Source organism: Burkholderia sp. AU30280 (genome assembly GCF_020420125.1).
In the GTDB taxonomy this organism is placed as follows: domain Bacteria; phylum Pseudomonadota; class Gammaproteobacteria; order Burkholderiales; family Burkholderiaceae; genus Burkholderia.
In genome coordinates this window covers 113,712-170,460 of the sequence record NZ_JAIZRY010000015.1, presented here as the reverse complement: position 1 = coordinate 170,460, position 56,749 = coordinate 113,712, and the positions used below count along the sequence as shown (strand labels likewise).

General features: G+C 65.3%; 52 protein-coding genes and 4 pseudogenes (2 of these 56 only partly in view). 17 read left to right on the top strand and 39 right to left on the bottom strand.

Going from position 1 to position 56,749, the window contains the following annotated elements:
* The 6 genes from LGN17_RS29515 to LGN17_RS29490 form a co-directional block, all read right to left on the bottom strand.
* On the bottom strand, positions 1–1,376 hold the 5' portion of the coding sequence (locus LGN17_RS29515; RefSeq protein ID WP_226200600.1) for a PLP-dependent aminotransferase family protein. The gene continues 49 nt to the left of window position 1, outside the view; the window shows 1,376 of its 1,425 coding nt (coding positions 1–1,376); its start codon is at positions 1,374–1,376; its stop codon lies off the left edge, out of view.
* Between the two features lie 390 nt (positions 1,377–1,766).
* Positions 1,767–2,021, bottom strand: a complete 255-nt coding sequence (locus LGN17_RS29510; RefSeq protein WP_175952107.1) for a hypothetical protein — start codon at positions 2,019–2,021, stop codon at positions 1,767–1,769.
* A gap of 34 nt (positions 2,022–2,055) precedes the next feature.
* The gene (locus LGN17_RS29505; RefSeq protein WP_226200599.1) at positions 2,056–2,511 is read right to left on the bottom strand and encodes a DUF1269 domain-containing protein; all 456 of its coding nucleotides are present in this window, start codon (positions 2,509–2,511) and stop codon (positions 2,056–2,058) included.
* 66 nt (positions 2,512–2,577) lie between these two features.
* Positions 2,578–2,775, bottom strand: coding sequence for a hypothetical protein (locus tag LGN17_RS29500; RefSeq protein ID WP_226200598.1), 198 nt, complete (start codon positions 2,773–2,775; stop codon positions 2,578–2,580).
* A 57-nt stretch (positions 2,776–2,832) separates the two neighbouring features.
* Positions 2,833–3,282 carry a phosphate-starvation-inducible protein PsiE gene (locus LGN17_RS29495; RefSeq protein ID WP_175952104.1) on the bottom strand — a complete coding sequence of 150 codons (450 nt, stop codon included), beginning with the start codon at positions 3,280–3,282 and terminating at the stop codon, positions 2,833–2,835.
* Entirely contained in the window at positions 3,279–3,647 is a 369-nt protein-coding gene (locus tag LGN17_RS29490) for a helix-turn-helix domain-containing protein (protein ID WP_226200597.1), read from the bottom strand. The genes LGN17_RS29495 and LGN17_RS29490 overlap by 4 nt, the downstream gene beginning before the upstream one ends.
* A gap of 346 nt (positions 3,648–3,993) precedes the next feature.
* Between LGN17_RS29490 and LGN17_RS29485 the strand changes: the two genes are divergently transcribed.
* The gene (locus LGN17_RS29485; RefSeq protein WP_226200596.1) at positions 3,994–5,055 is read left to right on the top strand and encodes a Dyp-type peroxidase; all 1,062 of its coding nucleotides are present in this window, start codon (positions 3,994–3,996) and stop codon (positions 5,053–5,055) included.
* Between the two features lie 153 nt (positions 5,056–5,208).
* Here LGN17_RS29485 and LGN17_RS29480 read toward each other — a convergent pair whose 3' ends face one another.
* Positions 5,209–5,598 (bottom strand): GIY-YIG nuclease family protein, encoded by a 390-nt coding sequence (locus tag LGN17_RS29480; protein WP_226200595.1) that lies wholly within the window; start codon positions 5,596–5,598, stop codon positions 5,209–5,211.
* Positions 5,599–6,038: 440 nt separating this feature from the next.
* Between LGN17_RS29480 and LGN17_RS29475 the strand changes: the two genes are divergently transcribed.
* The 4 genes from LGN17_RS29475 to LGN17_RS29460 all read left to right on the top strand — a co-directional run bounded on the left by LGN17_RS29475 (position 6,039) and on the right by LGN17_RS29460 (position 13,114).
* Positions 6,039–6,854, top strand: a complete 816-nt coding sequence (locus LGN17_RS29475; protein WP_226200594.1) for a family 1 encapsulin nanocompartment shell protein — start codon at positions 6,039–6,041, stop codon at positions 6,852–6,854.
* Between the two features lie 104 nt (positions 6,855–6,958).
* Positions 6,959–7,228, top strand: a complete 270-nt coding sequence (locus LGN17_RS29470) for a hypothetical protein (RefSeq protein ID WP_226200593.1) — start codon at positions 6,959–6,961, stop codon at positions 7,226–7,228.
* Positions 7,229–7,850: 622 nt separating this feature from the next.
* The gene (locus LGN17_RS29465) at positions 7,851–10,709 is read left to right on the top strand and encodes an ATP-dependent Clp protease ATP-binding subunit (protein WP_226200592.1); all 2,859 of its coding nucleotides are present in this window, start codon (positions 7,851–7,853) and stop codon (positions 10,707–10,709) included.
* A 125-nt stretch (positions 10,710–10,834) separates the two neighbouring features.
* Positions 10,835–13,114 carry an FdhF/YdeP family oxidoreductase gene (locus tag LGN17_RS29460; protein WP_226200591.1) on the top strand — a complete coding sequence of 760 codons (2,280 nt, stop codon included), beginning with the start codon at positions 10,835–10,837 and terminating at the stop codon, positions 13,112–13,114.
* Positions 13,115–13,246: 132 nt separating this feature from the next.
* Here the strand turns inward: LGN17_RS29460 and LGN17_RS29455 are convergent, their stop codons facing one another.
* Positions 13,247–14,668 carry a purine-cytosine permease family protein gene (locus tag LGN17_RS29455; RefSeq protein WP_226200590.1) on the bottom strand — a complete coding sequence of 474 codons (1,422 nt, stop codon included), beginning with the start codon at positions 14,666–14,668 and terminating at the stop codon, positions 13,247–13,249.
* 390 nt (positions 14,669–15,058) lie between these two features.
* Here LGN17_RS29455 and LGN17_RS29450 point away from each other — a divergent pair, with 390 nt between their 5' ends.
* Positions 15,059–15,982, top strand: a complete 924-nt coding sequence (locus LGN17_RS29450; protein ID WP_226200589.1) for a LysR substrate-binding domain-containing protein — start codon at positions 15,059–15,061, stop codon at positions 15,980–15,982.
* Positions 15,983–16,041: 59 nt separating this feature from the next.
* Here LGN17_RS29450 and argE read toward each other — a convergent pair whose 3' ends face one another.
* The 12 genes and pseudogenes from argE to LGN17_RS29390 form a co-directional block, all read right to left on the bottom strand.
* Entirely contained in the window at positions 16,042–17,205 is a 1,164-nt protein-coding gene (gene argE / locus LGN17_RS29445; RefSeq protein ID WP_226200587.1) for an acetylornithine deacetylase, read from the bottom strand.
* Positions 17,198–17,875: a DUF1028 domain-containing protein gene (locus LGN17_RS29440; RefSeq protein WP_226200585.1), complete on the bottom strand. Its 678-nt coding sequence runs from the start codon at positions 17,873–17,875 to the stop codon at positions 17,198–17,200. Before LGN17_RS29440 ends, argE begins: the two co-directional genes overlap by 8 nt.
* Positions 17,876–17,883: 8 nt before the next feature.
* Positions 17,884–18,321 carry a RidA family protein gene (locus tag LGN17_RS29435; protein WP_226200584.1) on the bottom strand — a complete coding sequence of 146 codons (438 nt, stop codon included), beginning with the start codon at positions 18,319–18,321 and terminating at the stop codon, positions 17,884–17,886.
* Positions 18,322–18,396: 75 nt separating this feature from the next.
* Entirely contained in the window at positions 18,397–19,737 is a 1,341-nt protein-coding gene (locus LGN17_RS29430; protein ID WP_226200582.1) for a flavin-containing monooxygenase, read from the bottom strand.
* Between the two features lie 255 nt (positions 19,738–19,992).
* A pseudogene (locus LGN17_RS29425) lies at positions 19,993–20,205 on the bottom strand (ferritin-like family protein); the annotation flags it as partial.
* A 30-nt stretch (positions 20,206–20,235) separates the two neighbouring features.
* Positions 20,236–20,910 carry a hypothetical protein gene (locus LGN17_RS29420; RefSeq protein ID WP_226200580.1) on the bottom strand — a complete coding sequence of 225 codons (675 nt, stop codon included), beginning with the start codon at positions 20,908–20,910 and terminating at the stop codon, positions 20,236–20,238.
* A gap of 96 nt (positions 20,911–21,006) precedes the next feature.
* Positions 21,007–21,438 (bottom strand): hypothetical protein, encoded by a 432-nt coding sequence (locus LGN17_RS29415; RefSeq protein ID WP_226200578.1) that lies wholly within the window; start codon positions 21,436–21,438, stop codon positions 21,007–21,009.
* 87 nt (positions 21,439–21,525) lie between these two features.
* On the bottom strand, positions 21,526–23,154 hold the full coding sequence (locus LGN17_RS29410; RefSeq protein WP_226200576.1) for a tyrosinase family protein: 1,629 nt from the start codon (positions 23,152–23,154) through the stop codon (positions 21,526–21,528).
* 859 nt (positions 23,155–24,013) lie between these two features.
* Positions 24,014–24,460, bottom strand: coding sequence for a hypothetical protein (locus tag LGN17_RS29405; protein ID WP_226200574.1), 447 nt, complete (start codon positions 24,458–24,460; stop codon positions 24,014–24,016).
* 284 nt (positions 24,461–24,744) lie between these two features.
* Positions 24,745–25,350: a hypothetical protein gene (locus tag LGN17_RS29400; protein WP_226200572.1), complete on the bottom strand. Its 606-nt coding sequence runs from the start codon at positions 25,348–25,350 to the stop codon at positions 24,745–24,747.
* A gap of 35 nt (positions 25,351–25,385) precedes the next feature.
* On the bottom strand, positions 25,386–25,691 hold the full coding sequence (locus LGN17_RS29395) for a RebB family R body protein (protein ID WP_174950007.1): 306 nt from the start codon (positions 25,689–25,691) through the stop codon (positions 25,386–25,388).
* 114 nt (positions 25,692–25,805) lie between these two features.
* The gene (locus LGN17_RS29390) at positions 25,806–26,363 is read right to left on the bottom strand and encodes an RNA polymerase sigma factor (RefSeq protein WP_226200570.1); all 558 of its coding nucleotides are present in this window, start codon (positions 26,361–26,363) and stop codon (positions 25,806–25,808) included.
* A gap of 252 nt (positions 26,364–26,615) precedes the next feature.
* On the opposite strand from LGN17_RS29390, the gene LGN17_RS29385 reads away from it, so the two are divergent.
* On the top strand, positions 26,616–27,446 hold the full coding sequence (locus LGN17_RS29385) for a Crp/Fnr family transcriptional regulator (protein WP_226200568.1): 831 nt from the start codon (positions 26,616–26,618) through the stop codon (positions 27,444–27,446).
* Positions 27,447–27,527: 81 nt separating this feature from the next.
* Here LGN17_RS29385 and LGN17_RS29380 read toward each other — a convergent pair whose 3' ends face one another.
* From LGN17_RS29380 to LGN17_RS29365, 4 genes are all read right to left on the bottom strand, one after another.
* Positions 27,528–27,854, bottom strand: a complete 327-nt coding sequence (locus tag LGN17_RS29380; protein ID WP_264166097.1) for a RebB family R body protein — start codon at positions 27,852–27,854, stop codon at positions 27,528–27,530.
* Between the two features lie 178 nt (positions 27,855–28,032).
* On the bottom strand, positions 28,033–28,398 hold the full coding sequence (locus LGN17_RS29375) for a RebB family R body protein (protein ID WP_175970588.1): 366 nt from the start codon (positions 28,396–28,398) through the stop codon (positions 28,033–28,035).
* Positions 28,399–28,588: 190 nt separating this feature from the next.
* Positions 28,589–28,921 (bottom strand): RebB family R body protein, encoded by a 333-nt coding sequence (locus LGN17_RS29370; RefSeq protein ID WP_175970589.1) that lies wholly within the window; start codon positions 28,919–28,921, stop codon positions 28,589–28,591.
* Between the two features lie 80 nt (positions 28,922–29,001).
* Positions 29,002–29,643 carry a hypothetical protein gene (locus LGN17_RS29365; protein ID WP_226200565.1) on the bottom strand — a complete coding sequence of 214 codons (642 nt, stop codon included), beginning with the start codon at positions 29,641–29,643 and terminating at the stop codon, positions 29,002–29,004.
* Between the two features lie 229 nt (positions 29,644–29,872).
* On the opposite strand from LGN17_RS29365, the pseudogene LGN17_RS29360 reads away from it, so the two are divergent.
* Positions 29,873–30,103 (top strand): annotated as a pseudogene (locus LGN17_RS29360) (HipA N-terminal domain-containing protein); the annotation flags it as partial.
* 39 nt (positions 30,104–30,142) lie between these two features.
* Here LGN17_RS29360 and LGN17_RS29355 read toward each other — a convergent pair.
* From LGN17_RS29355 to LGN17_RS29330, 6 genes and pseudogenes are all read right to left on the bottom strand, one after another.
* Positions 30,143–30,352, bottom strand: a pseudogene (locus tag LGN17_RS29355) (IS256 family transposase); the annotation flags it as partial.
* Positions 30,353–30,376: 24 nt separating this feature from the next.
* The gene (locus tag LGN17_RS29350; protein WP_226200562.1) at positions 30,377–30,880 is read right to left on the bottom strand and encodes a pentapeptide repeat-containing protein; all 504 of its coding nucleotides are present in this window, start codon (positions 30,878–30,880) and stop codon (positions 30,377–30,379) included.
* Positions 30,877–31,161: a hypothetical protein gene (locus LGN17_RS29345; protein ID WP_226200561.1), complete on the bottom strand. Its 285-nt coding sequence runs from the start codon at positions 31,159–31,161 to the stop codon at positions 30,877–30,879. Before LGN17_RS29345 ends, LGN17_RS29350 begins: the two co-directional genes overlap by 4 nt.
* 26 nt (positions 31,162–31,187) lie before the next feature.
* Complete coding sequence (locus LGN17_RS29340; protein WP_226200559.1) at positions 31,188–32,831, bottom strand: tetratricopeptide repeat protein; 1,644 nt, start codon at positions 32,829–32,831, stop codon at positions 31,188–31,190.
* Positions 32,832–32,857: 26 nt separating this feature from the next.
* Positions 32,858–34,933, bottom strand: a complete 2,076-nt coding sequence (locus LGN17_RS29335) for a phospholipase D-like domain-containing protein (protein ID WP_226200558.1) — start codon at positions 34,931–34,933, stop codon at positions 32,858–32,860.
* A 35-nt stretch (positions 34,934–34,968) separates the two neighbouring features.
* The gene (locus tag LGN17_RS29330; RefSeq protein WP_226200632.1) at positions 34,969–37,842 is read right to left on the bottom strand and encodes a type VI secretion system Vgr family protein; all 2,874 of its coding nucleotides are present in this window, start codon (positions 37,840–37,842) and stop codon (positions 34,969–34,971) included.
* Between the two features lie 534 nt (positions 37,843–38,376).
* Between LGN17_RS29330 and LGN17_RS29325 the strand changes: the two genes are divergently transcribed.
* Together LGN17_RS29325 and trpS are read left to right on the top strand one after the other, a co-directional pair.
* Positions 38,377–38,532 carry a hypothetical protein gene (locus LGN17_RS29325; protein ID WP_175952088.1) on the top strand — a complete coding sequence of 52 codons (156 nt, stop codon included), beginning with the start codon at positions 38,377–38,379 and terminating at the stop codon, positions 38,530–38,532.
* Between the two features lie 209 nt (positions 38,533–38,741).
* Complete coding sequence (trpS, locus tag LGN17_RS29320; protein WP_226200557.1) at positions 38,742–39,755, top strand: tryptophan--tRNA ligase; 1,014 nt, start codon at positions 38,742–38,744, stop codon at positions 39,753–39,755.
* Between the two features lie 111 nt (positions 39,756–39,866).
* Here trpS and LGN17_RS29315 read toward each other — a convergent pair whose 3' ends face one another.
* From LGN17_RS29315 to LGN17_RS36915, 3 genes are all read right to left on the bottom strand, one after another.
* Complete coding sequence (locus LGN17_RS29315) at positions 39,867–40,280, bottom strand: VOC family protein (RefSeq protein WP_226200555.1); 414 nt, start codon at positions 40,278–40,280, stop codon at positions 39,867–39,869.
* A gap of 375 nt (positions 40,281–40,655) precedes the next feature.
* Entirely contained in the window at positions 40,656–42,227 is a 1,572-nt protein-coding gene (locus LGN17_RS29305) for a hypothetical protein (RefSeq protein WP_226200553.1), read from the bottom strand.
* Positions 42,228–42,299: 72 nt separating this feature from the next.
* Positions 42,300–42,566: a hypothetical protein gene (locus LGN17_RS36915; protein ID WP_413227058.1), complete on the bottom strand. Its 267-nt coding sequence runs from the start codon at positions 42,564–42,566 to the stop codon at positions 42,300–42,302.
* A gap of 162 nt (positions 42,567–42,728) precedes the next feature.
* On the opposite strand from LGN17_RS36915, the pseudogene LGN17_RS36585 reads away from it, so the two are divergent.
* A pseudogene (locus tag LGN17_RS36585) lies at positions 42,729–43,060 on the top strand (nuclear transport factor 2 family protein); the annotation flags it as partial.
* 129 nt (positions 43,061–43,189) lie between these two features.
* Here LGN17_RS36585 and LGN17_RS29290 read toward each other — a convergent pair.
* The 4 genes from LGN17_RS29290 to LGN17_RS29275 all read right to left on the bottom strand — a co-directional run bounded on the left by LGN17_RS29290 (position 43,190) and on the right by LGN17_RS29275 (position 47,177).
* Positions 43,190–43,576 carry a VOC family protein gene (locus LGN17_RS29290; protein WP_226200551.1) on the bottom strand — a complete coding sequence of 129 codons (387 nt, stop codon included), beginning with the start codon at positions 43,574–43,576 and terminating at the stop codon, positions 43,190–43,192.
* A 77-nt stretch (positions 43,577–43,653) separates the two neighbouring features.
* Complete coding sequence (locus LGN17_RS29285; RefSeq protein ID WP_226200550.1) at positions 43,654–44,574, bottom strand: bestrophin family protein; 921 nt, start codon at positions 44,572–44,574, stop codon at positions 43,654–43,656.
* 191 nt (positions 44,575–44,765) lie between these two features.
* On the bottom strand, positions 44,766–45,773 hold the full coding sequence (cydB, locus tag LGN17_RS29280) for a cytochrome d ubiquinol oxidase subunit II (protein WP_175952083.1): 1,008 nt from the start codon (positions 45,771–45,773) through the stop codon (positions 44,766–44,768).
* Between the two features lie 3 nt (positions 45,774–45,776).
* Positions 45,777–47,177, bottom strand: a complete 1,401-nt coding sequence (locus LGN17_RS29275) for a cytochrome ubiquinol oxidase subunit I (protein WP_226200548.1) — start codon at positions 47,175–47,177, stop codon at positions 45,777–45,779.
* Positions 47,178–47,607: 430 nt separating this feature from the next.
* On the opposite strand from LGN17_RS29275, the gene fdhD reads away from it, so the two are divergent.
* The 5 genes from fdhD (at position 47,608) to moaD (ending at position 51,947) form a co-directional block, all read left to right on the top strand.
* On the top strand, positions 47,608–48,477 hold the full coding sequence (fdhD, locus tag LGN17_RS29270) for a formate dehydrogenase accessory sulfurtransferase FdhD (protein ID WP_226200546.1): 870 nt from the start codon (positions 47,608–47,610) through the stop codon (positions 48,475–48,477).
* A complete protein-coding gene (glp, locus tag LGN17_RS29265; protein WP_226200544.1) occupies positions 48,474–49,688 on the top strand; it encodes a gephyrin-like molybdotransferase Glp in 1,215 nt (404 codons plus the stop codon). The genes fdhD and glp overlap by 4 nt, the downstream gene beginning before the upstream one ends.
* A 208-nt stretch (positions 49,689–49,896) precedes the next feature.
* Positions 49,897–51,021 (top strand): GTP 3',8-cyclase MoaA, encoded by a 1,125-nt coding sequence (gene moaA / locus LGN17_RS29260; RefSeq protein ID WP_226200631.1) that lies wholly within the window; start codon positions 49,897–49,899, stop codon positions 51,019–51,021.
* A gap of 46 nt (positions 51,022–51,067) precedes the next feature.
* On the top strand, positions 51,068–51,637 hold the full coding sequence (locus tag LGN17_RS29255; RefSeq protein ID WP_226200542.1) for a molybdenum cofactor biosynthesis protein MoaE: 570 nt from the start codon (positions 51,068–51,070) through the stop codon (positions 51,635–51,637).
* 52 nt (positions 51,638–51,689) lie between these two features.
* Complete coding sequence (gene moaD, locus LGN17_RS29250) at positions 51,690–51,947, top strand: molybdopterin converting factor subunit 1 (protein ID WP_011349653.1); 258 nt, start codon at positions 51,690–51,692, stop codon at positions 51,945–51,947.
* A 224-nt stretch (positions 51,948–52,171) separates the two neighbouring features.
* Here moaD and LGN17_RS29245 read toward each other — a convergent pair whose 3' ends face one another.
* Positions 52,172–53,596: a PLP-dependent aminotransferase family protein gene (locus LGN17_RS29245; protein ID WP_226200540.1), complete on the bottom strand. Its 1,425-nt coding sequence runs from the start codon at positions 53,594–53,596 to the stop codon at positions 52,172–52,174.
* A 552-nt stretch (positions 53,597–54,148) separates the two neighbouring features.
* Here LGN17_RS29245 and LGN17_RS29240 point away from each other — a divergent pair.
* On the top strand, positions 54,149–56,326 hold the full coding sequence (locus LGN17_RS29240) for a DUF4132 domain-containing protein (protein ID WP_226200538.1): 2,178 nt from the start codon (positions 54,149–54,151) through the stop codon (positions 56,324–56,326).
* Between the two features lie 10 nt (positions 56,327–56,336).
* Here the strand turns inward: LGN17_RS29240 and LGN17_RS29235 are convergent, their stop codons facing one another.
* Positions 56,337–56,749: the final stretch of a PLP-dependent aminotransferase family protein gene (locus tag LGN17_RS29235; RefSeq protein WP_226200537.1), read on the bottom strand. It continues 1,000 nt past the right edge of the window; 413 of the gene's 1,413 nt are visible here — the last part of the coding sequence; its start codon lies beyond the right edge, outside the window; it ends in the stop codon at positions 56,337–56,339.

The window sequence follows — 56,749 nt, the reverse complement described above, 5'->3', positions numbered from 1 at the left end:
TCGATCTCCGGCGACCACGGGCTGCTGTAGTTCAACCGGATGAAATTCCGGTAGCTGTCCGTGATCGAGAACATGTAGCCGGGCCCGATCGTAATCCCCTGCTCCAGCGCGAGCTGGTACAGCCGCATTGCATCGACCTGCGCGGGCAGTTCGACCCACAGCACGTACCCGCCGGCCGGACTCGAGATGCGCGTGCCTTCCGGGAAGAACCGCGACACCATCGTACGCATCAGGTTCGCCTGCTGCGCATATGCCTTGCGGATCCGCCTCAGGTGATGCTCGTAGCCGTCGCGCTCGAGAAACTCCGCGATCGCGAGCTGCGGCAGCGACGGCGTCGCGAGCGTGTTCAGGAATTTCAGCTTCTCGACCTGCTCGCGATACCGCCCGGGCAGCGCCCAGCCGATCCGGTACGCGGCCGTCAGGCTCTTCGAGAACGACGCGCAATGCAGCACGATGTCGTGGCGGTCGAACGACTTCAGCGTGCTCGGATGCATGTTGCCGAAATACAGTTCGTTGTACACGCCATTCTCGATGATCGGCAGGTCGGCCTTCGCGGCGAACTCGACCAGCTCGCGCTTGCGCTCGTCCGGCATCTGGAAGCCGAGCGGGTTCTGGAAGTTCGGCATCACCATGCACGCGGCGATCGGCTGCGACTTCGCAATCGCGGCCAACGCCGCGATGTCGATCCCGTATTCCGGATGCGTCGCCACCTCGATCGCCTTCATCCCCATCCGCTCGATCGCGTGCAGCATCGCGTAGAACGTCGGCGATTCCACTGCGATCGTGTCGCCCGGCTTCGCAACGGCCTGCAGGCACAGGTTGATCGCCTCCGTCGCGCCGACCGTCACGATGATCTCGTTCGGGTCCACCGACATCCCGTTTTCCAGGTAGCGTCGCGCGATCTGCCGGATCAGCCGCGGATGCCCCGGCGGCAGCCCGTCCGTCACGCCCCACAGCGACTTGTCGCGGCCGGCCGCATATGCATAGCGGTTCAGCTTCTCGAACGGGAACAGGCTCGGGTCCGGATACGGCGAGCCGAGCGGCACCGCGTCGTCGGTGCCGATCGAGCGCAGCGTCGACAGCACCAGCCGGCTCACGTCGACCGACGACGAGATCGCGATCGGCTTCGACGGCCGCAGCTCGCGCACCGGCGCATGGCCGTCGTCGCGCCGCAGGTTCACGAAATAGCCCGACTGCGGCCGGCTTTCGAGCAACCCGCGGCTCTCCAGCAGCAGATACGCGTGCAGCACGGTCGTGATGCTGATCCGGTGCTGCTGGCTCGCCTGCCGCACCGACGGCACACGATCGCCGTGTCGATATACCCCTTGCCGAATGAGTCGCTCTATGTCGTTTGCAAATTTCTCGTAGAGCTTCATCCGCCTCGCCCCGCCAGCGGTGAACCGGCCTGCGATGCACGGGCGGCATGACCGCGCCGGTGCACGAAGCCGGATAGCCGGGCCCGGGCGCGGGCGTCCCGGTGCGAACCTCGTCCGTTATCGAAATTGAAGGCGGATAGCAATGCGAATCTCATCAAGACAAGGTTCGGCATCCTACTGCGTCATTTCGACGAATGTAAGTGACAGTTTGGCGAGGAAATGCGAAATCCGGCCCGCGTGGTGAACAGATTCGAACGCGACGGCGCGGCCCCGCGCGATTGCGCGGCAACCGTTCGCCGGGCGCGGTGCCGGCACGCGTCATCGCGGCTTGCCGATGACCGTCGGGCGGCGATCACGCGAGGCCCGGTCATGCGCGGGCCCCGCGTTCATTCAAGCGTCGTCGACGTTATCCGCGTAGTGATCGATCGCGACCTTGCACGCGTCGAACACCACCGTCAGCGATGCGGCGTCGTTCGACTCGACCCACTGGCGGATCTGCAGGAATTGCCCGGTGCCGAGATCGGCGATGCGGGCCGGATCGTCGGTCGTCACATCGACGATCGCGATCGCGCGGTTGCGGTTGCCGGGCAGCGGCGACAGCGTCGCCGCGATGTCGAAGCGCCGGTACGATTGATCGATGCGCATGCGGTTCTCCCTTTGCGGTTCGGCAACGACACGCTCAATCGAGCGTCTGGCGGAACACCTTGCCGCCGAATCCCGTCACGACGTTGTCGACCGAGAACGGCGTGTCCTCCTTCGCTTCCAGGATGATCGCGACGCTGCCGGGCACGAGCCGCGCCGCAATCGTCTCGACGAACGTGCCGTCGAGCAGCGCATTGCCGGCCGCTTGCGCGAGCACGCCGGCTCCCGCGCCGGCCGCCATGCCGGCGACCACGCCGAGCGGCCCGGCGAGCAGGCCGAGCAAACCGCCTGCGATCGCGCCGATCACGCCGCCCTTGAACGGCCGCGATTCGGCATGCAGTACCGCGAGCTTGCCGGTCGCGTCCTTCTCGACGACGACGCCGTTCTCGATGTGGAATCCTTCGTTCTTCTCCGACAGCGCCTCGAAATCGTTCGCGGCCTGGCGGGCCGTATCGACGCTGCCGAACACAGCGACGATCAGTTGATGGGTCATTCGACACCTCGCTTGCTTGGATGGTCAGTGGCAGGCCGCACCGCATGCGGCACGCCGGGGTTCGCTTCAGATGCCGGTGGCCGCCGCGCGCGCCCGCGCCGCATCGGCATAGGCATGCGCAGCCGCCCGCTGCAGCCTGGCGACGGAAGGCGCGCGTGCGAGCGCCGGATCGGCATCGCGCGTGTCGCGCGCCAGCCGGTAGGCGTCCGACGCCGCGTGCTGCAGTTCGATCGCGTGTTTCGTTGCATCGACATACGTGGTCATCCGGCCTCCTCTTTCTTGCGGGAACAGCGAACATGCTTGCGGGCCGCCGCCCGCGCTTCACCTGCGCACATGTGCATCGTCCTCGACATCGTCGACGTCGGCCGGGAAGCGGTGCTGGCCGAAACTCAGGATCAGCACGCCCACCGCGAGCAGCACGATCCCGAACGTCGTCATCAACATCCGCTCGGGGCTGTCGGTTGCACCGCGCAGGATCAGGTCGCGCGCGAGCGACGTCATCGCGATGAACAACGGAAACCGCACGGGCAACCGGCCGAGCCGCAGGTAGCGCACGTCCATCGCGAGCACTTCCAGATACAGGAACATCAGCAGCAGGTCGGTCAGCGACACCTCGCCCGCGAGCACGACCTTCCACGCCTCCTGCGTCATCGCGAATGCGGTCGCGAGCCCAATCACAATCAGCCCGGCCAGTTCGGCCGCGTGAAGGAAATGGCCGAAGCGGCGGCGAATGCGCTCGGCCGGCGAGCAGGAAAGAGTGGACGTATTCAAGGTGACAGTCGCGGTGATGAGGCTGGAACGGCGCCGGGCGGCGGGAACGTCGCGTCGCGCGCGGCGGCATGCACGGTATCGTGCGCGTCGGGCCTATCCGGCGCGTGCGGGCCGGCCGCGCCGATCGCCTGCTCGACCGCCAATAGCGTCCGGCGGCAGCACACGTGGAACGCATCGCCCGCGTCGGTGCAGGCGACGTCGTCGTGGTCGCGGCACAGCAGCAGGCGGCAGCCGAGATACCGCTCGAGACCGTCGATCCGTTCGCTCACCTGCGCTTCGTCGAGCTGCAGTTCGGACGCCGCACCGGACAGGCCGCCATGCTCGACCACTGCGACATACACATGCATCGCTTCCAGCAGGTTCATGATGACGCTCCTCGTCGGCGGGCGCAGCGGGACCTAATCTACTGCACGCGGCACGCGCGCTCAAGAGCACAGCGCCGCATGCGACAGGAGTACAGCTGCGCGGCCGCCGCCCAAATTCCGGCCCTGTTTGACGCATTCGCATGACAGTTTGGCGATACGTGTTCCAAAGACCGGCCGAAGCTGCTAGATTGCTTGCTCGACGACGTTACGCGGTGCGGGCAGGCCACGGGCCGTGCGGCCGGCCGCCACCGCCGCGGCCCGTTGCGCGATGCGCGCGCAACGTCCTTCATCCGCGTGACACAGTTCAACCGTTCGCCTTCGCGCGCCACGGCACTTCCGTCCCGACATGACTGACCGGCAAGCCACGATGCAGACACCTCCCCCGCTCTCCCAGGCCGTTCACAGCACGATCACGCGCAGCGCGATCTTCCTCGTGGCGACGATCAATCCCGGCGCCGATCACGCCGACACGATCCGTTCATGGTGCGGCGACATCGCCGCGCTCGTGCGCTCGGTCGGCAAGCGCGTGCCGGGCGGCAACCTCACCTGCGTGTGCGGCTTCGGCGCCGACGCATGGGATGCGCTGTTCGGCAACCCGCGCCCCGCCGCGCTGCATCCGTTCCGCGAATTCGGTGCGGGGCAGCGCGTCGCGGTCGCGACGCCGGGCGACATCCTGTTGCACATTCGCGCGGAAGCGATGGACCTGTGCTTCGAACTGGCGACGCAACTGCTCGGCGCGCTCGGCGATGCCGTCACGGTCGTCGACGAGGTGCACGGCTTCCGCAATTTCGACCAGCGCGCGATGATCGGCTTCGTCGACGGCACCGAGAACCCGGAAGGCCGCGAGGCGGTCGATTTCACGGTGATCGGCGACGAAGACGCGGAATTCGCGGGCGGCAGCTACGTGATCGTGCAGAAGTACCTGCACGATATGGCCGGCTGGAATGCGCTCGCGGTCGAGACGCAGGAGCGCATTATCGGCCGCACCAAATTGTCCGACATCGAGCTCGCGCCGGACGTGAAGCCGTCGTGCTCGCACAGCTCGCTGACCACGCTCGACGAGAACGACCAGGAAGTGAAGATCCTGCGCGACAACATGCCGTTCGGGCGCCCGGGCGCGGGCGAATTCGGCACCTACTTCATCGGCTACGCGCGCTCGCCGGCGCCGATCGAGCAGATGCTCGAGAACATGTTCGTCGGCCGCCCGCCCGGCAACTACGACCGCCTGCTCGACTACAGCCGCGCCGTCACCGGCTCGCTGTTCTTCGTGCCGTCCGCCGACCTGCTCGAGGCGCTCGCCGATCGCGCGGCGCCGGCCGCCGATGCCGCGGCGCCGGAGCCCGCTGCGTCCGCGCCACATCGCGACGGCTCGCTGAAAATCGGCTCGCTGAAAGGCGTGCCGTCGTAAGGCAACGCGCCAACGGCAGCCCGGCGCGCAACCCGCGCCGGGCGGGCCCGAAATGGCCGCGGTTCAGTCCGCCGGGGCGCTCGCGCGAAGCGCGTGCGGCGCACGGGCCGCCGCTCCGCCCGGCCACTGCGCCCGGCGTTCCATCCGCGCGAATCAGCCGACCAGGATATAGAGCCAGTTCTTCGGCAGCGCCCCGCCAGGGCCGTTGCTGCATGCCAGCAGCCGCTCCCCGGATTGCGGGTGCATGATGCCGGTACGGAATGTCTCGATGGCCTTGCGCTCCAGACGGTCGAACGCGTTCCCGACCAGGTTGTGCGCTTCCAGATAGATCGGGCACATCAGTTTGAAATCAGGCTTGGTGGCGCGATGTTTCGCCAGCCGGGTGTACAGGTCACTGGTGATGCCGATATAGAACTTGCTGTACTCCGGCTTTGCGGCAAACGCGTTCAACACCTGCTTCAAATGCCCGATGACTGCCTCGTGACTGATGACGCCCGTCTTCAGCAAGTATTTGTCTTCGGGCGAGACGAGTTGTAGTGCCATGAACGACCTCCACGTGTTGTGAAGCTTCAATAGGCTGCGTCTATGATTCATCCGGGCGTGGCCCCGCCAGCTGCACGCCGCCCAGCCCCGGTTTCCGGAAACCCTGCCGGATGAATGTTCGCAAGAATGCACGACGCGCGATGCGCCGTCGAGAGCAAGTGGTTCGGCGCGTGATCGCGCGCGGCGCGAGCGACGGCAAGCACCCGGGTATCGCAACCCAGTCGCGGCATGCCGCACGCGCCTGCCCCCTCTCCCCGTACGCGACTTGCATAACAGTTGCGCCACCGCACGGTGTCGTTTCGATTTGTGCTGCAGCGGTGTCGATCGAGCCTGCTAATATGCTTTTTCACCCGCGATCGGCAGGCCTGGCATCAGGCGCAGTCCGTCAGCCGATCGGGCCGCCATGAAGTGTTTTCGCTGACGTGAGGCAACCAGAACCCATGAACAACCTGCACCGCGAACTCGCCCCGATCTCGTCTTCCGCCTGGGAACAAATCGAGGAGGAAGTGGCACGCACCTTCAAGCGATCGGTGGCCGGCCGCCGCGTCGTCGACGTCGACGGCCCCGAAGGCCCCGAGCTGTCGGCCGTCGGCACCGGGCATCTCGTCGAGGTCGCCGCGCCGCGCGAGCTGGTGAATGCGCGGCTGCGCGAAGTCCGCACGATCGTCGAACTGACGGTGCCGTTCGAGCTGAGCCGCGATGCGATCGACAGCGTCGAGCGCGGCGCGCGCGACGCCGACTGGCAACCGGCGAAGGACGCCGCGCAGCGGCTCGCATTCGCCGAAGACAACGCGATATTCGACGGCTACCCGGCAGCCGGCATCGTCGGCATCCGCGAAGGTACGTCGAACCGCAAGCTCACGCTGCCGGCGGACGTCGGCGCCTACCCCGACGCGATCAGCGACGCGCTCGAGGCGCTGCGGCTTGCCGGCGTCGACGGCCCGTACTCGGTCGTGCTCGGCTCGGATGCATACACGGCGCTCAGCGAAGCGCGCGACCAGGGCTATCCGGTCCTCGGCCATATCAAGCGGATCGTCAGCGGCGAGATCATCTGGGCGCCGGCGATCAGCGGCGGCTGCGTGCTGTCCACGCGCGGCGGCGATTACGAGCTGCACCTCGGGGAAGACGTATCGATCGGCTACACGAGTCATACCGACAAGGTCGTCCGCCTGTACCTGCGCGAAACGTTCACGTTCCTGATGCTGACGAGCGAAGCATCGGTGGCCGTGGCGCCGCAGGGCAACACGGCGGCCTGACCGCGGTTGCCTGCGCGCGATGCCCGCCGGGCGTCGCGCGCGAGCGGCCGCACCGCCGGCCGCATGTTCGTCGCCGATCAAACCCATCTTGCATGGAGTGTGTGATGAGCGAGTCGAATGAGGCATTGCAGGCGCTGCAGGCGTCGGTCGACCGCCTGAAGCAGGCGGTCGATGCGAACGCGAGCAGCCAGGCCGGCGACACCGCCGTGCTGTTCACCGTCTTGTCGCTGGTCCTGGCGGAGTTGCCGCCCGACACGCGCAACCTGATCGAGGATTCGTTCTCCGTCTGGGCCAATGGCCTGCCGGATGCGGCACTGTCGACGGACGTGAAGCGGATCGCCCGGCAAAGGCTGGCGATGACACTCCCGGACTGACCGCGGCACGCCACGGTTGCGCCGCGTCCGGCCCGGACCGTGCAAGCCGCCCTCGCCTCCGGCCGCCACACACGCATCGTCTGCGGTGCGTGCGTGGCCGCGCTTGGCCGGTCGCGGCACACCTACGCTGCGGCGCTTGCGCCGCGCACGCCCTCCCGCATCGCCGCCTCCCCACCGGCAACCGGCGCCCTGCGCGCCGATGTCGCACCGCGATCCGATCGCGCCCAGCCCGCTCCCGCGTCCTGCCATCACACGCCACGCTCGCCGCGCATGCCCGTGCCGCCGCGTGCCCGCCCGTCTGTACTCCTTGCCGCCCGGGCACGCGCGCATGCGAGGGTGCAATTCGCGGCCGGGCCGCGGCGGAACTGTGTCTTGGATGGCCTGCGCCGATTCGCTATTTTGAACGCAGTCGAAGCGATGCCGTGGGCTCCACCCGGCACGCACGCTTGCCGCCTTGACCGCGACCGTGCACGACGCCGGCGCGCGCTGCGTGACAGCACCGGCGCCGCCCGCGCGCCGCCGTGCCGCGCGTCGTGCGTTCGCGGTCGGAATGCGCCCAAGCGCCGCACCGCATCGGGACGTCACCCTTCGACCCACTTTCACCGACAGGAGCCAGACCACCATGCCCGCACTTTGCGATATCTGTCACGCCCGGCCGGCCGTCGCGCGCGCAACCGTGATGCAGGACGGCGAGCGCAAGACGATCTCGATCTGCGATTACCACTTCCGCCAGCTGATGCGGCATCAGAGCATGCTGAACCCGTTCGATTCGCTGCTGGGCGGTGGCGGCTCATCGTCGCTGTTCGGCGGGCTCGACGACGAAGCGCCGCTCGCCGCCGAGGTGCCGCGCGAATCGGTCGATCCGACCGACGCATTCAGCGAGCAGACGCTGGAGCTGCTGCAGCGCGCGGCCGAGAAGGCGCATGAGCTGCGCCGCAACGAGCTCGATTCCGAACACCTGCTTTACGCGCTCGCGGACACCGACGTGTGCGCCGCGCTGCTGAAGGAGCTGAAGCTGTCGCCGCAGGACATCCGGTCGTACATCGACGAGCATGCGCACACCGGCACGGCCGCCCCCGATGCGCCGCTCGACAAGCTGTCGATCTCGCCGCGCGTGAAGAAAGCCGTGCAATACGCGTTCCAGGCGTCGCGCGATCTCGGCCACTCGTATATCGGCCCCGAACACCTGCTGATCGGGCTCGCGTCGGTGCCGGACAGCGTCGCCGGCACGCTGCTGAAGAAATACGGCGTGACGCCCGAGGCGCTGCGCCAGAAAGTCGTGAAGGTGGTCGGCAAAGGCGCGGAAGACGGCCGCGTCGATGCGCCGACCGGCACGCCGAACCTCGACAAGTTTGGCCGCGACCTCACCGCGATCGCGCGCCAGGGCAAGCTCGACCCGGTGCTCGGCCGCGCGCAGGAAATCGAGAGCACGATCGAGGTGCTCGCGCGCCGCAAGAAGAACAACCCGGTGCTGATCGGCGAGCCGGGCGTCGGCAAGACGGCGATCGTCGAAGGGCTCGCGCAGCGGATCGTCAACGGCGACGTGCCCGAGGTGCTGCGCGACAAGCGGCTCGTCGAAGTCAACATCAACTCGATGGTGGCCGGCGCGAAGTATCGCGGCGAATTCGAGGAGCGCGCGAAGCAGCTGATCGACGAAGTCACCGCGAAGCAGGACGAACTGATCCTGTTCATCGACGAGCTGCACACGATCGTCGGCGCCGGCCAGGGCGGCGGCGAAGGCGGCCTCGATATCGCGAACGTGCTGAAGCCCGCGCTTGCGCGCGGCGAGCTGAGCCTGATCGGCGCGACGACGCTCAACGAATACCAGAAGTACATCGAGAAGGACGCCGCGCTCGAACGGCGCTTCCAGCCGGTGTTCGTGCCGGAGCCGAGCGTCGAGCAGACGATCGTGATCCTGCGCGGGCTGCGCGACAGCCTCGAGGCGCACCACCAGGTGACGTTCGCCGACGACGCATTCGTCGCGGCCGCGGAATTCGCCGATCGCTACATCACGTCGCGCTTCCTCCCCGACAAGGCGATCGACCTGATCGACCAGGCCGCCGCGCGCGTGCGGATCGGCGCCACGTCGCGCCCGGCCGACATCCAGGAAGGCGAAGCGCAGATCGCGCAGCTCAAGCGCGAGCAGGACTACGCAACGTCGCGCAAGCGCTTCGACGAAGCGAAGCAGTTCGAGGAGCAGATCAACGCGAAGCAGAAGACGGTCGATGAAAAGATGGAGGCGTGGCAGCGCAAGACCGGCTCCGAGACGCTGGAGGTGACGGTCGAATCGGTGGCCGAGGTCGTGTCGCGGCTGACCGGCATTCCCGTGTCCGAACTCACGCAGGAAGAACGCCAGAAGCTGCTGAAGATGGAAGAGCAACTGCGCGAGCGCGTGGTCGGTCAGAGCGATGCCGTGGTCGCCGTCAGCGACGCGGTGCGGCTGTCGCGCGCGGGGCTCGGCCAGACGCACCGGCCGATCGCGACGTTCCTGTTCCTCGGGCCGACGGGCGTCGGCAAGACCGAGCTCGCGAAGGCGCTCGCCGAGACCGTGTTCGGCGACGAGCAGGCGATCATCCGCATCGACATGTCCGAGTACATGGAGCGGCACGCGGTCGCGCGGCTGATCGGCGCGCCGCCCGGCTACGTCGGCTACGACGAAGGCGGCCAGCTCACCGAACGCGTGCGGCGCCGCCCGTACAGCGTGATCCTGCTCGACGAGATCGAGAAGGCGCATCCGGACGTCTACAACGTGCTGCTGCAAGTGTTCGACGACGGCCGCCTGACCGACGGCAAGGGCCGCGTGGTCGACTTCAGCAACACGATCATCATCGCGACGAGCAACCTCGGCGCCGCGATCATCATGGACAACCTCACGCAACCGGAAGCCGCGCGCAAGACCGACAAGGCGATCCGCGAGGAGCTGATGCAGGTGCTGAAGGGCCATTTCCGTCCCGAGTTCCTGAACCGGATCGACGAGGTGATCGTCTTCCATGCGCTGTCGAAGGAGAACATCCGCGCGATCGTGCAGATCCAGCTCGACCGCGTGGTGCGCACGGCCGCCGCGCAGGACATCACGCTCGTGATGGGCGATGCGCTCGTCGAACACCTGACCGAAGCCGGCTACCAGCCGGAGTTCGGCGCACGCGAGCTGAAGCGCCAGATCCGCCAGACCATCGAGACCAAGCTCGCGAAGGAGATCCTCGCCGACCGGCTGAAGTCCGGCGACCGCGTCGAAGTCGACTACGACAAGGCCAGCGACGAAGTGAAGTTCAACAGCCTCGCCGCGCCGGAAGCGAAGGACACGAAGGACGCGAAGGACGCGAAGAAGGACGCCGGCGGCAACGCGAAACCGAACGGCAAGGCGGCCAAGGCAGGCGACGATGCGAAGACGGGCGACACGCCTGCCGACGCGCCGCCGCCCGCACCCGCCGCGAAACCGTCCGGCAAGAAGCCGTCCGGCGCGAAGAAGGCGGCGCACTGAAACCCCGCGTGCCCCGCACGCCCGGAGCACGCATGACCGGCTCCGTCCACCGGACGGAGCCGCCCCACGCCGCGACACGGCGCAAACCGAGCCGCCCGCATCGGGACCGGCTGATGGAGATTCACATGACAAATCGACGCGAAGTGCCAGGCATCAGGAAGTACGACGGGCCCGCAGGTGGTTGGGGCGCGCTTCGCGCGACAGCCGATGCGGTGCGCACGCAGATGGAAACCATCGAGGCGCCGATCGTGCTGATGCGGACCAACCAGCCCGACGGCTTCGACTGCCCCGGCTGTGCGTGGCCCGACAAGGAACACAAGTCGACGTTCCAGTTCTGCGAGAACGGCGCGAAGGCCGTCACGTGGGAAGCGACGACCAAGCGCGTGACGCCCGAGTTCTTCGCGGCGAACACCGTGTCGTCGCTGCTGCGCATGTCGGACTACGAGCTGGAGAACATGGGCCGGCTCACGCACCCGCTCGTCTACGATCGCGCGACCGACACGTTCCGTGCGATCGAATGGGACGATGCGTTCGCGCGCATCGGTGAAGTGCTGCGCGCGCTGCCGCCCGACCAGGTCGAGTTCTATACGTCCGGCCGCGCATCGAACGAAGCCGCGTACCTGTACCAGCTGTTCGCGCGCGAGCTCGGCACCAACAACTTCCCCGACTGCTCGAACATGTGCCACGAGCCGACCAGCGTCGGCCTGCCGCAGTCGATCGGCATCGGCAAGGGCACCGTATCGCTGGAGGACTTCGACCACTGCGAGCTGATCATCTCGATCGGCCACAACCCGGGCACGAACCACCCGCGGATGATGGGCACGCTGCACGAGTGCTCCCGGCGCAACGTGCCGATCATCGTGTTCAACCCGCTGCGCGAGCGCGCGCTCGAACGCTTCGCCGATCCGCAGGACATGATCGAGATGGCGTCGTTCGGCTCGACGCGGATCGCGTCGACGTACTACCAGGTCGACGCCGGCGGCGACGCGGCCGCGCTGAAGGGCATCATGAAGGCGCTGCTGCAGCTGGAAGCCGAACGCGGCGACGTGCTCGACCGCGAATTCATCGCGCAGCATACCGACGGCTTCGATGCGTTCTCGGCCGACCTCGTCGCCACGTCGTGGGACGACATCGAGCGCGCAAGCGGACTCAGCCAGGCGCAGCTCGAACAGGTCGCGCTCGCCTACGCCAAGTCGAACGCGACGATCGTCACGTACGGGATGGGCGTCACGCAGCACAACAAGGGCACGGCAACCGTGCGCCTGATCGCCGACCTGCTGCTGATGCGCGGCAACATCGGCAAGCCCGGCGCCGGCGTGTGCCCGCTGCGCGGCCATTCGAACGTCCAGGGCAACCGCACGGTCGGCATCACCGAGAAGCCGTCGGCCGAGTTCCTGAAGAAGATCGAGGACGTGTGCGGCTTCACGCCGCCCGCGCATCACGGGCATGACGCCGTGCAGGCGATGCAGGCGATGATCGACGGCACCGCGAAGGCGTTGCTGTGCCTCGGCGGCAACTTCGCGGTCGCGCTGCCCGATCCGGAGCAGTCGTTCCCGGCGATGGCGAAGCTCGACCTGAGCGTGCATCTCGGCACCAAACTGAACCGCTCGCACCTGCTGGTCGCGAAGGAAACCTTCGTCCTGCCGGTGCTCGGCCGCACCGAGCTCGACATGCAGGCCACCGGCCGGCAGTCGATCACCGTCGAGGATTCGATGTCGATGGTTCACGCGTCGGCCGGCAAGCTCAAGCCGGCGTCCGACCAGTTGCGCTCGGAGCCTGCGATCGTCGCGGGGATCGCGCATGCGACGCTGCCGGCGAGCAAGGTCGCATGGCTCGACCTGATTGCCGACTACGACCGCATCCGCGACCTGATCGACCGCACGGTGCCCGGTTTCGAGGCGTTCAACGAGCGCATCCGCACGCCGGGCGGCTTCCGCCTGCCGCTGCCGCCCACCGAGCGCGTGTGGCCGACGCCGACCGGCAAGGCGATGTTCTCGGTCTACAAGGGCGTGAAGGAGGATGCCGACGTGCTCGGCGCCGAGCAGGTGCTGCGGCTGATCACGCTGCGCAGCCACGACCAGTACAACACGACGATCTACGGGCTCGACGACCGCTATCGCGGCGTGTTCGGGCGGCGCGACGTGCTGTTCATGAACCCGGCGGATCTCGCGAAGTACGGGCTCGAACACGGCGACCTCGTCGACATCGAAACGATCACCGCGTCGGGCCGCACGCTGCGTCTCGAGAAGATCACCGCGATCGAGTACGACATCGCGCCGGGGTCGGTCGGCGCGTACTACCCGGAAGCGAACGTGCTCGTGCCGCTCGACTACATCGACAAGGAAAGCGGCACGCCGTCGTACAAGTCGGTGCCGGTGCGCGTCGCGCGCTCGGCGGTCGTGTGATGCGCGGGCAGGCTCGCGGCGCGTCGCCGGCCGCGAGCCTGCCCTCGTCATGCCGAAACGCTTCCACGGGCCGCCGCACCGCCACCGATGCGGTGGCCCGACGCTTCCTGCTCCGCGTCGAAAACGCCCCGCTTACCGCGCCGCCGTCGGCGGCATCGTCGCGCCCGTCTGCCGGCGCCGATACGCGCTGTCGCGCGTCGCGAGCCAGTAGTACAGCGGCGACGTCAGCGCGAGCCCCACGAGCCACGACAGGTCCGCGCCGCCGAGATGCGCGGGAATCGGGCCCGCATACATCGGCGTGTTCATGAACGGAATCTGCACGAGGATGCCGATCGCATACGCGAGCAGCGCCTGCGGGTTGAAGCGGCCGTAGATCCCGCCATCGGCCATGAAGATCGACTGGATGTCGTACTTGCCCTTGTGGATCACGTAGAAGTCGATCAGGTTGATCGCCGTCCACGGCACCAGCACGACCAGCAGCGCGAGCACCAGATCGACGAGGTTGCCGACGAAGTTCGTCGACGCGCCGATCGCCGCGTAGCAGCACGCGACGAAGATCACGACCGACACCACCGCACGCGCCCTGGCGGTCGGAATCCACTTGTACGCGAACGTCTGCACCGACGTGATCACCGCGAGCACCGCGCCGTACAGGTTCAGCGCGTTGTGGCTGATCACGCTCAGCAGGAACAGCACGAGCATCAGCGGGCCGAGCGGGCCGGTCGCCTGCTTGACCGCATCCATCGCGTCCGCGCCGGCCGGCACCGCGAGCACCGCGACCGCGCCGAAGATGAAAGCGAGCGTCGAGCCGATCGTGCAGCCGAGGTAGGTCGCCCAGAACGTCGACGCCACGCCGACGTTTTCCGGCAGATAGCGCGAATAGTCCGACACGTACGGCGCGAACGCGATCTGCCACAACGCCGACAGCGACACCGTCGCGAGCCATCCGGCGAAGTCGAAGCCGCCGCGCGTCAGGAAATCGTCGGTGCTCACGTGCGTGAGGATCATCCAGAAGCCGACCAGGATCCCGATGCCGAGCACCCACGTGCCGATCCGGTTCAGGATATGGATGAACCGGTAGCCGACGATGCCGATCAATCCCGAGCCCACCGCGCCGATCACGATGCCGACGGGCACCGGCACCGACGACGCGATGCCGTGCACCGACTTGCCGGCAAGCACGATGTTCGATGCGAAGAAGCCGACGTACATCACGGCCGCGATCACGGTCACGAGCAGCGCGCCCCACGAACCGAACTGCGCGCGGCTCTGGATCATCTGCGGGATGCCCATCTGCGGCCCCTGCGCCGAATGCAGCGCCATCAGCACGCCGCCGACCGCCTGACCGACGACGATCGCGACGATGCCCCACATCAGGTTCAGGTGGAAGAGCTGCACGCCGAGCGCGCCGGTCACGATCGGCAGCGGCGCGATGTTGCCGCCGAACCAGAGCGTAAACAGGTCGCGCACCTTGCCGTGGCGCTCCGCGGGCGGCACGTAGCCGATCGTGTGCTTCTCTATCATCGGGGACGCGTTGCGGTCCACGTTCGTCATGGTGAGGTCTCCTGTCCTGCGCGGCGATGCGCGCTTGCCGTGTCAGCCGGCGCGCGTTGGGGTACGCGCCTGCAATCGGGTCCGGATACGCGAGCGACGCCGCACCGCTTGCATGCGCGGCGGTGTCGAACGAAGCGGACGATGCGCATGCGGGGACGGATGCCTTGTCCCGCCAGTGCGTGCGCGGCCTCGCCGTGATCCAGGCTGGAAACGATGGTGCGCCACGACCATCGCGACCGGAAAATACTAAAAATATTTCCGGGACATACGAAAAAGCTCTGCAGCGGAAATATCGGCGCCGGCAGGCTTTCGGGTAAGGTGCTACGCAAAACCATGGACAGATTGCGCCCGCGGCGGCAGGCACGCCGGGGCCGTGCATCAGAGGTGCTTGTGGCTCACTACACTTTGCGGCAGCTGAAATACTTCGTGACGACGGTGGAATCGGGCAGCGTCGCCGAGGCCTCGCGCCAGCTCTTCATCGCGCAGCCGTCGATCTCCAGCGCGATCAAGGGTCTGGAGGAAAGCTTCGGCGTGAAGCTGTTCATCCGCCATCACGCGCAGGGCGTGTCGTTGACGCCGAGCGGCACGCGCTTCTACCGGAAAGCGCAGGAGCTGCTGCGCATCGCGCACGAATTCGAACAGAACGCGCTTGCCGACAACGACGTGATCACCGGGCAAATCGACATCGGCTGCTTCGAGACGGTCGCGCCGCTCTATCTGCCGCAACTGATCGCGGGCTTTCGCGAGCGCTACCCGGGCGTCAACATCCGGCTGCGCGACGGCGACCAGCAGGAACTCGTGCAGGGTCTGACGTCCGGCACGTTCGATCTCGCGCTCATGTACGACCACGATCTCGACGGCACGATCGAGACCGAGCCGCTGATGCCGCCGCAACAGCCCTACGTGCTGCTGCCGGAGCACCACCGGTTCGCAGGCCAGGCGCACGTATCGCTGCGCGACCTCTGTGTGGAGCCGATGATCCTGCTCGACGTGCAGCCGAGCCGCACGTATTTCGTCAGCCTGTTTCATGAACTCGGGCTCACGCCGAACATCGTGTTCGGGTCGCCGTCGATCGAGATGGTGCGCGGGATGGTCGGCCAGGGGTTCGGCTTCTCGCTGCTCGTCACGCGCCCGCATTCCGACTACACGTACGACGGCCAGCGGGTCGTGACGATCGGCCTCAGCGAAACGGTGAGCCCGTCGGGGCTCGTGAGCGCGCGGCTGAAGCGCGGGCAACTCACGAAGCAGGCGCAGTCGTTCGTCGACTTCTGCCGCGAGCGGCTCGCGCGGATCGTCGCGGAATCGGCACGGTAAGGAACAGGAAAACGCACGCGCCGCGGGATGCGGTGCGTGCGGGTCGGCCGCTCGGCGGTTCAGGCGGCCGCAGCGAGATGCGCGGCCAGACGCCCCAGCATTGCGTCGCAGCCGTGGAGCTGGTCGAGCGTGACGAACTCGTCGGGCTTGTGCCCCTGGTCCATGCTGCCGGGCCCGCACACCACGGCCGGAATGCCGGCCTGGCCGAACAGCCCGCCCTCGGTGCCGAACGCCACCGTGCCGAATGCGTCGGAGCCGGTCAGCATCGCGAGCAGGCGTGCGGCCTCGCTGTCCGGCGCGGTCGCGAGCCCCGGATACGCGCCCAGCGGCTGCAGCCGGATGTCGGTATCGGGCTGCACCGCGCGCATCCTCGGCAACAGTTCGGATTCCGCATAGTCCTGCAACTTCCTCGGCACGTCGTGCGCATCGAAATCCGGCAGCGCCCGCACCTCGAAATCGAATTCGCAGTCGGCCGGCACGATGTTCAGCGCGCGGCCGCCCTTGATCAGCCCTGTCTGCACGGTCGAGAACGGCGGGTCGAATCGTGCGTCGTGCCGTTCGGGCCGCGCGAGCGCCGCACCGATCTCGCCGAGCCGGCCGATCAGCTTCGCCGCATAGTCGATCGCGTTGACGCCCGACGGCGCGTACGCGGAGTGGCACGCCGCGCCCTTCACGTGGCAGCGCATCGCGAGCTTGCCCTTGTGACCGAGCACCGGCTTCAGTTCGGTCGGCTCCCCGATCAGGCACAGGCGCGGCCGGTGCTCGCGCGCGGCAAGTTCCGCGAGCATCGGCCGCACGCCGACACAGCCGACTTCCTCGTCGTACGAGAACGCGAGATGCACCGGCAGGCTCAGCGGCCGTGCGACGAACGCCGGCACGGCCGCGAGCACCGACGCGATGAAGCCCTTCATGTCGGCCGTGCCGCGCCCGTACAGGCGGCCGTCGCGCTCGGTCAGCCGGAACGGCTCGACCGTCCACGCCTGCCCGTCGACCGGCACCACGTCGGTATGGCCCGACAGCGCGATGCCGCCGCGATCGCGCGGCCCGATCGTCGCGTACAGGCTCGCCTTCGTGCGTTCCGCGTTGTAGAACAGCTCGCTCTCGACACCAAAACCCGCGAGATAGTCGCGGATGAAGCCGATCATCTCGAGGTTCGAATCACGGCTGACCGTCGCGAAACCGATCAGCCGTTCGAGCAATGTGCGGCTCGATGTGTCATTCATCGCCCGGCACTCCGTAGCTCGGCGCGGCGGTCGGGTTCAGCGCGCGCGTCTGATAGTCCTGCATCTGCGGCCGATAAGCCCGCCACAGCGCGTCGAGCTGCCCGATCGGATCGGCATCGGCCCAGTCGACGCGCAGGTCGACGATCGGCCAGGTCACGTCGCCGGCCACCTTCAGCGCCGCCGAATGCACCGGCCCCGCCTCGCCGCCGGCCGCCATCGCCGCATGCATCGCGGCCAGCAGGCGATCCGCGAGCAGGCCGGGCGCCTGTTCGAAGGCACGCGCCATCGCGTCGATCACGGCCGGCGCGGCCAGCAGGTTGCCGGCCGCCACGCACTGTTCGCCGCGCACCGCGTGATGCGTGCCGAGCGCTTCCTTGCCGGTGAAGCACGCCGTCTGCCCCTGCCCGTCGATCACCGTGACCTGCCGGTACTGGCTCCAGCCGTTCGCGCTGAGCGCACGGTCGAGCGCCGCGCCGGGCGCCAGCTGTTCGTGCTCGACCAGGTCGAGGATCTGGGGCCCAAGCGCCGGCAGCGTGATGTTCTGCGTCGCGACGGCGCCGACGCCTGCGCGCACCCACGGGCAGCGCGCGCCCACCGCGATGCTCGACGAGCTGATCGCGATACCGAGCTGGCCCGTCTCCGGGCAACGCCCGACGATCGAGAAAGTCATGTCGCCTCCTATGCGCGGTTCGGCTGCCAGTTGTCCGGGATCACGGCGATCACATCGATTTCCATCAGCCATTGCGGCTGGCCGAGCGCGGACACGACGAGCCCCGTCGAGATCGGATACACGCCCTTCAGCCACTTGCCGACTTCCTGGTACACGGGCTCGCGATAGCGCGGGTCGATCAGGTAGGTCGTCGTCTTCACGATGTGCGTGAGGTCGCTGCCGGCTTCCTCCAGCAGTTGCTTGACGTTCTTCATCGCCTGCCCGGCCTGCGCGCGCGCGTCGCCGAGGCCGATCAGGTTGCCGTCGAAATCAGTGCCGACCTGGCCGCGCACGTAGACGGTATTGCCCGCCCGCACGGCCTGGCACAGGTCGTTGTCGAGCGTCTGGTTCGGGTAGGTATCCTTCGTGTTGAACATGCGGATACGGGTATGGGTGGGTTGGCTCATCGAAATCCTTCGGTCGTCAGAGGTCACGCCGCCGCACCGGATGCACAGCCGGTGCGGCAGGCGGCATGGGTTCGGTCAGTTCACCGCGACGGCAAGCGGCTGTGTGTCGGCGTGCGCCGCGACGCCTTCCTGCTCCGCGTGCGAGGCCAAGCGGCGCTGCGATGCATGGTGATATGCGAGGTAGGTGCGCTGGATCGCGATGTGATCGGCGATGTGCCGCGCGTCATGCCACACGCCCCAGATGAAGCTGGAGCCGCGCCGCGACAGCCACGGCAGCCCGAGGAAATAGAGGCCCGGCTCCTTCGACACGCCGCGCTGGTGCTGCGGCTTGCCGTTGTCGGCGAACGCGTCGACCTTCAGCCAGTCGTAGTCGACCGCGTAGCCGGTCGCCCAGATGATCGACGTGACGCCCGCGCCGGCAAGGTCGAGCGCGAGGATCGGATGCGCGACGCAGTCGGGGTTCGGCAGGATGCGGCGCGCGTCGGGCTCTTCCGGCAGGTCGAGGCCGTTGCGTGCCGCATAGGCATCGGCGGCGTCGAGCAGCGACAGGTAGTTCTCGTCGCCGCGTGCGAGATTGATCGCCAGGTCGCGTTCGAACACGGCCACGCCGCCGTCGAACGACTTCGTCAGCCCGACGAGCGTGACGCCCTGGTGCGCCAGCTTGCGGAAATCCACGGTATGGCCGCCGCGCGCGCCGCTCACCGCGATCGTCACGTGTTCGCGGCCTGGAGTCGCGACTTCCTTGTCCCATTCGCCGAGCACGCCGAGCCACCAGCAGAAGTCGCGGCCGCGATATGCACGCGGCGGCCGATCGTGCGGGCCGACCGACAGGTACACCTGCCGGCCCGCGCGCTGCAGCTCGTCGGCGATCTGCACGCCTGACGACCCCGCGCCGACCACCAGCACCGCACCGTCCGGAAGCTGGCCCGGGTTGCGATAGTCGGCGGAATGGAGCTGCACGAGGCGCGCATCGTCCGGCGCGATCGGCGGAATCACCGGGCGCTGGAACGGCCCGGTCGCGACGACCACGCGGTTCGCCTCGATCGTGCCGTCGGACGTCTCGACGATGAAACCCGGCTTGCCCGTATTGCGTACGACGTTCTTCACTTCGACGCCGGTGCGGATCGGCGCGTCGATCTTGCGCGCATACGCTTCGAAGTAGTCCGCGACCTGGTCTTTCGACGCGAACGCGTCGGGATCGAGGCCATCGAATTCGAGGCCGGGGAAGCGGTCGTGCCACGCGGGGCCGTTCGCGACCAGCGAATCCCAGCGCCCCGTGCGCCAGCGTTCGGCGATGCGGCTGCGCTCCAGCACGAGATGCGGCACGCCCAGCTTGCCCAGGTGCTCGCTCATGGCCACGCCGGCCTGACCGGCGCCGACGACGAGCGTATCGATTGAGGTTGTTTCGACTGCCACGGCTGTCTCCTTCTGAAGTGCGGCTCGATGCGACGCGCGTGCTGTCGCATGAGCTGGAATGGAGACATTCTGCTGATACACCGCCGGGGGCGAAACGATGATTTTTGTCGTTGTTGATGAACAAAAAGCTGGGGGTGAAGCGCGAATGACCGCGCCGGGCGTCGCCCATTGCAGGTGCCCGCCGTCCCCGCCGCCCGGATGGCGGCCCCCGCCTGCCGGCCCGGCGCGCATGTCCCGCGCCGGGCGTCGTCGCGCCTACGCCTGCGGATTCACGTTGCGGAAACGCGGGCCGTAAAACACCGGCTTCGACAGATCCGTATAGCTTCGCAGGTACGCGAACTCGTCCGGGTACAGCGTGTCCAGCCGCGCGAGCGCGGCCGGCGGCACCGGGTGGCGCAGGATGTTGAAGCACGATAGCCCCCGCAGATCCACCATGCCGTGCACGGCCGCGCCGAGCGACTTCCACGCGCCTATGCCCTCCGGTTTGCTTTTGCCATCCTAAGCAACAGGACCGTTCTTATTGCGCAGGCGATCTTTCAACGACACCTCTGCGAGTGCAGCGCGATCGCTCAACGCGTAGAACGCCAGCATGCTGACGAGCATCGCAACGGCCACGCCGTTCGTGTCCCAACGCAGCCCCATGCCGAACGCCAATGCCTTGATCGCGCTCATGCCGAGTGCCATGACGAGCAACATCGCCGCCAATTCAAGCGCGACCCGAACCGGAGCCCGAACCCGAGCGCGTACCGTGCTGCGCCGATGCCCGGCCTTGCGGTCGACCTCGCGCCGGATCAACAGCGCCAGCATGGCCAGCATCGACATCGGAAACCATTGGAGATGGAGCACGAGCGAATCCCACATGGCGCCGACATCGAGCGTTCCGCCGCAGACGTCGAGGATGGCATCCAGCGGGGAGCGCATCGCATCGAGCGTCAAGCCCGTGCAGATCGCGGCCATGCACCACAGCATCGACCGGCGCGCGCACCTGCCGGGCGCGCCGCTGCTCGTCGAGTAGCCGGCGATGCCGCAGGCAATCGCGCCGATGCCGTTCCATATCCAGCTGGAAGGCGCGCCGTGCAGCCGGGTCGGCAAGTCGCACGTCAGGAAACCGAGGAACGCGAACGCGAGCCCGCCGCGCACGCGTTCGGACCTCGAAAGCATGGCGATGCGCACGGGCCCGATCCCGGCGCCCGCGCGGATCGCGTCCGTCGCCGTCGGAGGACGCCCGGCCGTGCCGGCCGGCTGTGCAGTCGGAGCAGTCATGGCCGTTCAGGCGGGATCTCTCATCACCGCGTACCACGAGCACACCACACCGGCCGGCGCGACGCCGCCGTCGCCGCTCGCATGCGGAACCGTGCGGACGATCGAACCGGTCAGCGCCGGACGCTGATCGACGCCATTGGGCCAGGGCGCGCTCACGTACCCGACATAGTCGTAGACCCATTCCTCGCCGCTAACCACGCCGCGCCCCTGGAATCGCACCGTGCCGGGATTCCCGTAGCTGGTCCAGCCGTTGAGCTGCAGTTCCCATCCCGGGCCGAAAATGCGCCCCTTGAAAATGCCCGCCGGCGCCTGCGCGATCTCGATCGTGCCGAGGCCGAATTCAAGGTCGTTGAATGCGGTCGCAGGATCGGGATCGTTCAGGAAACTGCGATAAGTCCACAGCCCCGCCAGGCTGCCGGTTTCGGGTGAGTAGCTCATGCCCGCGTCTCCCCTTCATGTCCACGTTGTCGACGTACCGCGGTGAACCGGCGCCGGGCAACGGCGCCGGTTCGTCACGTGCCGCGGCTACCGGACCTCGAGCCGGAACAGTTTCCGTGCGGGTTGCGGAGCCGCACCGGCGACGGCTTGCGACGCGGGGGGTGACGCGGGTTGCGTCTGAAGGCGCACGCCGTCACGCGTATGGATCTCGACGTCGTACTGCGCATCCTGCACCGCGCTTTCCGCGAACTGGTCCAGCGGAAAGAACGCCTTCACTTCGACGTGCGTCTGGCAGTTCGCGCAGGACTGCACGCTCCAGCGGCTCAGCACGGCCTCCGTGCCGAGCAGGTGCCGCTCGCCGTCCACGTTGACGTACGCGGACACGAGGAACGACCCGGCAATCGGCGCACGATTCAGCCCGGAGACGCGCACAACCTTGCTGCTGTTGCCGGCCGGCACCGTCGACGCCGCCAGCGAGAGCGCCGGCAGGTTTTCCAGCGACCCGGGGCCGTACGTGTAGCCTAGCTGCTCCTCGATGTTGATGCAGTCGAGCGACGTATAGGCGCGCTCCTTGCCGTTCTCGCTCTTCTTGAACGGATCGAGCGGCGATTCGAGCGTGAGCCACGCGTTGGGCACCGTGCCCGGCGTCGGCCCTTGCGAATCGACGGAGTTGGTGCCCGGATATTCGGCGATGACGTCGAGGTGCTGCGTGAAGCCATGCCGCTTCTGCCACAGCCAGAACACGCGATCGATGAAGCAGTGGTGGAAATAGAAGATCGGGTCGAGGCCCGCCGTGTCGTTTTCGCCCATGTCGCCGTTGGCGCCCGGAATCGGCGAGAAATCGCCCTTGTTCGGGCCGTGCGGCACGTCGAACCCGCCGACGGCAAGGTGAATCTTGTTGTGCGGCGACTCGAGCGGGACGACGGGAATCGCGCCGTCCGGAAGATTTTCGTTCCACTGGGCCGCGGACGTCGTGTTGGAAAACACCGTGTAGTTCGGCGCGTCCAGGCACTGCTCGTACTTGCGCTTCACGTTCGTGTCCACTACCTTGCCCTTCACGACGATGTACGACGTGAGCCAGTCCACGATGTTCCGGTTCAGCAACGTGACGTTCTCCTGGGGGTTGCGAAACTTGTCGTTGTGTTTCTTGGTAGCGGCACGGTCCTTCTCGGTCCCCACGAGCCCCGACAACGGGTAGCGAACCGTGACGTAGGGCAGCGGCTTGCTGTAATTGGGATCGTCGCCGTTGATGTTGTCGGTGATCGCCCTGTTGAACGAGAAGGAGGCCAGCGGGTTCGGAATCTTTTCGCCGTCGAGCTCGAAATCCGGGTCGGTCAGCGCCCACGGAATGCCTTTCGTCAGCGACTCTTCGCTGGTTTCGTCCCAGAAGGGCAGCATCACCTGCTCGCAACCGGGGATGCTCTGCAGCGCCTGTTCCAGCCGCAGCAGGTAGGCGCGGTGCCAGGTGGGGAACAGCACGTTGCCGTGGTTGCAATAGCCGCCCCAGTAAGACGCCGAACCCCAGCCGGCGCCGCGGAACGGCTCGCCGTGGAAGCCGCCGATCATGAAGAACGAGTTCGGATCGTCGGGCGGCAATTCCTTGATGCCTTTCCACGCGCGCATCACGTCTTCCAGCGGCTTTTTATTGCCTTTCCGATATTCGTCTTGCAACGATTCGATCGACGGACGAACTCTGACTCCAGGTGCGTTATTCATGATGTGCCCAGTCCCCTTCGTGGATAGCGTTACGGTTTGGCCGCCAGATTTTGAACGTAAGCAGGTAATTCAAAAATCAGTCGAACTCACGTTCAATTGAATTCGTTTTATTAAAATAGCGCTTGGCATTTGAAATGCATTGACCGGCGGGCCATAGGCAGGCCCGCGTGGTCACCTGATCGCCTCCATGGGTGGCGTGGACACGCGCAACAGGCGCAGCAAGGCCTCCGAAAAGGGGCTGCGCTTTCAGATCGTAGGGATGCCGTGGTGAATCGATGCCGATTCGACAGGCACGAATGCCTGGCGAAGCAGCAGAGATACCCCGATAGCGTTTTATCCTGATTTGTTATGAGTAAATAAAGCAGATGCCGTTGGTTTCCGCAAGGAACAGGCAGGCCGGATTATCAAAAAAATTGTCGTCGGACGTGGTTATTGGTTCGTTTTATTTTCATGAATAATCACGTGCATATGCGGCGATATTGTAAAATCCCGACGCTGGATAATCACAGGTGCATAGTGGAGTTTATTAATGCAATCGGCCGACGGTTACCTTACGATCGCCGGCTGTCGCTCGGCCGGTGCAATCGTTTCCAGCCGGGAGCGCGTCTTGAGTCGGGCTGCGTGTCGGCGCTGCGAACGTGCGTCGCCGGCGCGTTCGGTTCGCGTCGCGCGAGCGGATGAAAACTCGCGGAGGACAAGGAAGATTGCATCGCTGCATTTGGAAGACGAGATCCCGAGCAAGTCGCATCTCAGCCATTCGACATCCTCCTTGCGCCCCCCTCCGCGACAATTCTCGACCGAGCCGTTCGAACCGGCGTCCGCGCGCGCAGCGGGCACCGGATTCAACGGATCGTGCGGGCTACACGTTGGTCCATGCACCGGTGCCATGCCGATACTGCATCACGCCACCGTGGATCCGCACCCGCAGGTTGCCGTCCGGCACCTGCACCCAATCGAGCATGTCGAGGCTCTGCATCAGCCCGACGAAGAAATCCTGCAGCTCTTGCGTCTGGCTGGCTTGCCAGAGGTCGATGCGGCCAAGGCATGCACGCAGATCGCCGCTTTGCTGCATGATCGTCTCGACCTGTCCGGCCACGTTCTCCGCCGGATCGTAGACCCATGAGCCGTCGGCGCTGAGGATCGACAAGTGGACTCCGCGCACCTGCGTGGGCTGAGCCGGCGCCTGCTCGACGAGCGCGATGCAGCTCGTCATCGCACCGAAATCGATTTCCGTCGCATCTCCCCAGGTGCGCTCGCCAACCGCCAGCGGCGCGGGACCGTGTACGTTGTGAATGATGTAGGACATGGGTTCCTCACGTGATGGATAGGACTGCAGATAGCGGGCCTCGACGGGTTCGGGACAGCGAACGTGCGTCGGTTCCGCCGCTCACATCCCGCATCGGGCCCGACGGCCCGGCGGGTCGTGTCGATCGATGCGCCGTCGGTGCGCATGCGGCAGGCAATTGCCTGCGACGTTCCACATCGGCACGATCATCCACGCCACGCGGACGGTTGCGCGTGCATCGACTCGATGCCTGTCGTTGCGCGCCTGCCGGCCGTCGTCGACGCTGCCGCATCGTTCGGCGCACCCTACGCGCCCTTCTTGTCCAGCAGCGCCTGATACTTCTGCAGGCTCTCGTCGATCCTGTCGAGTGCGACATTGGCGGCCTCCCCTTCGATCGCTTCCGCGGCCCCCGCGACGATCGCCGCGGTCGCCACGAACAGGTCGGTCAACAACAGGCCCACCGCATCCATCGCCATGCCGGCCACGTTCTCGTCGACGGTCTTCTGCGCCAGGTCCTTCATCAGCACGCTCTTGCCCGCGATCGCCAGCGACGTCGTCGCCTCGAAATAGTTGGCCGCCGCCTGCGCGACCATGCCGCCCGCCTGCGTGATCATCATGTTCGGGCCGACGGCAATCTGCGTCGTCGCATAGGACGCCGCCTCCGCATTGATCGCCTGCACGGTCCGCAGCGCCGAGCCGCCGCCCCCGGCCGCATCCGCGACCTGGTTCGGTGCTTTCAATGCATCGGTGAACCGGCGCAGCCGGTTCACCGGCCACGCGCGCGCGCCGGCTTTGGGTGTCGCGGCATGCGGCGCGGCATCGGCCGGCGTCGCAGCTTCGTCGGCGGCGTCCGCGACATCGTCCGGCGGCTGCGTCGTGCCGTCACCGCGTCCGCCCAAAAGACCTTTCATGTTCATGATTCAGGTATCCCGAGAGTCGTCACGTCCTAATGCGTGGAGCCCGTCTGCGGCCCGGCCGCCGGAACCTGCGGCGCGCCGCCGGCCCCACCGCCCGATGCGCTCTTCGGCGATGCTTCGACGGACAGGATCATGGCCACCGCCTTCGACACGACGGCGTTCGAAATCTGGTTCAGCGCCGCCTGCTGCTGCGTCATGTTCTGCGCCGAGATGCCGACGGCCTGGCTGAACATCTGGTAAAGCGTGCCCAGCGCCTGGGCCGGCGATCCCGCGACGACGTTGACGTTGGTCTGCGTCACCGCATCGGTAATCTGCTCATTGACTTTGTCTGCCACGAGGCCTCCTCGGAACCCGGCTCCGGCATGCGATTGAAGGAACGGACGGGCCGGCAGGCCAGCGACGCCGCACATGCCGTTAGGAACGCTGCGTGCCCGCGTTCGTGAACGCGCTTACGCGAGTTCCTCGCGCAACTTCTTGCGCAACAACTCGACCCGCTTTCGGGCAAGCGGCTCGTTGATCCCGAGTGTCGCCGCGATGTGCAGATAGGGCCGGTCTTCCTCGAACTTGAGCGTGAACAGCATCTGCTGCTGAGGGGGCAGCGCGGACAGCGCCTGCTGGAGACGCAGCAGTTGCTGTCGAAGCAGCATTTGCTGCTCCACCGACGGCGCGTGGCCGGCCAGCTCGACGGTGTGATCGTCGTCCCAGTCCGGGTCGAATTCGAGCATGCCGCTTTCGCGCAGCCGGCGCCGTGCGCCATCGAGAAATGCGTGGTTCAGCACCAGAAAGAGAAAACCGGCCAGGTTCTGAACGCGCTCGGGCGAGCGCTGCAGGTAAATGTGCACCTTGAGTGCGGTATCGGAGAGCAGTTCGTCGGCGCGGTGAATATCGCCCTTGCACAACAGGCGCGCGCGGCGCCGCAATTTCCCCTGCATTTCCCGCCAGGTGCGATCGAGTTGCTGCGCCGGGGACTCGGGCGCCGGCGCAGCGTGCTGGTTCGAGGTTGTCATCCCGTGCCTTCCTGTTTTTATGGAAAACACAGAATCGATTCGACTCCGCGAATGGCGCTGTTACCCGCGTAACACCGTTAAAACGATAATCGGATCGGGTAAATTTTCTTGATTATTATGAACGGAAATTTCAATTCTCCGGCATAGCCCGATCCGTTGTTTCAGGTGCGTCGCCGGGCCTGAATAACGGCATTGCGATGAAAAAGAACGACTGCCGCCGCGCATTGTTCGTGCGCCGGCATGCAGCTACCCATGTCGATCGACCAGGCGCCGTTGCCGCCGAAGTGCCGCCCCGTCCGGACTGCTTGCCGATTATCTCGACACTTTCATTATTCATTTTTCACGCAATGCCGAAGGCAGCGTTTTTCGCTAGGTGGCCGTATCGTCAAACAACCTCGCGCGGAAAACATGCCTGCCCCTGCTAACGCTCAAACGCTGCGCAATATACCGATACTCACCGACCTCCCGGAAAGCCTGATCGCTCATATCGAGCGGCATGTCACGCCCTGGCCCGAACACGGCAATCGCCTGTTGTTCTTCAAGGGTGATCCGGGAGATTTCATCGCATTCGTGCACCGCGGACGCGTCTACAAGACGCTGCACGAACCCGGTGGACGCGAGATCATTCTCGGCCACTCGATGCCGGGCGAACTCATCGGCGAAACCACGCTGATTCGCGCGCACCGGCGCAACTTCACCGCCCAGTTGAGCGCCGACTGCCGCATTTCGCTGCTGCATCGCCCGTACTTCGCGCCGCTGCTGACCAACCCGGAATTCATGGGGCGCATCCACGAGCAGCTGTGCCAGCATATCCACCAGCTGAGCGACTTCGTCGAGTCGGCATGCCTGTACCGGCTCGAAGCCAGGCTCGCGCGCCATCTGCTGAACCGCATGCAAGGGAACGATCTCGAGGTGCCGCTGCCGGAGAACCAGAGCGTCCTCGCGGCGATGCTCAACGTCAGCCGGCCGCGACTGAACAGCAGCCTGCAGAAGATGCAGCGCGACGGCCTGATTCGGCTTCACGAACACGGCGTCACGATCCAGAAGCCGGAGCAGCTTCGGACCATCGTCGACGCCAATTGACGGCCGGGCACGCACGAGCGTCGTGCGGTGCCGCGGCGCGGGGAAATCGCGTGCGCCGGGTCGGGCGCCGCGCGGGGAGGATCAGCCGCGCCAGTGGCCGATCGCGTTCATCAGCTGCGCGACGGCGGCCAGCTGCGACGCAAAGCTGTCGTTCGCCGACCGCGCGGCGCCGGCCGCCGCCGCCGCCGGCGAGCCGGCATAAAGCTGCATGACGCCGACCGTCGTCGCGGCGAGATTGGACATCGCCTGGTTCGCCTGCATCTGCACCGCGTTGTGCAACAGGATCGCGGATGCATGGCTGTTCGACTGCATGAGCGTGCCCAAGGCCACGGCGGGCGCCTCGCCCACCACCTTGACGTTGGCTTGCGTGACCGCATCGGTCACCGCGGCGGAAACCTGTTCCGGCATGTCGTTGCTCCTGGTTGGCTCGCCGCTGCGGTGCAGTCACGGCGAAAGCATCAGAGGGTCGGCCGGCGACGCACGCCGCACCGGGTTGTCGATACGTCGCAAGCGCCGACACGACATCGGGCGCCGGGCGGCAGCTTCCGATCAGGGCCGCCGCCCGGCGTCGACGCCAGGCTGCGCGTCAGGCAAGCGCCTTGCCGAGCGCGAGCACGTCGGCCAGCACGGAAAGCACGCCGTTCGAGCCGATTTCCGTCGAGGCGGCGCCTGCGCTCGCCGGCCCGAGCGTGTACAGCTGCATCGTGCCCACGTTCGTCGAGGTCGGCAGCTGTACCGCCGACTGCGACTGCTGCTGCACGGCGTTCTCGAACAGCACGCTGAGCGAATGGCTCTGAGCCTGGTACAGCGAGCCCGTTGCCATCGCAGGTGCTTCGCCGACCACCTTGACGTTGGTTTGCGTGACCGCGTCGGTGATCGCGGCGTTCACCGCGCACGTCTTGCAGTTGCAGGCGTCTTTCGGGTCCTTTGCGTCGTTTGCGTCGTTTGGCATCGTATTTCTCCTGGTTCGCGAACAGGCGCCGCATCGAATCGGCTCCACCCGTTCTGTCTGTTGCTCCGGAATACCGCGCGGCCCCCCTGTTCAGGCGCCGGCGGCCGTACTGCGGATCCGCGGCACGTCGGCGGCTTCGGCGGCGCGCGCCGCTTGCGCCGCCGCTCGACCACGGCGTTGCGATGGCGCGTCAGGGCTTGACTGCCTTCCCGATCGCGATCACGTCGGCCAGAATGGAGATGATCCCGTTCGCCCCGATTTCCGTGGCGGCCGCGCCCGCGCTTTCCGGCCCGATCGTATAGAGCTGCATCGTCCCTACGTTCGTCGACGTCTGCGACTGGATTGCGGCCTGCGACTGCTGCTGCACCGCGTTCTCGAACAGGATGCTGAGCGAATGGCTCTGGGCCTGGTACAACGAGCCCATCGCCATTGCCGGCGCTTCCGCGACCACCTTGACGTTGACCTGTGTGACCGCATCGGTAATCGCGGGATTGACCTGGCACACTTGACACGTATCAGTCATTTGTTGCTCCTTGGTTCACGTAGTTGAGAGGTCGCACATCGGGGCCGGCCGGTTTGGCTGTCTGCCGAATCACCCGCGTGCTACTCCATGGACGCTTGGCCGGCGGTATCGTGAATGGCAGCCGCGACGACAGCGGTCGGTTCGGTCGGTTCGGCCGGGGCGGCGTCGGCGCTTCGCAACCGCGCCTCCATCGCATCGAGCCTGGCGTCGAGCCGTTCGGCGAGCGAATCGACGTATTGCCGAAAGCATGCGTCGATTTCCTGCCGGATCAGGCCCGTCAACTGTTCGCCGATCATTGCCAACGCCTCGCGGGTGCTGTCCTGGATCTCGGCCGCGCCGGATGCCTGCGCGTCGTCCGGCGGCGCGTGCGCGTCGAGTACGCCGGACACTTTCCGCTGTTCCGACGCCAGCATGCCGAGGGTCGTCTCGTTCTGCGCGTCGATCGTCTGCAGGATGCCGCGCATCTTCTCGTACGCCTTCTGCTGGTTGAGCTGCAGGAAATGCTTGACCTGCTCACGCGCCTCCTGCCGGGTTTTCAAGCGCGGCAATGGCGGGTTCGCGGCGGCCGCCGGCGCGGCCGTGCCGACGGCCGCCGCTGGCGCGTTCCCGTGCCTGCCCGGCAGTTGCTCCAGCAGCGCCTGTTCTTCGGCCGGCGCGAGGGGCCGCCCCAGCCGCTTCTCCGCGAACTGCCGCAGCAGCGGGTCGAGTGCTTCGTGGCTCATGGCTTCCTCTCCTCGATGTCGGCCCGCGGCGCCGGTGCGTGCGGTCGGGGTGCGGACGGACGCAGCGACGAGGCGCCCTGGTCGGCAGGCTGCAATGGATATCGCATGGTGTTCTCCCGGAAATGGACGTGCGACGGCCTCGCCGGAAAGTTCGGCAGGACCGCTGTATGGACGAACCGTGAGACGCGTCCGTGAAATCGGTCGCCGCGCGCCAGCTGCGTGCACCGGGTACCGGATGTCGCCGACGTTCGGGCTGCGCGTGGAAACGTGCATCGATACGTCGACCGATCGCCCGATCCAGCGGTTCTTCGACAATCTGCTGCCCGACGAACGGAGGCGCATGGCGCTCGCGCGAGAGGCGAAAAGCGACGCCTGGAGCCTGCTCGCATACTTCGGACGCGAATCGGCCGGCGCGCTCCCGCTGCTCGCCGAAGGCGAGAGGGAAGCGGCGGCAGCACTCGGGGGTAACCGGAATTCCGTGTGCGAAGCGGGTTAGGACTCAGATTCCGATGTCGAATCGCTCTGGGCAAAGCAGCGCAACCTGCGTCATCGCGCTTTTCCAGTCGTGCCGGGAGCCGGTCCAATTGGCAATGATGTTACGCAGGGCCAGCCAGCTCAGCTAGAGCGCGACCTCGCCCGACGGGAGGGGACCTCGTGCCTTGATGATCTTCCGACGCTGCATGTGCAGCGCCTCAATGGCGTTCGTAACCGCGATGAGGGATACAACGTTGATTCAATGTCCACCGTTGATTTCCGCGTCCTCGAACGCCAGATGCTCGAAATAGCTCCCCGTGAAATCCACGTCCAACCCTTTGAGCCCGTGAGCTTCGACCGTGGTCCCGGTGCAGTCCAGCACTTGCACCGAATGCCACGTGTTGCCGTCGAACCGAATGCCATTCCATTTGCATCTCAGAAACTTGACGCTATTGAAAGTGCTGCCGTGAAACGTCGCTTCATCGAAACTGCAATCGACGAACGTGCATCCGGAAACTGCAATTTCCGCAAAATCGCAACCAACAAACGTACAAGCTGAAAACTGACATTCCTTCCAGCCGGCCTGCCGGAACGACGTTCCGGTAAAGCGACTGCCGCTGAAATTACTGCCGACAAACTGCGCAAGACTCAGATCGAGGCCGGCATAGGCCGAACTGTCCGACTGACCGGACAGCCCTGCGGGCATACCACCCGCGCCCTTGCGCCACTGGTCATGCCTGTAGATGATTTCGGTACTACTCATGAGTCTGCATCCCGATGCACGGGAGCAGACGAATCGCTCCCGCCGTTGCCCGACGGAGGATCGTCAGCATCGCCGGGCGTTGTCGAGTCACGACTGGCGAACCATGCGACCAAGCCGCCCAATGCAATCAGCGGCCCGAGAAACAGGAAATTCCCGATCGCGAGATCACTCACATCGTGCGAACCGTAGCTACCTCCGCTGACCTGGGCGACAGCGCCCACGAGCGCGAGCACGCCCCAGGCCGCCAATATCAGGCCTCCGGCAACCACGGTCGCGGCCATCGTCGTTTTACGCACCTCCCCTCCCGTCACGCATCGTCGGAAAAGTTGCCGACGCTGACCTGAGGCAGCTTCGCGAACCCGAGGCGATTGGCCTCGTTCCACCACGTCCACGTCACGTCCGTCGGCGATACGTCCAGATGCACGGTCCGCGGATCGGGGAACGCGTCCCCCTGCATGACATAGGCCTGGCGATACCACTGATTGAACGTGGCCGCCCGAGGATGATCGACCGCCACGCTGGCCTGCCAGACGCCCGTCACCGGACACGCGCGCGAACCGCGACACTGGATGGCGGGGTCGGGAAATTCGGCAGCGCGCGCAATACCTTGCGCCACGCGGGGATGCAATTCCTCCTGCTTCGCAGGCATGGGGATTGCATCGCCGACGTAGTGGAAGAAGATGCGACCATCTTCCGGCACGAGGCCTGAGCGGCTCCGATCGAACAATTCGTCCTTCCGGTAACGCATCGGCACCTGTTCCGTATTCCACGCAAAGTGCCGTTCGGCAGCCGGATATTTCAGTTGTGCAAGCCAATAGCCCCCGACAGGGGCGGCGGTCGTTTCCGCCTGCGGGGGAACGGCGACCTGCGGCTTCTCCGGCAGCATGTAGCCATCCGGCACGTGTGCGCGACCGGCACGCAACGATACCGGTTGCACGGCAGGTTTGGAAAGTGACGTCGGCCCCGATGTCACCGCCTTCGCCGCATTGATCAAAGTTTCCTTGTTGCCGTCCCACTTGGGCAGCTTGGCCGGCGGCAGCGGCGCTACTTTGTCCAGGTTAGGCAGACGAAGATCCGGGTCGCGCTCGAGGCGATCGGCAAGAACGCTATAACGCTCGGCGCGGGCACGATCCTTCACGTTGCCGACCACGGCATCGCCATCGTCGAACGCTCCAAACAAATACGCTGCGCTCTTGGCGCTTCCGTATTTCACGCCTTCATGCAGGATCTTTAGAGCCCGCACGTTATCTTCGCCAAGTGATTGGTCGGAGCCAACGAGAGTTGTTCCGAGAGCGTACGCTGCATCCCCGCTACCCTGGGCGAAGCCACACTCGAGCATTTTGAGCGCAACCTTTCGATTGCCCCAAAAACCCGATTTCGGATCATCGTAGACTGCATCGAGCTTACTGCCCAAATAAGCCATCGCACTCGGGCTACCCTTGTCCGCAGCAAGTTGCCAGAACGCATACGCGCGGCTGGCATCCTGCTTTACTCCAACTCCGTTCATGTAGTACGTGCCCATAAGATCATAAGCCGCAGGGATGCCCAGCTTCATGGCCTGCTCGGTAATCTGCAACGCATGCTCGGTATCGCGATCGACACCCAACCCCTGCGCGTAGGCATTCGCAAGGTTCAGCATCGCCTTCCAGTGCTTGCGCTCAGCAGCCTTGCTCCATAGCACGACGGCACCAGCGTAGTCGCGCTGGTTCGGCCACAACAATGCACTTGTCATCTTCATCGCCTGCTGATTCCAGCGATCGGCCTCTGGATCAACGGCCGGAACGACGGCGGCTTCGTGCACGCAATCAAACGTCTCGCGATGTGGATTGAAAGCGTCGAGCGACATATTTCGCGGAAGGGAATCGTTCATCGAGCAAGCGGCACAAGCAAAGAACAGGAAGAGGGAAAACACGCCCGTCAGGCGCAACCGTTTAGATGTTGTAGAACTCATCGGAACTCGCATGATCTGAAAGCGCGCTACGCCAGCCGAACGCTGGACGTACGATCGTCTTGAAATGCCATCAGGAAGCCCACCGGCTCTAGACCGCGCTTCCTTTGCATGACATTCGAATCCATGAGTTTTTGCCACTTCATGAACGTTTCCTTGATGGCGATGGGACTGCCGTTGCCGCCATCATGTTTGCCACCGGTATGCAGATTCCAAACTCGCTTCCGCAGATCGGTGCTCTTGGCACGATCATCGCTACCCACATTGATCTCGGCATCAACCGCCATGCTCCGCAAATTCAGGTTGGCGCTGCCCAACGTGAAGAAGCTGTCATCGATCAGCAGCAATTTACTGTGAATGTAGATTTCCCTGTATCGAGCCGCGATCGACTCCGTCGGCAAAGGCAGCATCGGTGCCATGTCCGGGTCGGGCAATTCGCCCTTGGCTTGCTGCTTCTTCACATATTCATCCCAACGAGCCTGCTGCTTCGCCGCCTCGGTGCTTAGCTTGGAATTGCGCCAATTGCGATCAAAGGTCCAAAGGCTACCGACTAGTGCGCGAATGCCCATCTGATCCAGCGATTTAGCCAGAGACGTCTTATCGCCGAGGTCCTTGGCACTTTGCGCCGCGGGTGAAAGCGGTGCCGGATAAAGATCAGGGTCGAGCGGTGCGCCACTTGCCTTTTGTCTCTTAACATAGGCGTCCCAGGTCGCCTGCTGCTGCCGGTTGCGCGCGAGTTCGTCTTCCACCGCCTTGTCCTGATTGGGCATCGATGTGCCATGACCCAACACTTTGACCGTGTCGTGCGTGCGCGGCACCATCTGTACCCGCTCTGGCGTGGGAATAACAACCATCACGTGCAAGTTGGGTATGTCGTCCGGGCTCTTGCCGGCTGCCTGACTGCACGACAGGAACTGGGCCCGCCATTCCTTCAGCTTCTTCGGCCACTCTGTATATTGAAAATACTGGTTCTCGACATAGATATAACTGCGCGCGAACGACGTCGCCTGCTCATACAAGGCCTTGACAGATTTGTCCTTTTCCTCGGGCTGGGTACGAACGACTTGCGCCCGCTGATAAGAGGTGCCGAGATTCTGCGTCAAGCCTGCGGGTACCACTTTGAAATTGTGCGTACGCGACACATTTTCGCCCTTGCCCTTGGCGCGGTTCCACGCATCTGTAAAGTTCTTGCTCACCGCGACCAGCGCTTCGCCCCGAATACGGCTGGCGTAGTCCTGATATGGCTTCAGGCCCGGTTGCGCGTCATTGGCACCCTCCCATGATTCGCCGCGGCGTGGATCGTTGAAGAGGTGCTGCTGCGTATCCCAATAGTCCGTCACACTATTCAGTCCCATCACATAGCCGACTGCATGCGCACCACCTTCGAGTTCATAGTCGATCAGAATGGTTTTCTGATGGTCCGTAGCCACCTTCTCCAGACCCAGCACTTCCGAGAAATCGCGCTTGCCCGGCTCTCCTTTCAGGCTCTCGTGAACAGCCTTGCTGCTGCCGTCGCGCGTGCGAATCGACAGGTTGGGTAAGCGCCCCGCAAAAGCATCGTCATACCACCGCGCATTAAAATCCTCGCGTCGCTCTTGAGGTGTCTGGGGCTGGGGTGGATTGGCAGTCGGTAAATAGATGCCGCCCGCCATGCTGACCGCCCGGGCCATCTTCTCTTCATAGTTCAGACGGCCGCTGCTATGACCCGGCATGTTGTTGGATCCGAGACTTCCGATAAAGCCATACCACGAGAGCAAGCGCACCTGAACCGGTTTGCCGTTATTGAATTTCCCGGCCGCCACATCACGCAACAGCCCGCCCCAGGTATCCCCTCGCGGCCAGACCGCTCCGTTCCGGATCAACTCCATGCCCGGATCGAAGCCCCAGCAGATGATTTCGACACTATGCTTGGCCGCCTTCAAATCGGCAGCAATCTGCTTGAACGCATCCTCTCCGCAGATAAACACATCGAGATTGTTCTTTTCGTACGGCGGTGCATAGTAGTCCCCCTGCTTTTCCAGAAACCACTGCGCACTGGCAACCGCCTGACGCTTGCAAACGTCGATCGGCGCCTTGGACTTGTTTTGAGTATTGGTGTCGGACATCATGTTTCTCGTCGAAAACTGCGGCCAATCGTGCGTCAGCCTTGTGCGTGACGCTGACGCGATTCCGGATCGCCGTCGACTGCCCGCCATCCCTGCGCGGCCAATCGATCGTCGTCGGTCAACCCCTCTTCCATGACGGGCACCTCAATCTCATGCCCGTTGTGCAGCTTGACCGTATAGGAAGACGTGCCTTTCTGGTGATTGGAGATGATCAATTGACCATGCTCGTCGGTCACGCCGTCCGCAATCTTGGCCGCTCCCTTGTAAAGCGCGTATGGCTCATAGGCGAGCGGCCGGCCGTCGTTCGGGTGTGAACGGAGCACCACCGCGAGGCTGCCCTGTTGCTCCAATTCCTTGAAGGTCAGAGGATCAGGTGCTTTCACCGGCTTGTTGTCCGGCCCGACGAGACTGTGCGACGCCGCATGTTCGCGCCATACTCCGCTCGTGCCGTGCACGACGCCGCTGCCATTCCACTGGCTGTAGCTCGAGCCGCCATTGATCGATGCTGCGTCGCTCGCCTGGGTATTGACCTTCGGCGAGCGGAACACGATTTCTTCGCCTGCCTCCAGAATGATGCGTTTGGCGGCCTTCACGACGACATCCTCCTTGTGCGCCTCGATCCGGAGCTTACCGTCTGCCGTGACCAGCGTCATGCCCTTGGCCGCGAAAGCGCTCATCCAGTCTCCGACTCGCATCAGCAGACGACGTCCTGTGCTGATCTGCGTGTTGCCGGTGCTCACGGCATCAATGTTGGTCTGCGCTCCGAGCACCATTGCGTCCTGGCTGACCACGGTCACGCCGGCCGGCCCCTCGATCGCAACCATCGGCGCACCGCCGGCGCCTGCACCGCCGCCCTGATCGACGTTGCTTCCAGCGTCCCAACCCTTGATCTGCGACGCGATTTTCTCGATACGTGCGAGGTCAGTGTTGGCGGCATCGTTCGCAGCAGATGCATCACCGAGGTTCCGTACCAGTTCCTGCAACTGCTCGATCAACGTCTGCAACGCGGTGCGTTCGAGCATCTTGCCTTCGGCACGCCCCTGTTGCTGTGCCGTAACATAGACGCCCTTTGCTGCGCGGATGACGGCCTGGGCATCGGTTCTGGCCTCTAGGCCGTCACCTCGAGGTGCCCCTTTGCCGTCATCGCGAGGCTCCGTCAGGTAGCCCAGGTTCAGCTGGGTATAGGTGTGCTCGCTGGCAAGCTGACTGCTGATCTGGCCGGGCGTATCGTCGAAACGCAGTTGGTTATAGCGATCTGCCTTGACCTCCTTGGTCTTGATACCGGAGAGGTAACGATTGCCGGGAAGCGCGCCAGTATGACTGAACTTGGTCGGCATATTGGGGCCGCCGTGCAGCACCCCGGTAACGACCATCTTGTCCGGATCGCCATGCAGATGGTCGATCAGCACCTCCATCCCGGCGCGCGGCAGCATGTCCATGCCGTAGTTCGGGCCCGCCCAAGGGCTGACCCATCTCACCCACGCGCTGTCCCGCCCGGTTCCGCTGGTGCCAGCACCCTGCGCATGGGTGTGATCGTCCGCGCGCAAACCGAGAATCTGTACCTTGATGCGGCCCAATTCGTCGCAGTGCACTTCCTCACCATCCTGACCAACCACCTTCGCGGTAAACGGATGCACAGGCGGCAAATCAACGCGTGGATCGTAGGCCGGTGTCAGTGGCACGCCACGGCGCACGCAAATGAAAGTGTTTTCGTAGCGGACCCCGACACCCTCTTCGGCCGGCAATGCGTCGAAACTCCAGCGACTCGCAGCAAACAACGCCTGGGCACGCTCGTCGAGCGCCTTCGAAAAATTGTTGGTGGCCCGGTGGTGAAGACTGGTGACGACGAATTGCCGCTGCTCCTCAGGTCGGGTATCGACCTCCGGATGCCCGAGCAACGTGAACCAAAAACCCGGCGAGACATCCCGGACATCGCTCGACGCATACACGCACTCAGCGCGATACTCGTGCGCCAGAATGCGAGCCCTCGCCAAGCGTTCTTGATCAGCGTCGGAATCGCCTGCATGCGGGACGTCGATGACAGAGTCAGCCAACAACTTCGCGAGATCGTTGCCGGTCTCGCCCTGATCGACGATCGTCTCCTGCTCCGACTGGGCCATCCTGCCGGTCTTGTAATCCCAGCTGGAGCGCCGCACGCTTCCGGGCGTCAGCGCACGGGCGGTGGACCAGAGCGTAATCGAATCGCGCTCCCTCGACTGTGCACCGCGATGGTACGACACGCGGCCCGCTGCCGCCTGAGGCAACTTCGTCGGATCGTCGCAGAACACAAGCGTATGGACTGGCGTATCGGTCGACGTGCCGTCATGCTTGCCGGCCCGGGCGTACCAGAAAATGCCGTCGCGCCGGCACAGTCGGCGAATGAAGGCTGCATCCGACTCATCCGCCTGACGCGTCTGCTCGCGCTTTGGATACTGGTTGCGATCGAGCACGAGTTCGAAATCGAACGCCTGCGCCAACGCGGAGCTACGTTGCTGCCATTCGTGCAGCAGTGTCTCCAGAATGTCCGGGACACTCATTGAACGAAACGTTCTGCTGTTGACTCGTTGCTCGAGGACACTCAGCACATCTCGCAACGTCAGCTGGACGCACGTAAGAGAGCCGTCCGATTGGCCGGCCCGTACGTCGGTGATGATCCCGTTGATCGGATACGGCTCACCTCGATCCGTTACCAGTTGCACCGAGAGCGGCAGCCCCAAGAAAGCAGACAGCGGAAGGTCCGGGCGCGAAGACAGACAGGTCAAGTGCCCTTCGATCCCGGTACAAAGGCCTTCCGTCAAATCCACGTTCTGCGGTACCAGGACATGCGCTAGCGCATCCTGATGACGGCCCCAATGAAACCGGATCGCACGATTGTTCTGATCGAGCGCACTAACGAAGGCGCGCAGCATTTCGGTCACGTTCACTTGTCGATGGGCATTCGGCGACGGCGCTCTCAGACCGCCACGTCACCTACGCGCTTAATTGTTTAGCCGTCGATTTTAAATGCAACGTTCACACAAAAACAATCGTCTTGTGGTAACCACCTCGCAATTGCAAGAAGGAACGCGCGACAAATACAACGATGTCCCGCCGACCAATTTGACCCCTTAAAAAACAACAGTAATTCATTGAATTTATTAATAATTTTCAGTATTTCAGATACCCGACGAAAAAAATCTGCTCGCCCGACCGCTCTTTAACCCGATCATCGCCCGACAATTCTTGACGGTTCGCGAACCGCCAAACTGGTAGCATTCGGTCGGCTCACAATATGTGACGCGCAGCATGCACTCGGGCATCCAGGCAACCCATCCGGTCACCCCTTTTTTGCGCCGCCCAGCCACCGATGCCGCTGTGTCCCCCGTTTCCCCGCAACACCCCGGCGTCGCCCCACCCGACCCGTTGCAGCAACCGTTGGAGTGGCGCCTCGTGCGCCAGCAAGCATGAAGAACTCGAAGCCGTCCACCCGCCCTCCGCGCGAGAAAGACCGCACGCCGCTGGTACGTGCCGGCGCGCTGCTGCTGATGGCCGGCCTGCTGTACCTGCTGTGGCCGTCGGCCGAAACCGCGTACCTTGCGATGGAGTCGGTCATACGCTGACGCGGCACGTCCCTCCCCGCACTACGCTATACTCGCGCAATGGAAACCCAACCTGCCTCGCCAAACCTGCATTGCTGGTGGCGCGCCTGACCCAGGCGGCCCGTTTCCTTTTGCATGTCCCAAACGTGATGCCGCCAGCGATGGCGGCATTTGCGTTTCTGCGCGAACACCATGGCTGGCGGCTTCGATAACCCGGAGCAACGACCAACATGACCCACCCGACCCGACCGACCATCCTCACCGGCGACCGCACGACCGGCCCGCTGCACCTCGGCCACTACATCGGCTCGCTGCGCGCGCGCGTGCAGATGCAGCACGAAGCGCGGCAATTCCTGCTGCTCGCCGATACGCAGGCGCTGACCGACAACATGGGCCGCCGCCAGCGCGTCACCGAGAACGTGATCGAAGTCGCGCTCGACTATCTCGCGGTCGGCATCGATCCGGCGATCTCGACGATCGTCGTGCAGTCGCAGGTGCCCGAACTCGCCGAGTTGTCGCAATACCTGCTGAACCTCGTCACGGTCGCGCGCCTCGAACGCAATCCGACCATCAAGGAAGAGATCCGCCTGCGCGGTTTCGAGCGCGACATCCCGGCCGGCTTCCTGACCTACCCGGTGAGCCAGGCGGCCGACATTACCGCGTTCAAGGCGACGCACGTGCCGGTCGGCGACGACCAGTTGCCGATGATCGAGCAGACCAACGAACTCGTGCGCCGCTTCAACGCGACCGTCGAGCAACCCGTTCTGGTCGAATGCGAGGCCGTGCTGTCGCCGGTCACGCGGCTGCCGGGGATCGACGGCAAGGCAAAGATGAGCAAGTCGCTCGGCAACGCGATCACGCTCGGCTCGACGCCGGACGAGATCACGCAAGCCGTGAAGGACATGTACACGGACCCGAACCACCTGCGCGTGAGCGATCCCGGCCAGGTCGAGGGCAACGTCGTGTTCACGTTCCTCGATGCGTTCGAGCCGGACGTGCAGAAAGTGGACGAGTTGAAGGCGCACTACCGTCGCGGCGGGCTCGGCGACAGCGTCGTCAAGCGCGTGCTGAACGAGCGGCTGCAGGCGTTGATCGAGCCGATCCGTGCGCGCCGTCGCGAATTCGAGGCCGACAAGGCCGAAGTGATGGCGATCCTGAAACGCGGCACGTTGCACGCACGGGAAGTGGCCGGCGCGACGCTCGCGGAGGTGAAAGGCGCGATGGGGTTGAACTACTTCGATTGAGCGGCACAGGTAGCGTGCGCGCGAACGCGCTCCGCGCGCCGGGCGGTATCGGGCCGGCGCGCGGCGATCACCGCGTCACGTGCGCAAGCGAGCGTAGATGCATGCGTCGCTTCAATACGATGCATGCGCCGGCGCGGACGCGTGGCACACCGCCTCGACCCGATTGCCGGCCGGATCGACGAGAAACGCGCCGTAGTAGTCGCCGTGGTAATGCGGCCGCAAGCCGGGCTCGCCGTCCGACTGCCCGCCCGTCGCAAGGCCCGCTTCGAAAAACGCATCGACCTGCTCGCGGCTCGCGGCCTTGAAGCACCAGTGCCGCTTGCTCGCGCCGATTTCAGCGGGATCCAGATAGACCGCCAGGCAAGTCGATACGGTGTCGTTCGCATTGCAGCGTTCGCCGTAGCCGAGCGCGGTCGGCCGGTCGTAAACCTTGGCTGCGCCCAGCGCGGCCATGATGGCATCGTAGAACGGGCGCGCCAGCTCGATATCCGGCACGCCGATCGACACGTGATCAAGCAGTTGCATCGCATCTCCTCCGTCGAAGGGCACACGAGTCTACCTGAGCGCGGCATTTCGCACCGGAGTCACCTCGCTGCTCGTGGGCGATATACAAACACCCGACATCGTCGCGTACGATGGCGTTCTTGCCGGCCGCGGGCCGGCCCTTGGAAAAGGCTTTGAAAGGGCTCCGTGGGATGAATGACGTTGGCGACAAGCTGTTCACCCTGGCATCGAAACAACCGGATCCGACGAGATGGGCAAGCCGATAATCGACGACGAACCATGGATACTGATCGAACGGTTACTACCGCCCCCCCAAGCGGCAGCGAAAGAAGAATCCGCTGACGCTTTGTTTCCCGAATCGTGTTTCGCTGACCAGCCCCCTGTTCCAGCAGCCTGCTAGTCTGCAGCATATTCAACCGACCACTTTGAATCTGCATAGCTGAGAATACTGCCGGCTGCCGTTATGCAAAATCTTGGCATGCCATTCGTGTCCGGCAACATGCGCCGGCAACCATGTGGCGCTTCCGTTAGCGTTTTCCACGAACCGCCCTGACGATCAAACTCCCTCAACTCGATATCCGAGCTAAATGCTCCTGTATTCCAACGCACCGCCCTTCCCTCACTGAGACTATCAAACCGAATATCCGAGAAAACGTACGGCGGAGTATTGTATTTCACCCAGGTTTCACCATTGTCACTTGACAAGTACAATTTGGAAAACGCGCCTTGAGCATGATAAGCAGTCAGCACTCCGGATGCAGATGAAGCATGAAAACCGGTCATGTCAGTGGGCGGGGTAACTGGGGCCCACGCCATTGTGGACAAATTCATTCTTAACAATTGCGACGGGGTACCAACATAGTAGAAATCATTGGTTGACTCGATCTGCACGGGAAACACGTTAATTGCCTTGAATCCTTTTTCACCACCAATTTGCTTTATCTTAACCAGATCCCGCAGGTCATTCGAACCGGATTGATACACCTCGATATTATTTACCTCCTTCCAGACAGTACCATTCACCACACCTCGCGCCACTGCTACGAACCATCGGTTGGTTTTTCGATCGATATCCACGATTCTGGCGTCACTTCCCATGGTGGCAAGAATTTTCCAGGACACACCCCCATCTTCGGTGACACGAATAACACCGTTGTCGAATCCGGCCACAAGTGCCTTGCCATCTACCTTGACGGCAGTTACTTCGTGGAGGGAGCCTGTATCCAGAGCTCTCCAGCCCCCCTGAGGGCCTCTGACCCGGATTTGCCCCATATCCGCGCCGTAGTACAGGTTGCCGGACGCGTCATGTTCAAATTTCCGCGTCAATGGCGGAGCCGCAGTTTTCCATAGCCGGAAAAAATCATTCACCGTCTGCGCGTCGACAAGTTGCTTGCTTATGGCCGGCATGTTGACGTGCCGTTCATAGGCAAGCAACAAGTCGGCCAGCAAGCCAAGCCCCGTCAGGGGATATATGGTCCCAATGGACGCGGGCGCCTTCTGAACCTCCCACTCGATCGGATATTTCGATATCAAAACCGATTGGTATTCATTTGCAATGGAATTCAAATTTTCAGAAAATTCCCGGTGCCTAACCGGGAGCACCACAAATTTATCTCCTCCAATCGGCAATTGAATCAGCCCACCGAGATCCGTTATTCGACCTCGCTGCACTTCTATTTTTGGATAATCCTTCAAATTGTAATTTTGCCATTTCGTCAGCCGATACTCTCCAGCCGGAACCCAAAGCCCCGCGCCATATGAATCAATGCCGGGGTGCGGCTTTAGCAAAAAACTGGAATTATCTTTCAGAGACTCCAGTTGTACATCATCGACCGCGCTCCCTTTGGGGATGGAAACATATACATAGCCGTGCGTTGCTGCAAGCTGACTGGGCGACTGAATGACGGGTGCATTGACGCAGCCGAATAAAAAAACCAAAGATAATATAAAGGGATGAATCTTTTTCATTTGACTACCCTCCGGATCAGCGGAAATTATAATCGCAATCCCACCCCGCTTTCATCGATCTTACAGTTCTTTTCAAAGGTGTCGATCCGTACGTCGAAGGGTATTCCAGCAGATCGGGTTGCCGCCGAGCTTGATGAGTGCACGGCGAATGTTCGCGCGGTGCTCGAAACGAATACAGAGGGCGGCCGACGTGATGCAGCCCGGTATGGGTGCGCTCAGCGTATCGGCGCTATCGAAACATGCAGGCGGCCCGGGACTCTTGCCGAACCGTAGCCTCGACGGCTGCAGTAACAGCTCCATCCGAATTCGCAATTCGTCGCCAATGATCGGTTGGCTCATCGCCTGTGCCTCGACTGCTGCGATGCCTGAGGTTGATCGTTCACCGCATCAGTTGGCGGCCCCCATTGGGACTTTTTGAAACCGCGTCTTAGTCCACTCCGCCGACGCCACTCCCGCCCGCCCCCGCTATTGTTTCCCCGTCATCCACTCACCCGCGACACCATGACGCCCCAGGAAACGATCGACCGGATGGAGATCCAGGATCTGCTGACCCGCTATTGCCACGCCGTCGATCGCCGCGACTGGCATGAATTCGAGCGCCTCTTCGCGGCCAATGCGACGCTCGACTACACGGCCTTCGGCGGTCCGGCCGGCAGCCGTGCGGAGATTGCCGCCTATCTGGAACAGGTGACGTCGCGATGCGCGGCACGCAGCACACGATCTCGACGTCGCTGCTGATCGTCGACGGCGACGCCGCGACCGCGCGAACGGCCGGGCATGCGATGATGATCTCGGCCGATGAAGCCGGCGACGATCGCGTGTGCTTCGTCGGGCTGTGGTATCGCGACCTGCTGGTGCAGACCGAATGCGGGTGGCGCATCCGGAGCCGCACGCAGGCATGCAACTGGATGCCCCCTGCGCGCCGGCCGCGGTGCGCTGAGCGTCCCACGCGGCGCATTGCGTCACTTCATCTGCATCAGCTGAATCAGGTTTCCGCACGTATCGTCGATGACCGCGACGCGCACGGGCCCCGCGTCCATCGGCTCCAGCGTGAACCGGACATCGAGATCCGTGAGCCGCGCGAACTCCGCATCGAGATCGTCGACCTGGAACGATGCCGCCGGGATGCCGTCCTCGTACAGCGCCTGCTTGTAAGGCCCGACCGCGCGATGGTTGCTCGGCTCGAGCAGCAACTCCGTGCCGTCCGGCTGGTCCTTCGACACCACGGTCAGCCAGCGGTACTCGCCCACCGGCACGTTGTTCTTCAGCTTGAACCCGAGCTTGTCGGTATAGAACGTCAACGCCTTGTCCTGATCGTCGACAAAGATACTCGTCACGTAGATTCGCATGTCAGCCTCTCCTGAACAGGCAAGCGCCATTCTAGCGCCCGACGCGAGCCACGCCTTCCGCGCCTGCGCGCCCCCGCTTACGTGATCTGGTACGTCGACGCCGGCACGAATTCCTCCGGCAGCGGGCGATCGCCCAGTTCGAGCACCGACCGCTCGATCGTGCGCGTCATCGCATCGAGCGCCAGCGCGTTCGGCGCGAGGCCGAACGGCTCGGCCACTTCGCTCGCGATCGCCTCGAGCGCGATCAGCGTGTACGAGATGAATACGCAGATCAGCGGCGTGAAGAACTCCGTCGAATCGACGAGGCCGAACGGCAGCAGCACGCAGTACGCATACACGGTGCGATGCAGCAGCACGCTGTATGAGAACGGAATCGGCGTCGACAGGATGCGTTCGCAACCGCCGATCGATTTGCCGACCTCGTCGAGCTGCGTCTCGAACATCCAGCAGGTCGCGTCGCTGCCGGGCGCGCGGCCCAGCATGCGGACGATGCCGCCGCGCAGCTCGTCGAGGATCGCGACGGGCTTGAAGCATTTGCCGCCAAGCTCGGCCGTGCGTTGCGCACCGAGAATGCGCTGCAGGTCCGCGGTCGGATCGGTATGACGAAGCTGATGCTTCAGCGCATAGGTGAGCGCGATCAGCAGGTCGGCCAGCCGGTGGCGCTCGGCGTCGCTCACGCTGTCCGGCAGGTAGCGATTCAGTTGCGACGTCAGCGCGCGCGCCGCGATCAGCAGGCTGCCCCAAAGATGCCGCGCCTCCTTGAAGCGCTCGAAGCTCGCGTTGTTACGAAACCCGAGAAAGATCGCGAGCGCGAGCCCGAACAGCGTGAACGGCGCGGTGTTGAGCGGGATCTTCTCGCCGAAGATGCGCCCGTTCGTGAAGACCGCCAGCGTGCTGACGATCGCCATGAACACGAGCTGCGGAATGATCGATTGCAGCACGGAGCCGTTCCAGACGAACAGCATCCTGAGCCAGTTTTGTTGTGGTCGGACGATCATGGTGTTTTCTCGACTGCCAGGGGATGCATCGAACGGCGCGCCGGCGCCCGATGTGCAACGGCCCGCGCGTGGCGGGCCGCTGTCGGGCGCATGCCGGGCACGGGTGCCGCGCTGCGCCGCGCGGGATGATACGCCCGCGCCCGCTGCACCCGCTGCGCCCGTCACATCATGCGGCGTTCAGCGATAGCCGCTCAGTGATAGCCGATATCGCCCTCGCGCACCTTGCCGCGGAACACGCGGTACTGCATCGCGTTGTACACGAGGATGATCGGCAGCACGATCACGGTGCCGACGAGCGCGAACAGCTGGCTCGAATGGCTCGACGACGCATCCCAGATCGACAGCGACGGCGGCACGATGTTCGGCCAGATGCTGATCACGAGCCCCGTGTAGCCGAGGAACACGAGCGCGAGCGTCAACAGGAACGGCGTGGCCTCGTGCTCGCGTTTCACCGTGTGGAAGATGCCCCACACGCACGCGAGGACAAGGACCGGCACCGGCAGGAACCAGCCGAGGTCGCCGCTGCCGAACCAGCGATGCGCGACGGCCGGCAGCCCGATCACGGTCCACAGGCTGACCACGCCCATCACGGCGAGCAGCACGCCCGCGAGCGGTTTCATCAGCAGCCGCATCTTGCGCTGCAGTTCGCCGTCGACCTTCAGGATCAGCCAGCCGCAGCCGAGCGTCGCATACGTGACGAGCACGCCGATCCCGCACAGCAGGCTGAACGGCGACAGCCAGTCGAACGGCCCGCCCGCGAACTGGTGGTTCTCGATCTTGATGCCTTGCAGCAGCGAACCGAGCACGATCCCCTGGCAGAACGCGGCGAGCGCCGAGCCGCCGATGAACGCGAGATCCCACATGTGTTGCGTGCGCGTGGCCTTCGCGCGCAGCTCGAACGCCGCGCCCCGGAAGATCAGCCCGACCAGCATCAGCACCAGCGGCAGGTAGTTCGCCGGCAGCAGCGTCGAATACACGACCGGGAATGCGCCGTAGAGCCCCGCGCCGCCGAGCACCAGGAACGTCTCGTTGCCGTCCCACACCGGCGCGACGGTGTCGAGCATCACCTGGCGCTCGGCCTTCGCGTCGAAGAACGGAAACAGCAGGCCGATACCGAGATCGAAGCCGTCCAGCATCACGTAGATGAATACACCGAGGCCGATGATCGCGGCCCACACGACAGGAAGATCGATTTGCATGGCTTACTCCGCTTCGGTGACGTTCAGCGGCGTGGACAGCGCGCTCTTGCGCAGCCCCGGATGCCGGTGCAGCTCGATATACCCGGCCTGCGCGGCCGGCCCGCGCTTCATCAGTTTCATCATGTAATAGATACCCGTTCCGAACACCAGGAAATACACGACCACGAAGATCAGCAGCGACACGCCAACCTGCTGCGCGCTGAGCGGCGCCACCGAATCGACGGTGCGCAGCACGCCGTACACGGTCCATGGCTGCCGCCCGACCTCGGTGGTGATCCAGCCGGCCAGCAGCGCGAGGATGCCCGACGGCCCCATCGCCACCACGAACCACTGGAACCAGCGCGTTTCATACAGGCGCCCGCCCTTTCTCAGCAGCAGCCCGAGCAGCGCGGTGAGCAGCATCAGCATCCCGAGGCCCGCCATGATCCGGAACGTCCAGAACACGATCGGCGAATACGGGCGGTCCTGCGGCGGGAATTCCTTCAGGCCGCGAATCTCGCCGTCCCAGCTGTGCGTGAGGATCAGGCTGCCGAGGTGCGGCACCTGGATCGCATAGCGCGTGGTTTCGGCCTGCATGTCGGGCAACCCGACGAGGTTCAGCGCGGTGCCGCCCTTCTCGGTTTCCCACAGCCCTTCGATCGCCGCGATCTTCGCCGGCTGGTATTCGCGCGTGTTCAGCCCGTGCGCATCGCCGACGACGATCTGGATCGGCGCGAGCACCAGCAGCATCCACAGCGCCATCGAGAAGCTGCGCTTCACCGGCTCGTCGCGACGGCCCTTGAGCAGGTGCCACGCGCCGCACGCGGCGACGATGAAGCCCGCGACGATGAACGCCGCGATCGTCATGTGCACGAGCCGGTACGGGAACGACGGGTTGAAGACGACCTTGAACCAGTCGACCGGCACGACGAGGCCGTTCTCGATCTTGTAGCCCTGCGGCGTCTGCATGAAGCTGTTCGACGCGAGGATCCAGAATGTCGAGATCAGCGTGCCGACCGCGACCATCAGCGTCGCGAAGAAGTGGGCGCGCGGGCTCACACGTTGCCAGCCGAACAGCATCACGCCGAGGAAGCCGGCTTCGAGGAAGAACGCCGTCAACACTTCATAGGTGAGCAGCGGGCCCGTGATGTTGCCCGCGACGCGCGAGAAGCCGGCCCAGTTGGTGCCGAACTCGTACGCCATCACGACGCCGGAGACCACGCCCATCCCGAAGCCGATCGCGAAGATCTTCGACCAGAACTGGAACATGGATTTGTAGGCGGCATCGCCGGTGACGAGGTAGCGCCATTCCAGCACTGCCAGGAAGCTCGCCATGCCGATGCTGATCGCGGGAAACACGATGTGGAACGACACCGTGAACGCGAATTGCAAGCGGGCGAGATGGAACGCATCGAAGATTTCCATGACCGTAATTTGCTCGTGGTTGTGAGGACGTACGCTCGAAGCAGGAAATCGCGCGACGGCTTGGCGACAACACATGCGAACACCAACGGTCACTCGCATGGCATCGAAGCGTGAATGACGATATCGCGTTTGCAACGATACTCGCAATCGTTCGAGCGTGCGTCGAAACTGTGCTGCTTGCGCTGCCGAAGATGTGTGTACGGAAAACACATTTCGTGCCTGCGGGACGGTCAGCTGTACTGCTTTCCGCGTGGCGGCGCTGTATATCCGGCGTGCCAGTCATCCCCGCTAACATCCGCTGCAACGCCTGCCCACGGCCACGCCGAGCCCCTCGGCCACGCCCGCCCGGCAGCATCGAATCCCCTGGTCCGGCGCACGCGCCCGACCCGGCCGGGCCGGGCCGCCGGCCGATCCGCCTGGAGAAAACCGCATGGAGTCCTGCATCCGCCGCGACGATCCGACCGGCAGCACCGCGTGTCATGTGACACGTCACCGTGCCGGCGACGCACGCGACACCGTCGACCGTGTCGTCGACGAAACGCCGGTTGCATTGGTGTTCAACGGAATTGCGCACACGGTCATGATGGCGACCCCGATCGACCTCGACGTGTTCGGCCTCGGCTTCGCGCTGAGCGAAGGCATCGTCGAACGCGCGTCGGACGTGTTCGACATCGAAAGCGAATGCCGGGCCGGCAGCGCCGAAGTGCGGCTTACCATATCGCAGCAGGCGTTCATGGCGATGAAGGCGCACCGGCGCGCGCTGGCCGGCCGCACCGGCTGCGGCGTATGCGGGATCGAAAGCATCGCGCAGCTCGACCTGCACCCGCCGCGCATCGCCGCCGCCGGCACGGCCGCCGGGATCGGCGCGGCATCGATCGCGCGCGCCGCGCGCACGTTGCCGGCCCATCAGACGCTGATGCGCGAGACGGGCGGCATCCATGCGGCCGCCTGGTGCGACCGCGACGGCGACGTGCTCGACGTGTTCGAGGACGTCGGCCGCCACAACGCGCTCGACAAGCTGATCGGCCGGCTCGCGCGGCGTCGTGCGAACATTCACGACGGCTTCGTGTTCCTGTCGAGCCGCGCAAGCTACGAACTGGTGCGCAAGGCCGCGCGGGTCGGCATCCCGATGATCGCGACGATCTCGGCGCCGACGTCGCTCGCCATCGACGTCGCCCGCGAAGCCGGCGTGCGCCTGCTCGGCTTCTGCCGCAACGACGGCTTCGTCGAATACGTGTCGCCCGACATCGCTCCCCTCTCTCTTCCCGACCAACCGGCGCATCCGGCGCTTTCCCGATGAAACCCCTGACCGATTTCGATACCGCGCAGCAGCGTTTCGCGAGCGCGTTCGCGCCGCTCGCGTCCACCACGTCCATCCCGGTCGCGCAAGCCGCCGGCCACGTGCTGGCCGCGCCGCTCACCGCCGTGCTCGACCAGCCGCCGGCCGACCAGAGTGCGATGGACGGCTACGCCGTACGTCACGCGGATCTCGCGCCAGGCGAACCGCTGCACATCGCGCAGCGCTGCTATGCGGGCGACACGCCGGCGCCGCTGGCCCCGCGCACGGCCGCGCGGATCTTCACCGGCAGCGTGATACCGCCGGGCGCGGACACTGTCGTGATGCAGGAGCACGCACGCGAGCAGGACGGTTGGGTCGCATTCGACGCGCCGCAGCGCAGCGGCTCGCACATCCGCCGCCGCGGCGAGGAAGTGCGCGCCGGCGACCTGCTCGTGCCGGCCGGCGTGCGCCTGGGCGCGATGCATGTCGGCGTCGCCGCCGCGCAGGGATTCACGCGCGTCGACGTGCGCCCCGCGCTGCGTGTCGGCATCCTCACGACCGGCGACGAGCTCGTCGCGTGCGGGCAGCCGCGGGCGCCGCAACAGGTTTACAACAGTAACGCGCCGATGCTCGCCGCGCTGGTCTCGGGAACCGGCGCCGATGTCGCGATGAGCCTGCATGCGGCCGATACCGCGGCCGCCATCGATCGCGCGCTGCGCGATCTGCACGCGGGGTGCGACCTGGTGATCTGCGTCGGCGGCGCATCGGTCGGCGACAAGGATCTGCTGCGCCCCTCGCTGGACGCGCTCGGCGCATCGTTCATCGTCGCCGGCGTGCGCATGAAGCCGGGCAAGCCGGTTGCACTCGCACGGCTCGACACGCGGCCGGTGGTGCTGCTGCCCGGCAATCCGGGCGCCGCGATGACGGCGTTCGCGCTGTTCGTCGCGCCGCTGATCCGCCGCCTGCAGGGGCGCGATACACGCGTACCGGTCGTGCCGTCGCTGCCGATCGACGCCGACTTCGAACCGGATGCGCAGCGCGAACGCTTCATGCGCGTGCACTGCACCGTCGGCCTCGACGGCACGCCCGCCCTCGATACGCTGCGCCAGCAAGGCGCCGGCACGCTGCAGTCGCTTGTGCAGGCGAGCGGGCTGGCGCGGTTGCCGGCCGGGCAGCGCATCGCGTGCGGCGACGCCGTACCGTATTACGATTTCGCGCACTGGCTCGCATGAGTGCGACACCGGACATTCGCCCGATCCGCGCACTTCGCCGCGCGGGCCACGCAGGCCGCCCGGCGAACTGTATTCCTGCAATTCGGGCGCGATTGTGTCCCTGCCGGAAAAACCCGGCGGACTATCCTCACGAAGAGGCTCGTCACGCGCCGTGCGCCTGCCCATCCGCACACGCACGGCCGACCGGCGACGCCCCACCGCTTACTTCCTGCAGGCCGACGAACCGATCGTGAATGCCATCGCTTCCGCCGCACCGGCCGCTGCCGCACTTTTCGGCGGCGCATCGCCCGGCGCTTTCCCCCGCACGTCCGACACGCTCGGCCGCCCGCTGCGCGACCTGCGCCTGTCCGTGATCGATCGATGCAATTTCCGCTGCGGCTACTGCATGCCACGCGAAAGCTTCGGCGCCGACTATGCATTCATGCCGTCGTCCGAGCGGCTGTCGTTCGCGCAACTGGAAAAGATCGCCCGCGCGTTCACGTCGCTCGGCGTCGAAAAGATCCGCATCACGGGCGGCGAGCCGCTGCTGCGCCGCAACCTCGAAGCGCTGATCGAACGCCTCGCCGTGCTGACGACCGTCGATGGCAAGCCCGTCGAAATCGCGCTGACGACCAACGGCTCGCTGCTGGCCGCGAAGGCGCGCACGCTGCGCGACGCGGGCCTGTCGCGCGTGACGGTCAGCCTCGATGCGCTCGACGATGCGGTGTTCCGCCGGATGAGCGACGCCGACGTGCCCGTGTCGCGCGTGCTGGCCGGTATCGAGGCCGCGCAGGCGGCCGGGCTCGCGCCGGTCAAGGTCAACGCGGTGATCGAGCGCGGCGCGAACGACGACCAGATCCTGCCGCTCGTGCGGCACTTCCGGCAGTCGGGCGTGGCCGTGCGTTTCATCGAATACATGGATGTCGGCGGCGCGAGCTTCTGGTCCGGCGACAAGGTCGTGCCGGCCGCGCGCATGCGCGAGCTGATCGACGAACACTATCCGCTCGTGCTCGTCGGAGAACCGGGGCACGACGCGACCGCGATCCGTTGCGCGCACATCGACGGTGCGGGCGAAGTCGGCTTCATCGCAAGCGTGTCGCATCCGTTCTGCGGCACCTGCTCGCGCGCCCGCGTGTCGGCCGACGGACAGCTCTACACGTGCCTGTTCGCGACGCAAGGCGCCGATCTGCGGCCCTGGCTCGACGACGCGGCGTCGATCGCCGACCTCGCCGTCGCCGTGCGCGACCGCTGGACGCACCGCGACGACCGCTACTCCGAGCGCCGGGCCGCGCGGCCGGCCCGTGCGCCAGGCAAGACCTATCCGACCGTGCGCATGTCGCTGGTCGGCGGCTGAGGGGCCGCCAAGCGACACCGGACGCCCCGCTTACAGGAGAACCGTCATGACGACCTTCACCGAATCCCGCGCCGGGCAGCCGGACGATCCGTTGCACGCCGGCAGCCTCGCTCCCGACGGCGCGACCGACCCGCACCCCGAGCCGCCACCGTCGATTGCCGCCGGCTTTGAAGTGCGCGTGCAGTACGCGTCGATCGATGCCGGTGCCGAGCTCGCGCCGATCGTTCGCAATCCGAATGTCGGCGCGGTCGTGAATTTCCTCGGCGTCGTGCGCAACGAAGGCGACGTCGACGACGTGATCGCGCTCGAGGTCGAGCACTATCCGACGATGACCGAACAGGCGCTGTGGAGCATCGTCGAGGAAGCCAGCGCACGCTGGCGGCTCGAAGCGATCAAGATCGTGCATCGGGTCGGCCGCATTCCGCTCGGCCAGGCGGTCGTGCTGGTCGTGGTGGCCGCCGCGCATCGAGGGTCCGCGTTCGATGCGTGCGAATTCCTGATGGACTTCCTGAAGACCCACGCACCGTTCTGGAAGAAGGAGATCCGCCACGACGGCGTATCCGGCTGGGTCGAGGCGAAAGCGCACGACGACCAGGCGATGCGGCGCTGGGGCTGAGCGGGCGCTCCACGCCCTTTCCGATTCCGCCGATTCCTTTCAAGACATCGCGATGAAACTGACGATCAAATACTTTGCAAGCATTCGCGAACAACTCGATCTCGACGAGGAAATCGTCGAGATCGATGCGCGCGAACTCACCGTCGACGCGCTGCGCGACACGCTGGCCGCACGCGACGCGCGCAGCGCGGAAGCGCTGCGGACGGACCGGCCCGTGCGCGCGGCCGTCAATCTCGAGATGGTGACGGGGGGATTCGTCGTGCGGGAGGATAGCGAGGTGGCGTTTTTTCCGCCGGTGACGGGCGGCTGACATCACGATGTGCCGGAGTGAACCCGGCATGACATCGATCGCCCGTTGCGATTCGCACGCGCTGACGTCGCTTATCGGCCGCGCGCGGCCGGCATCGCGGCCCGGCTCGACAGATTCGCGCGGCGCGATGAGCGGGTAACGCGACGGCGGCCCCCTGCCGTCAGGAAAAAAGCCGGCACAAGGCCGGCTTCGTCGTCGAAACGCAAGATGCCGCTCCCGCCTGCTCACCGCATGCACGCGGAGGCCAGCTTGCCGACCGTGATCACCGCCTGCTCGATCTCCGGCGACCACGGGCTGCTGTAGTTCAGCCGGATGAAATTCCGGTAGCTGTCCGTGATCGAGAACATGTAGCCGGGCCCGATCGTGATCCCCTGCTCCAGCGCGAGCTGGTACAGCCGCATTGCATCGACCTGCGCGGGCAGTTCGACCCACAGCACGTACCCGCCGGCCGGACTCGAGATGCGCGTGCCTTCCGGGAAGAACCGCGACACCATCGCGCGCATCAGGTTCGCCTGCTGCGCATACGCCTTGCGGATCCGCCTCAGGTGATGCTCGTAGCCGTCGCGTTCGAGAAACTCCGCGATCGCGAGCTGCGGCAGCGACGGCGTCGCGAGCGTGTTCAGGAATTTCAGCTTCTCGACCTGGTCACGATACCGCCCCGGCAGTGCCCAGCCGATCCGGTACGCAGCCGTCAGGCTCTTCGAGAACGACGAACAATGCAGCACGATCCCGCTGCGGTCGTAGGACTTCAGCGAGCTCGGATGCGCGTCGCCGAAATACAGTTCGTTGTACACGCCATTTTCGATCAGCGGCATCCCGGCCTTCGCGGCGAACTCGACCAGCTCGCGCTTGCGCTCGTCCGGCATCTGGAAGCCGAGCGGGTTCTGGAAGTTCGGCATCACCATGCAGGCCGCGATCGGCTGCGACTTCGCAATCGCGGCCAGCGCCGCGATGTCGATCCCGTATTCCGGATGCGTCGCCACCTCGATCGCCTTCATCCCCATCCGCTCGATCGCGTGCAGCATCGCGTAGAACGTCGGCGATTCCACCGCGATCGTGTCGCCCGGCTTCGCGACGGCCTGCAGGCACAGGTTGATCGCCTCCGTCGCGCCGACCGTCACGATGATCTCGTTCGGGTCCACCGACATCCCGTTTTCCAGGTAGCGTCGCGCGATCTGCCGGATCAGCCGCGGATGCCCCGGCGGCAACCCGTCCGTCACGCCCCACAGCGACTTGTCGCGGCCGGCCGCATATGCGTAGCGGTTCAGCTTCTCGAACGGGAACAGGCTCGGGTCCGGATACGGCGAGCCGAGCGGCACCGCGTCGTCGGCGCCGATCGAGCGCAGCGTCGACAGCACCAGCCGGCTCACGTCGACAGACGACGAGATCGCGATCGGCTTCGACGGCCGCAGCTCGCGCACCGGCGCATGGTTGTCGTCGCGCCGCAGGTTCACGAAATAGCCCGACTGCGGCCGGCTTTCGAGCAACCCGCGGCTTTCCAGCAGCAGATACGCGTGCAGCACGGTCGTGATGCTGATCCGGTGCTGCTGGCTCGCCTGCCGCACCGACGGAATCCGGTCGCCGTGCCGGTACACGCCCTGGCGGATCAGGCGCTCGATGTCGTCCGCGAGTTTTTCATAGAGCTTCATCGCGCGCCTCCCGCCGGCCTGCGCCGCCGTGCCGCCCTGCCGCGCGCGTCCGGCACGCACGTGTCTTGCCCGCCGACCGGGCCGTCGTGATTCCTGATCTTTCCCTCCGGTTTTGCCTTTTCCATCGCACTGGCTCGCTCTTGAAGATGCGCCAACAGGGTTCCGGTACAACGGGATCTGCGGCACTGTGCACTTGATGATGGAATCTTAAGAGCAGAACAGTTGACGGCGAGTACACACATCGACCACGCGGACAAGAGTACAGTTCGGCGCGAATCGCGTATCGCGAGAAAACTGTACGTCTTATGAAATGGCCGGACGGACGGAAGCCTTGCGCGGCGTGGCCGGATCGGCCCGGAACGCCCGCCGCACGGCCTTTCGCCCGGCTGCATCAATTGGGGTGCAATACTGTGCGTCCGCACGGTTTTCACTGCCGGAGTCAGACCATGCAGTACACGATCGAACAGGCATCCGCCGTCGGCGGCATGATCCGCACCGCCTGGAAAGTACAGAAACGGCGCCAGAACGACACGTCCGCCATGGAGACCGCGGATGACTGATCGCGCCCTCGTCGACCAGCTCGTCGCGCGGCTGACCGGCCGCACCGACCACCCGCACTTCACCGGCACGCCGATCGACCTGTCGACACTCGACGCGCACGGGCTCGGCGCAGTCTGGCCCGCATTGCGTCGGGTCGAGCACGAGATCCTGGTGCGCGACCAGGCGTTCGACGATCCGCGCGCCCAATTCGCGCGCTGGCTGCACGATCAAATCGATGCGCTCGGACTCGTGCCGCTCGTCGACGCCGATGCCGCGCTCGAACTGTTCCGCGACATCCCGGCCGGCGAGTGGAAACGCGCGCTGGAGGCGTTACCCTGCCTCGACACCATGCCGTCGCCGGCGCTGCAAGCCGAACTCGCGCGCATTGCGGGCGAACCGGAGGAAGGCGACGTGCGCTCGGGATCCAGCACGTATGGCGTGTATGCGCTCGACCGGTTCGCCGGCCGCCGCGACTTCTCGGCGCGACGCGACGCGTATGCCCAAGCGCTGGCGGATTCGCCGTTTCGCGTGCGCGAACTCGACGTGCTGCCCGAACTCGGGCCGGCCGCGCTGCTCGCGCTGGCCGCGACGAACGACGGCTACTTCGCGCCGAAGCGGCTGTGGCTCGACCTCAGCGATCCCGCTGTCACGCTCGCGGAAGACGCCGCGTATGTCGCGTTCGCGCGCGACGCACTGACCGAGGCCGCGCGGCAAGTCGCGGCGCTCCATGCGGGTGCCGTGCCCTACGAGGCCGATCGCGCGTTCACGACCGACGACGCGCAGGTCGTCGCGCGCGCCGCGCGCGTGGCCGCCTATCGCGACGAAGCGTGGCTGCGCCCGCTGATCGGGCCGTTGCTGACCGGCGTGTGCGTCGCGCCGACGGCCGCGAAGACCGCGCCGTCGCAGTCGCTTGCGATCGCGCTCGGCCACGCGATCGAGACGATCCCGACACCCGAGAGCGTGCGTGCGCTACGCGATGCGCTCGCCATCGTGCGTCATGCCGGCGTGCAGAAGAAACTCGCGCGCAACCTGAAGCCGGCCGAACGCGCGCTCGGCGAGCGGCCGCACACCGCGCTGCGCATGACGCTCGACGCGAAGCCCGACAAGAAGCAGCTTGCGATGCTCGCCACGTGCATGGAAGCCGGCTTCTGGCAGTCGATGACGCTCGGCCATGCCGAATGGCGCGAGCGCCTCGTCGATGCGCCAGCCGGCGCGGCGTTCGCCACACGCATGATCTGGCACGCGCGCGGCCCCGATGGGTCGACGCATTCGTTCATGCCGGACATCGCTAAAGGCAAGGTCGTGCTGCGCGACGTGGCCGGACACGCGATCGACCTCGCCGACGACAGCGACATCAGGCTATGGCACCCGTTGCTGGCCGACGCGGACGAGCGGATCGCGTGGCAACGCGCGATCGTCGGCCGCACGCTGCGGCAACCGGTCAGGCAGGCCTTCCGCGAATACTACGTGCCGGCCGACGGCGACGCGGCGGGCAACGAGTCCGCGATGTTCGAAGGCCACGTGCTGTCGAGCCGGCCGCTGATTGGCGTCGCGCGCCGCGAAGGCTGGTCGATCCGGGCATACGACGACGGGCTCGTCCGCGAATTCGGCGACGTGCGCGCGACCTTCTTCGTCGATGCGCGACTCTATCCGGGCTCGGAAAGCCACGGCACGTCGCGCCGGCTGCACTTCGAACGCCGGCACGACCGGCGCTGGGTGCCGCTGCCGATCGGCGAGATCGATCGTGTCGTGTTCTCGGAAGTGGCGCGTGCCGTCGACCTGCTCGTGAGCGTCGCCGCATTCGCGCTCGACGACGACGCGACGCGCGCGGCCGCCGCCGCACTCACGGTCGACCCGGTGCGCCAGCGCGAACGCGAAGCGCAACGCTGGCAGCGCCTGAACCGGTTGTCGGAGATGCCGCTGGGCACGATGGCGCGGCATCGCCGGCACGTGCTGTCGCTCGTGTTCGCCGAGCCGGTGGCGCAAGGGAAGATGACGATCGACGAACGCCATGTGCGCGTCGGCGCGTGGTCGGTGCATTGCGCGACCGGGCGCGTGATGCGCGACGGCGAACCTGTCGAACCCGCGATCGAGCCGCCGCCGTCGCCGCTGCGCGCGGTGCCGTGGCTACCTTACGACGAAGCGCTGCTGCAGCGGATCGTCGATGTGGTCGCGGGGTTGCTCGACTGAACGCCCGCCGTCAGATCGAACCGAACAGCGCGCGCGGCCGGTCCTTCAACGTGCCGGCGAGAATCCGCAGGCCATTGACGAGTTCGTCGCGCGTGGCCGGGCACGCGAGGTTGATGCGCACGCCGTGCTCGATTTCCGCGCGATCGACCGCGAACGTCGACGACGGCATCACGATCACGCCGCGCGCCTTCGCATTCGCGGCGAAGTCGTCGGCCCGCCACGGCGGCGGCAGGCGCAGCCACACGAACATGCAGGCCGGATCGGATTTCAGCTGCCCGGCCGGCAGCAGCTCCCGCGCGAGATCGACGCGCGCGCGGATCTCCGCGAGTTGCGCGCCCATGATCCGCTCGGCGGTGCCGTTCTCGATCCACACCGTCGCGATCAGCATCGACGTGGGGGCCGGCATCCATGCCGTCGTGCGCA

What these genes read in the sequence shown, in the direction of transcription:
- LGN17_RS29510 (WP_175952107.1), bottom strand. Translation starts at nt 2,021, where the DNA reads ATGCGCATCGATCAATCGTACCGGCGCTTCGACATCGCGGCGACGCTG.
- LGN17_RS29505 (WP_226200599.1), bottom strand. Translation starts at nt 2,511, where the DNA reads ATGACCCATCAACTGATCGTCGCTGTGTTCGGCAGCGTCGATACGGCC.
- LGN17_RS29500 (WP_226200598.1), bottom strand. Translation starts at nt 2,775, where the DNA reads ATGACCACGTATGTCGATGCAACGAAACACGCGATCGAACTGCAGCAC.
- LGN17_RS29490 (WP_226200597.1), bottom strand. Translation starts at nt 3,647, where the DNA reads ATGAACCTGCTGGAAGCGATGCATGTGTATGTCGCAGTGGTCGAGCAT.
- LGN17_RS29485 (WP_226200596.1), top strand. Translation starts at nt 3,994, where the DNA reads ATGACTGACCGGCAAGCCACGATGCAGACACCTCCCCCGCTCTCCCAG.
- LGN17_RS29480 (WP_226200595.1), bottom strand. Translation starts at nt 5,598, where the DNA reads ATGGCACTACAACTCGTCTCGCCCGAAGACAAATACTTGCTGAAGACG.
- LGN17_RS29475 (WP_226200594.1), top strand. Translation starts at nt 6,039, where the DNA reads ATGAACAACCTGCACCGCGAACTCGCCCCGATCTCGTCTTCCGCCTGG.
- LGN17_RS29470 (WP_226200593.1), top strand. Translation starts at nt 6,959, where the DNA reads ATGAGCGAGTCGAATGAGGCATTGCAGGCGCTGCAGGCGTCGGTCGAC.
- LGN17_RS29465 (WP_226200592.1), top strand. Translation starts at nt 7,851, where the DNA reads ATGCCCGCACTTTGCGATATCTGTCACGCCCGGCCGGCCGTCGCGCGC.
- LGN17_RS29460 (WP_226200591.1), top strand. Translation starts at nt 10,835, where the DNA reads ATGACAAATCGACGCGAAGTGCCAGGCATCAGGAAGTACGACGGGCCC.
- LGN17_RS29455 (WP_226200590.1), bottom strand. Translation starts at nt 14,668, where the DNA reads ATGACGAACGTGGACCGCAACGCGTCCCCGATGATAGAGAAGCACACG.
- argE (WP_226200587.1), bottom strand. Translation starts at nt 17,205, where the DNA reads ATGAATGACACATCGAGCCGCACATTGCTCGAACGGCTGATCGGTTTC.
- LGN17_RS29440 (WP_226200585.1), bottom strand. Translation starts at nt 17,875, where the DNA reads ATGACTTTCTCGATCGTCGGGCGTTGCCCGGAGACGGGCCAGCTCGGT.
- LGN17_RS29435 (WP_226200584.1), bottom strand. Translation starts at nt 18,321, where the DNA reads ATGAGCCAACCCACCCATACCCGTATCCGCATGTTCAACACGAAGGAT.
- LGN17_RS29415 (WP_226200578.1), bottom strand. Translation starts at nt 21,438, where the DNA reads ATGAGCTACTCACCCGAAACCGGCAGCCTGGCGGGGCTGTGGACTTAT.
- LGN17_RS29410 (WP_226200576.1), bottom strand. Translation starts at nt 23,154, where the DNA reads ATGAATAACGCACCTGGAGTCAGAGTTCGTCCGTCGATCGAATCGTTG.
- LGN17_RS29405 (WP_226200574.1), bottom strand. Translation starts at nt 24,460, where the DNA reads ATGTCCTACATCATTCACAACGTACACGGTCCCGCGCCGCTGGCGGTT.
- LGN17_RS29400 (WP_226200572.1), bottom strand. Translation starts at nt 25,350, where the DNA reads ATGAAAGGTCTTTTGGGCGGACGCGGTGACGGCACGACGCAGCCGCCG.
- LGN17_RS29390 (WP_226200570.1), bottom strand. Translation starts at nt 26,363, where the DNA reads ATGACAACCTCGAACCAGCACGCTGCGCCGGCGCCCGAGTCCCCGGCG.
- LGN17_RS29385 (WP_226200568.1), top strand. Translation starts at nt 26,616, where the DNA reads ATGTCGATCGACCAGGCGCCGTTGCCGCCGAAGTGCCGCCCCGTCCGG.
- LGN17_RS29380 (WP_264166097.1), bottom strand. Translation starts at nt 27,854, where the DNA reads ATGCCGGAACAGGTTTCCGCCGCGGTGACCGATGCGGTCACGCAAGCC.
- LGN17_RS29375 (WP_175970588.1), bottom strand. Translation starts at nt 28,398, where the DNA reads ATGCCAAACGACGCAAACGACGCAAAGGACCCGAAAGACGCCTGCAAC.
- LGN17_RS29370 (WP_175970589.1), bottom strand. Translation starts at nt 28,921, where the DNA reads ATGACTGATACGTGTCAAGTGTGCCAGGTCAATCCCGCGATTACCGAT.
- LGN17_RS29365 (WP_226200565.1), bottom strand. Translation starts at nt 29,643, where the DNA reads ATGAGCCACGAAGCACTCGACCCGCTGCTGCGGCAGTTCGCGGAGAAG.
- LGN17_RS29350 (WP_226200562.1), bottom strand. Translation starts at nt 30,880, where the DNA reads ATGAGTAGTACCGAAATCATCTACAGGCATGACCAGTGGCGCAAGGGC.
- LGN17_RS29345 (WP_226200561.1), bottom strand. Translation starts at nt 31,161, where the DNA reads ATGGCCGCGACCGTGGTTGCCGGAGGCCTGATATTGGCGGCCTGGGGC.
- LGN17_RS29340 (WP_226200559.1), bottom strand. Translation starts at nt 32,831, where the DNA reads ATGAGTTCTACAACATCTAAACGGTTGCGCCTGACGGGCGTGTTTTCC.
- LGN17_RS29335 (WP_226200558.1), bottom strand. Translation starts at nt 34,933, where the DNA reads ATGTCCGACACCAATACTCAAAACAAGTCCAAGGCGCCGATCGACGTT.
- LGN17_RS29330 (WP_226200632.1), bottom strand. Translation starts at nt 37,842, where the DNA reads ATGCTGCGCGCCTTCGTTAGTGCGCTCGATCAGAACAATCGTGCGATC.
- LGN17_RS29325 (WP_175952088.1), top strand. Translation starts at nt 38,377, where the DNA reads ATGAAGAACTCGAAGCCGTCCACCCGCCCTCCGCGCGAGAAAGACCGC.
- trpS (WP_226200557.1), top strand. Translation starts at nt 38,742, where the DNA reads ATGACCCACCCGACCCGACCGACCATCCTCACCGGCGACCGCACGACC.
- LGN17_RS29315 (WP_226200555.1), bottom strand. Translation starts at nt 40,280, where the DNA reads ATGCAACTGCTTGATCACGTGTCGATCGGCGTGCCGGATATCGAGCTG.
- LGN17_RS29305 (WP_226200553.1), bottom strand. Translation starts at nt 42,227, where the DNA reads ATGAAAAAGATTCATCCCTTTATATTATCTTTGGTTTTTTTATTCGGC.
- LGN17_RS36915 (WP_413227058.1), bottom strand. Translation starts at nt 42,566, where the DNA reads ATGAGCCAACCGATCATTGGCGACGAATTGCGAATTCGGATGGAGCTG.
- LGN17_RS29290 (WP_226200551.1), bottom strand. Translation starts at nt 43,576, where the DNA reads ATGCGAATCTACGTGACGAGTATCTTTGTCGACGATCAGGACAAGGCG.
- LGN17_RS29285 (WP_226200550.1), bottom strand. Translation starts at nt 44,574, where the DNA reads ATGATCGTCCGACCACAACAAAACTGGCTCAGGATGCTGTTCGTCTGG.
- cydB (WP_175952083.1), bottom strand. Translation starts at nt 45,773, where the DNA reads ATGCAAATCGATCTTCCTGTCGTGTGGGCCGCGATCATCGGCCTCGGT.
- LGN17_RS29275 (WP_226200548.1), bottom strand. Translation starts at nt 47,177, where the DNA reads ATGGAAATCTTCGATGCGTTCCATCTCGCCCGCTTGCAATTCGCGTTC.
- fdhD (WP_226200546.1), top strand. Translation starts at nt 47,608, where the DNA reads ATGGAGTCCTGCATCCGCCGCGACGATCCGACCGGCAGCACCGCGTGT.
- glp (WP_226200544.1), top strand. Translation starts at nt 48,474, where the DNA reads ATGAAACCCCTGACCGATTTCGATACCGCGCAGCAGCGTTTCGCGAGC.
- LGN17_RS29255 (WP_226200542.1), top strand. Translation starts at nt 51,068, where the DNA reads ATGACGACCTTCACCGAATCCCGCGCCGGGCAGCCGGACGATCCGTTG.
- moaD (WP_011349653.1), top strand. Translation starts at nt 51,690, where the DNA reads ATGAAACTGACGATCAAATACTTTGCAAGCATTCGCGAACAACTCGAT.
- LGN17_RS29245 (WP_226200540.1), bottom strand. Translation starts at nt 53,596, where the DNA reads ATGAAGCTCTATGAAAAACTCGCGGACGACATCGAGCGCCTGATCCGC.
- LGN17_RS29240 (WP_226200538.1), top strand. Translation starts at nt 54,149, where the DNA reads ATGACTGATCGCGCCCTCGTCGACCAGCTCGTCGCGCGGCTGACCGGC.